Below are 53,725 nucleotides of genomic sequence, written 5' to 3'. Positions count from 1 at the left end.
GCCCGCGCCGGGGGGGGGGGGGCCGGGGGGGGGGGGGCAAACCCCGCGGGCGGGCCCCCCCCGGGGGGCCGCCCCCCGCGGGGGGGGGGGGCCCCCCGCCCGCCCCCGCCGGCCCCCCCCGCCGGCGAAGGACGCGGCCGGCCGGTCATCTGGTGACCCAGCCGAGCACGCGGGTGAGGACGCGCAGCGCGCCGAAGTGCGCGGCTCCGCGCTCCACCACCGTCTCCGCCCCCGGGATGCGTTCGCCGAGCCAGCGGGTGTGCTGCGCCGGTGCGAACACGTCGTCCTCGCCGTGCCACAGGAGCACGGGCGAGGCGATGTCCTCGGGCCGGAACCCCCAGTCGCTGCTGAAGGACATGACGTCGTCGACCCAGCCGTCGGCCGAACTGCGCAGCCCCTCGGCGAAGTTGCGCACCAGCATGGCGCGGATGCCGGTGTCGGAGACGATCCCGCGGTCCGAGGCGGACAGGCCGCGGTGCATGTCCACGACCGAGCCCATCGGATCCGCCCGGATCGAGGCCGATCTGCGCTCCAGCGCGGCGGTCAGTCTGCCGCGCCCCGCTGCGGCGTTGATGTACTCACGGACGTTCGACTCGGTCATCCCCTCGAACCAGTCGAGCCCCTGCGCATCGCGCGGCGCCAGCCCGACCAGCGCCGCCGTGCGGGCGGCGCGACCCCGCAGCAGTGCGGCGCACGCGAGCGCGTGCGGCGCGCCACCCGACCGCCCGACCACCGCGAACTTGCCGATGCCGAGGGCGTTGGCGATGGTCACGACATCGGCGGCGACATGGGCCACCGAACGGCCCGGCAGGCGGTCGGACGCGCCGTAACCGGGACGGTCGTACGCGATGAGACGGATGCCCAGCCGGTAGAGAACGGCCCCGCGCGGGGCGGGCCCGAGCCGGCTGCCCGGGGTGCCGTGGAGCAGGAACACCGGTCTGCCGTGCGGATTTCCGAAGCTTTCCACGGCCAGGTCCCGGCCGTCCTCCGTGCGGATCAGGTGCTCCATCCGGTGCCTTCCCCTCGGGGCCGATACGCGGTAAGTATGAGTGCCGCAGGGGAAGTTGGATATAGATGCACCGGCCAGGAGGTTGCCGCGCAGGCGCGAAACGCCGCTAGGAGTGCGCCCCCCTGTGCGCCGGTAGCCACCGCGTCGCGAACGCCACCGCTGCCGGGAGAAGGAACAGCCGGGCGGTGGCGCTGCCCACCGGGGCCGTGCGGACGGCTCCGCCGCGGTCCGATCGTTCGAAGTCCGCGCCCAGTGCCGCGAAGTCGCTGTCGTCCAGGGCGACGTCCTCGTACTCCCACCACCGGCGCCGGTCGCCGTCCCGCACCACACAGCGGTAGGTGCGGCGGGGCGGGGACGGTACGCGGTACTCGGCGAGGTGGAACGCGGTGCAGGAGCCGAAACCGCTGCCGAGCAGCAGAACCTGGGCCCGCAGTTCGTGCAGGCGGCCCAACGGGGAGTCGTCGCCCAGATGGCAGTCCCGGTGATGGCCCGCCACCACATGGCCGGCCAGCGGCCCGACGGCGGCGAAGGACGTCTGCGGGTGGGAGCTGCGCAGGGCGCCCGGGGCCCGGCGCACCGTCTCGGAGAGCCGGCCCATCGACGGGGCGGCCGTGGTGGCCGGGTCGAACGCGGGCATCGACGACCGGACGGCCTCCCGGGCCCGGTCGTCGAGGCCGCGGACCCGGGCGAGGTACTGCGGGGAGGTGTCCGAGTTCTCCGGGGTGAAGGCCGGGACCACCAGCGTCCCCCCGGGGCCCACCGCGTCCCGCAGGGCGGCCGCGACCGCGCCCGCCCCGCCGTCCACTTCCCCCACCGCGCGTAAGGAGGCGTGCACCATCAGCACGCCGCCGCGCTCGACGCCGAGCGAGGACAGCTGTCCGGCCAGGCGGGCCCGGCTGTGGGGGACGGTCGACACGCTCGCGGCGTGGGCAGCACTCACAGCCCGTCATCCTCCCACTCCGGGGCGGAGTGTGACACCCCGCACATACGGACGGGTCCGTCGCGCAGCTCCGGAACTCAGCCGCGCAGCTTCGGTATCTCGATGGCGGGGCAGTGGTCCATGACCATGTCGAGCCCGGCCGCCCGGGTGCGTGCGTACGCCTTCTCGTCGATCACACCGAGCTGGAACCAGACCGCCGAGGCGCCGATCGCCACCGCCTCGTCCGCCACCGCACCCGCCAGCTCGCTGTTGACGAAGACGTCCACCACGTCGACCGGGAAGGGAATGTCCGCCAGCGAGGCGTAACCCTGCTCGCCGTGCACCCGCTCCGCCTTGGGATGGACGGGCACCACCCGCTTGCCGAAGCGCTGGAGCACCTCGGCCACCCCGTAGGCCGCACGCGAGCGGTTGCCGGACAGTCCCACCACCGCCCAGGTGTCGCCGGTGTCCTCGAGAATCCTGCGGATCGTCTCCGTGTCTGCGTCCATGATCCGCACAACGGACGGCCGCTCCGGACCATTCCCGCGGCTGCGCATAGGCTGGCCGGATGCAGGAGCAGTACCGGACAGTCGCCCGCGCGGGTGTGCACGAGACCGAGGTCAACCGATCACGCTTCATCTGCGCGCTCGCCCCCGCCGCCACCGAACAGGACGCCCAGGACTTCGTCGCAGCGGTCCGCAGGGAGCACCCGACCGCCTCCCACAACTGCTTCGCGTACGTGATCGGCGCCGACGCCTCCGTACAGAAGGCCAGTGACGACGGCGAGCCGGGCGGCACCGCCGGCGTCCCCATGCTGCAGATGCTCACCCGCCGCGAGATGCGGTACGTCGTCGCCGTCGTCACCCGCTACTACGGCGGGGTGAAACTCGGCGCCGGGGGACTGATCCGGGCCTACGGGGGCGCGGTCGGCGAAGCCCTCGACGCGATGGGCACGCTCACCCGGCAGCGGTTCCGGATCGTGACGGTCACGGTCGGGCATCAGCGCGCCGGCCGGCTGGAGAACGAACTGCGGGCCACCGGACGAACCGTGCGCGAGGTCCGCTACGCGGAAGCGGTGAGCATCGAGATCGGGCTGCCGGACGCCGAGGTCGAGGAGTTCCGGCGCTGGCTGGCCGACGCCACGGCGGGCGAGGCGCAACTGGAACTGGGTGCGGAGGCGTACGGGGACGCCTGAGCGGACCGGTCGCGGTGCCGGGAAGCGGAGCCGGTGCGCCGTCTTCCCGGCTGTGGCCCCGGCGGCCCACCGGGGGGTGGGAGACTGTGGTGCGTGAGGGGACAGGGGCAGGGGCGCGCAGGTGGGGCGGGCACCGGGGCCCTGGGCCGGCCCGGTGCGCGGACGGCCGGGACCCGGGGGACGAGGAAGCGAAACATGCAGGTCGGAGCCGGCTCTTGAGGATTTTGCACACATCGGACTGGCACCTGGGCCGGTCGTTCCACCGTGTCTCCCTGCACGAGGCGCAGGCCGCCTACCTCGACCATCTGGTGGCCACCGTGCGTGAGCACGAGGTCGACGTCGTGCTCGTGGCGGGTGACGTGTACGACAGAGCGGTGCCCCCGCTGTTCGCCGTGGAACTCTTCGACGACGCACTGCACCGGCTCGCCGCCGCCGGTGTGCCCACCGTGATGATCTCCGGCAACCACGACTCGGCCCGGCGGCTCGGTGTCGGCGCGGGGCTCATCGGGCGGGCCGGCATCCACCTGCGCACCGACCCCGCCCGCTGCGCCACCCCGGTCGTCATCCCGGACACCCACGGCGACGTGGCGTTCTACGGACTCCCGTATCTCGAACCCGCTCTGGTCAAGGACGTGTTCAAGGCGGACCGGGCCGGCCACGAAGCCGTGCTGACCGCCGCGATGAACCGGGTCCGCGCCGATCTCGCGGAGCGGCCGGACGCCACCCGGTCCGTGGTCCTCGCCCATGCCTTCGTCGCGGGCGGCGAGCCGAGCGACAGCGAACGCGACATCACCGTCGGCGGGGTCGAGGCCGTCCCCGCCGGAGTCTTCGACGGTGTCGACTACGTCGCCCTGGGCCACCTCCACGGCTGCCAGACCGTCGCCGAGCGCGTCCGGTACTCCGGCTCCCCCCTCGCGTACTCCTTCTCGGAGGTCCACCACCGCAAGACGATGTGGCTGATCGACCTCGACGCCGAGGGTGCGATCGCCGCGCAGCGGATCGACTGCCCGGTGCCCCGCCCCCTCGCCCGGCTCCGGGGCAGGCTCGACGCCCTCCTCGACGACCCCGCCCTCGACCGGCACGAACAGTCCTGGGTCGAGGCCACCCTCACCGACCCGGTCCGCCCGGCCGAGCCCATGGCCCGGCTCATCGAGCGCTTCCCGCACACGCTCAGCCTCGTACTCGAACCGGACCGGGCACCCGACGACCCGCACACCTCCTACGCCCAGCGGCTGCGCGGGCGCGACGACCAGAGCATCGCCGAGGACTTCGTGGCCCACGTCCGCGGCGGGTACGGCACCGACGAACACGAGCGCACCGTGCTGCGAGGCGCCTTCGACCACGTGCGGGTCGACGACACCGTGCGCGAGGTGAACCGATGAGGCTCCACCGGCTCGACATCACCGCCTTCGGCCCGTTCGGCGCCACCCAGGAGATCGACTTCGACGCGCTCTCCGCGGCCGGGCTCTTCCTGCTGCACGGCCCGACCGGCGCCGGCAAGACCTCGGTCCTCGACGCCGTCTGCTACGCCCTGTACGGGGCGGTGCCAGGAGCACGGCAGAGCCCCGGCACCTCGCTGCGCAGCGACCACGCCCCCGCGGACCTGCCCACGGAGATCCGGCTGGAGCTCACCGTCGGCGGGCGCCGGCTGGAGATCACCCGGCGCCCCGCCCAGCCCCGCCCCAAGAAGCGGGGCGGCGGCCACACCACGGAGAAGGCGCAGAGCCTGCTGCGCGCGTACGACACCGAGCGGGGCTGGCAGGCGCTGAGCCGCTCGCACCAGGAGATCGGCGAGGAGATCACCCAGCTCATCGGGATGAGCCGGGAGCAGTTCTGCCAGGTGGTGCTCCTGCCGCAGGGCGACTTCGCCCGCTTCCTGCGGGCCGACGCGGAAGCCCGGGGCAAGCTGCTCGGCAGGCTCTTCGACACCCGTCGGTTCGCCGCGGTCGAGGAGCGCCTCGCCGACCTTCGCCGGGCCGCCGAGAACCAGGTCAGGTCCGGGGACGAACAGATCCTCGCCCTCGCCCAGCGGATCGCCCAGGCCGCCGGCCCGGCCGGCCGGGAGGCCGCGATGCCGGAGGTCCAGCCGGGCGGGCCCGGGCTCGCGGACGCCGTACTGGGATGGGCGGCGACGGCCCGCAGCAGCGCTCGGGAGCGGCTCGACATCGCCGGCGCGTCGGTGGCGGCGGCCGAGAGCCGGCGGAGCGCCGCCCGGACCGCCTGGGACGCCGAACGGGAACTGGCCGCACTCCAGCAGCGGTACGCCGAGACCGGCCGCCGGGCCGCCGCGTCCGAAGCGGGCCGGGCCGGACACGACGACGCCCAGGAACAACTGAGGCGTGCCCGCAGAGCGGACCGCGTCGCACCCGCACTCGAACTGCGCGACGAAGCAGAGCGGGCGTACCGCCGCGCGAGCGCGGCCCGGGACCGGTCCCGGAGCGGGCTCCCGGACAGTCTGGCCGACGCCGGCGCCGAACAACTCGCGGCTCTGGAACGCCGACTGCGCGAGGAGCTCGGCGGACTGGACGCCGCCCGCCGGGCAGAGCGGCGCAGCGCCGAGATCGACAGCGAGCGCACCGCCCTGGAGCGGGAGGCCCGGGCCGACGACGAACTGATCCGCGACGCCGACGGCTGGCTGGCCGGCTGGGAAGCCACCCGCGACGGGCTGCTCGCCCGTATCGAGGCGGCGCAGGAGGCAGCGACCCGCGCCGAGCTGCTGGCGGGCCGGCTGGACCCGGCCCGGCGACGGCTGGACGCGGCCCGCCGACGGGACGCACTGGCGGACGAGGCGGTCGGCGCCGAGGACCGGCTCGGCAGGGCCCGCGAGCACGCCCTGGGCACCCGTGAGCACTGGCTCGACCTGCGCGAGCGGCGGCTGCGCGACATCGCGGCCGAACTCGCGCGGGAACTCGTCGACGGCGAGGCATGCATGGTGTGCGGCTCCGCCGGCCACCCGCGGCCGGCCCGCGCCGGGGACGGGCATGTCGACCAGGCGACGGAGGACGCCGCGGAGGCCGCCCACCGGCGCGCCGAGCAGGCCCGCACCGAAGCGGAGCACGTGCTCGGAGCCGTACGCGAACGGTATGCGGCGGCCCGGGCCGAGGCCGCGGAGGCGGCCGGGGCCGACAGCGCGGAGGACCCGGACGCGGGCGGCGTGGACGATCCGACGGCCGCCGAGCTCGCCGCACTCGTGGACACACTGACCCGTGAGCACACGCTGGCTCACCGGACCGCCGCGGGGACGCACGCCGCGCGCGAGGCCCTGGCGGCGGCCGAACGGGAGCGGACACAGCGGACCGAGGACCGCCGTCAGGCCGAGCGACGGGCTGCCGCCCGTACGTCCCGTCGCGAGGGTCTCGACAGTGAACAGGAGTCCCTGGAAGAGGTGCTGGCGCAGGCACGCGGCGAGGCGGGGAGCGTCACGGAACACGCTGCTCTCCTGCAGAACCGGGTCGCCCTGCTCGTCGAGGCGGTCACGACCGTGCGCGAGGAGGAGGATGCGGCGGCGCGGCTCAAGGAGGCCGACGACCGGCTCGCGGACGCCGCGTTCCGGGCCGGCTTCGACACGCCGCAGGCCGCGGCGGACACCCTGCTCGCCGAGTCCGGGCAGCGGTCGCTCCAGCACCGGATCGACGCCTGGCAGGCCGAGGCGGCCGCGGTGGCCGACCGGCTCGCCGAGACAGACGCCCGCGCCGCCGCCGGCCGTGCCCCGGCCGCGCCGGACGCCGCGCGGCAGGTGTACGACGTGGCGGAGCGCCTGCTGCGGGACGCGTCGGCGGCCCTCGCGTCGGCACGGGAACGCTGCGCCGAGCTGGGCAGGCTCTCCCGGCGCGCGGCCGACGAGGTGCGTGGCCTGGGGCCGGTGCGCGAGGAGTACGAACGGATCGCGCGGCTCGCCGGACTCACGGCCGGCACCTCGGCGGACAACGAACGCAAGATGCGCCTGGAGTCGTACGTGCTCGCGGCCCGCCTCGAACAGGTGGCGGCGGCCGCCACCGCCCGCCTCGGCCGGATGTCCTCCGGCCGCTACGAGCTGGTCCACTCCGACGCCCGGACGGGAGGCCGCAGGGCCGGACTCGGCCTGCACGTCATCGACGCGTGGACGGGACGCGAACGCGACACGGCCACGCTCTCCGGCGGCGAGACGTTCTTCGCCTCGCTCGCCCTGGCACTCGGCCTCGCCGACGTGGTCACCGACGAGGCGGGCGGCGTACGGCTGGACACCCTGTTCATCGACGAGGGTTTCGGCAGCCTCGACGAGCAGACCCTCGACGAGGTGCTCGACGTACTGGATTCGTTGCGCGAACGGGACCGCAGCGTCGGCATCGTCAGTCACGTCGGCGATCTGCGCCGCCGCATCCCCGCCCAGCTCGAAGTGGTGAAGGAGCGGCACGGATCGGCCGTGCGGCACCGGGTGGCCGACGGGATCAGCGACTGACCGCCCGCCTCGGCAGCGGCGAGGAGTAGACGACGCTGGTGGTCACGGACCCGAGGGCGCCGATCTTCCCGGTGACCGTCTCCAGGTGCTTCATGGACCTGGCGGTCACCTTCAGTACGAAGCAGTCGTCGCCGGTGACGTGATGGGCCTCCACGATCTCCGGTGTCGTGCCGAGGAGGTCGTGGAACGGCTTGTAGTTGCCGTGCGGATACCGCAGCCGTACGAAGGCGAGAACGGGCAGTCCGAGGCGCTCGGGGTCGACCACTGCCGCGTACCCGCCGATGATTCCGGCCTCCTCCAGCCGGCGCACGCGCTCCGTCACGGCGCTCGACGACATCGAGACGGCCCTGGCCAGCTCGGCGAACGTCGCGCGTCCCTCCCGTTGCAGGACGTCGAGAATGCGCCAGTCGGTGTCATCCGGGGAATAGTCGGTCATGGAAAGAGGAAACAGGGGATTCCCCGGCAGATCAAGGGGTGTGCCGGGGATCGCACCTTCCGTGGAATGATCGGCGCTCGTAGATTTTCACCATGACCACGCAGACCGCTGTCACCCACGCCACGAACGCCGTCCTGCGCGTTCCGCCCGCCGCGTCGGCCGAGGCCGCCGCCTACTTCGGCGCCTCGCTCGCCTTCCACGCCGATGTCTCGGACGTCGCCGCGGCCCTGGCGGCCGACGACGACCCCGGCTTCGTCCTCCTCGACTCCCGTTCCACCGCCTCCTGGGACCAGGGGCACGTACCCGGGGCCGTACACCTGCCGACGGCGCTGATCGCCGAGCAGGCACGCCAACTCCTCGACCCCGCCGTGCCCGTGGTCACCTACTGCTGGGGGCCCGGCTGCAACGGTGCGACCCGCGCCGCCCTCGCCCTCGCCGAACTCGGCTACCAGGTCAAGGAGATGCTCGGCGGTTTCGAGTACTGGGCGCGTGAGGGCTTCGCGTTCGAGACCTGGCAGGGGCGCGAACGGCGCACCGCAGACCCGCTCACCGCACCGGACGCGTCCGGCGACTGCGGGTGCTGACACCGGCCGGCCCCGGACACCGCGTCCGGGGCCGGCCGGCATCCGGTCAGAGCTTGGACAGCTCGTCGACCAGATCGTCCAGACCCAGCGGCCCCTGGGACAGGGCGGCCATGTGCCAGGACTTCAGGTCGAAGGCGTCCCCGTGCGCCGCGCGGGCGTTCTCCCGGCCGAGCAGCCAGGCACGCTCACCCAGCTTGTAGCCGATGGCCTGACCGGGCATCGAGAGGTAGCGGGTCAGCTCGCTCTCCACGAAGTCGGCGGGCCGGCCGCTGTGGTTGCCGAAGAACTCCTGGGCCAGCTCAGGAGTCCACCGCTCACCGGGGTGGAACGGGGAGTCGGCCGGGATGTCCAGGCCCGCGTGCATGCCGATGTCCACGATCACCCGGCAGGCCCGCATCATCTGGGCGTCCAGATATCCCAGCCGGCGCTCGGCGTCGGGCAGGAAGCCCAGCTCGTCCATCAGCCGCTCCGCGTACAGCGCCCAGCCCTCGGCATTGGCGCTGACGATGCCGATGGAGGCCTGGTAGCGCGAGAGGCTCTCGGCGACGTGCGCCCACTGGGCGAGCTGGAGGTGATGGCCGGGAACACCCTCGTGGTACCAGGTGGAGACCAGGTCGTACACCGGGAACCGGGTCTCGCCCATCGTCGGCAGCCACGTGCGGCCGGGCCGGGAGAAGTCCTCGGACGGGCCCGTGTAGTACGGCGCCGCGGCGCCGCCGGGCGGAGCGATGCGGGACTCCACCTTGCGGACCCGCTCGGCGAGTTCGAAGTGCGTCCCGTCCAGGGCCTCGATCGCCTCGTCCATCAGGCCCTGCAGCCACGCCTGCACCTCGTCGACGCCCTCGATGTGCTTGCCGTGCACATCGAGGTGGGCCAGCGCCTCCCAGGGGCCCGCGCCCGGCAGCACCTTCTCGGCCTCGGTCCGCATCTCGGCGAGCAGCCGGTGGTATTCCGACCAGCCGTACGCGTACGCCTCGTCGAGATCCAGGTCGGTGCCGTTGAAGTAGCGCGACCAGCGGGCGTAGCGCTCGCGGCCCACCGTGTCCGGCTCACCCTCGATCGCGGGGGCGTACACCTCCCGCATCCACTGCCGCAGCTCCTCCAGGGACTCGGTGGCCTGCGCCGCGGCGGCGTCCAGATCCGTGCGCAGTGCGTCCGGGCCGGCGGCGGCGAAGCCCTGGAAGAACCCCGTCGTGCCGTTGCCGACCCACTCGTCGAGCTGGCCGATGAAGGTGGAGGTGGCGCGCGGACCGCCGTACAGCTTCCGCTCCAGACCGAGTGCGAGGGACTCGCGGTAGCCGGACAGAGCGCCCGGAACCGCCTTGAGCCGCTCGACGACGGCCGCCCAGTCCTCGTCCGTCTCCGTGGGCGTCACCGTGAACACCTCACGGATCGAGTGGGCCGGGGAGTGCAGGTTGGAGACGGCCCGCAACGCCTCGTCGGCTTCGTGGACGGCGAGTTCGGCCGTCAGGCGCTCACGCAGCAGGCGCCCGCAGCGGCGCTCGGCGTCGTCGGCCGCGCCGGGAAGCTGCTCCGCGCGGTCGAGCCGCGCGAGGGTGGTGCGGGCGAGGTCGGCCAGTGCTTCCTGGCCGGCGGGGGAGAAGTCGGGAAGGCGGCGCGAGCTCTCCGCGACACCCAGATAGGTGCCGGAGATCGGGTCGAGTTCGATAAATGCGTCGACATAGGTGTCGGCGACCTGACGGGGCAGCGCGCTGCTCGGAGAGTCTGACATGTGGACATCCTCGTACGGGGAGGGCCTCCACGTCACTACCGATCGGCACCATGGGCCTGACTCGGACCGCCCTCGGCCGTCCGGGGCGTAGGCGGAAGCAGCGGACCGCATTCCCACTGCTGGAAGATCAGCCGCGTCTCCACGCGGGCCACTTCACGCCGCGAGGTGAACTCGTCCAGGACCAGACGCTGGAGATCGGCGGTGTCGGTCACCGCGACATGGACCAGATAGTCGTCGGGGCCGGTCAGATGGAAGAGCGCACGGGACTCCGGCAGGGTCCTGATCCGTTCCACGAACGGGCCGATGAGCTCCCGGCGGTGCGGCCGGACCTGCACGGACAGGAGCGCCTCCAGACCGCGGCCCATCCTGGCCGGGTCCAGGCGCAGCTGATGACCGAGGATGACGCCCGTGCGGCGCAGCCGGGTGACCCGGTCCAGGCACGTCGAGGGGGCGACCCCGACCTCGGCGGCGAGCTCGCGGTAGGTGGTCCGGGCATCGTTCTGCAGCAGCCGCAGAATGTGCAGATCCACCGTGTCGAGTGCGACGGATTCGGTCATTCGCCGAACGTAGCACGGGCTCCTCCCCGCCTGAGCCGGTCACTGTTCAGAGTGGGCAGCATGGACACCGAACCCTCGATGGCGCCCCCGACGACACCCCCGCACCGGGCGCCCGCCACCGAAGCCGTGCACGCCGGACGCGACGACCTCGCGGCTCTCGGCCTGCACGCCCCGCCGATCGACCTGTCCACCACCTACCCCTCGTACGACTCCAGGGGCGAGGCGCAGCGGATCGACTCCTTCGCCGCCACCGGCGCCCGGCTCGACGGGCCGCCCGTCTACGCGCGCCTCGACAACCCGACCACCGCCCGTTTCGAGACGGCCCTGGCCCGGCTCGAAGGGACCGCGAGCGCTGTGGCGTTCGCCAGCGGAATGGCCGCGCTCACCGCCGTTCTGCTGGCCCGCGCGAGCATGGGGCTGCGCCATTTGGTGGCCGTCCGGCCGCTCTACGGCTGCAGTGACCATCTCCTGGGCGCCGGGCTTCTCGGCACGGAGGTGACGTGGACGGACCCGGCGGGCATCGCCGAGGCGATCCGCCCCGACACGGGTCTGGTGATCGTCGAGACACCCGCCAATCCGACGCTCGCCGAGGTGGACATCCGGGCGGTCGCCCACTCCTGCGGCTCGGTGCCGCTGCTGGTCGACAACACCTTCGCCACTCCGATCCTCCAGCGGCCCATCGAGCACGGGGCCCGGATCGTGCTGCACAGCGCGACGAAGTACCTGGGCGGCCACGGAGACGTGATGGGCGGCATCGTCGCCTGCGACGAGGAGTTCGCGGCCCGGCTGCGGCAGGTGCGCTTCGCCACCGGCGGGGTGCTCCACCCGATGGCGGGGTATCTGCTGCTGCGCGGTCTGGCCACGCTGCCGGTGCGCGTGCGCGCCGCGTCGGCGAACGCCGCGGAACTCGCCCGCCGGCTCTCCACCGACCCGCGGATCGCCCGCGTGCACTACCCGGAACTGGGCGGCGCCATGGTCTCCTTCGAGGTGTACGGGGATCCGCACCGGGTGATCGCCGCGGTACGGCTGATCACGCCCGCGGTCAGTCTCGGCAGTGTGGACACCCTGATCCAGCACCCGGCCTCCATCAGCCACCGCATCGTGGACGAAGGAGACCGGCAGTCCTCGGGGGTCGGCGACCGGCTGCTGCGCATGTCGGTCGGACTGGAGGACGTCGAGGACCTGTGGGCCGACCTGTGCCAGGCGCTGAGTGGCGAAGAGCCCCTAGCGCGCCGGATGGTCAGCGCTCCGCCTGCTCGTACGGCGGCAGGGAGCGTACCGGAGTCGCGCCCAGCCGGGCGGTGATCACCAGCGTGCCTTCCTCGATCTGATAGTCGAGCGGCAGCGAGAGCGCACGCATGGCGGCGACCATCCCGGTGTTCGATGCCTGGGTGACGGCGTAGACGCTCTCGCAGCCCGCCTCGACGGCGAGCGCCACCAGACGGCCCAGAAGTTCGGAGCCGATGCCGCGGCGCTGCCAGTCGTCCTCGACGAGCAGGGCGACCTCGGTCTCGTCGCCGTCCCAGAGGAGATGGCCGAGGGCCACCGTCCGGCCGGAGGCCGTCTGCACGGCGAGGGTACGCCCGAAGCGCGGGCTCAGCAGGTGCTCGAGATACCGGTCCGCGTCACGGACCGGGCCGTGATAGCGCAGCCGAAGGGTCTGCTCCGAGCAGCGGTCGTGCATGGCCCTGGCCGCTTCGAGGTCGCTGCGGTCCGCCCGGCGCACGGTGATCGCGTTGCCCTCGGGCAACGTGAGTACGTGCTCGCTGCGCGGGATGCGGGGGCCGAGCCGCGCATCGAGCTCGACCAGGGCGCGCGCCCTGGCGAATTCCGTGGGAGTGAAGGGGAGATAGGGGCGCTCGACGGTGATGACACCGCCCGAGGGGTCGCGCAGCCGCATCACCGTCTCCTCCAGCACCCCTTCGACGGGCGCGCTCGCACCGGTGGCGCGTCCGGTGATCGACACGGCGGGCAGCGAGTGGATGGTGCACCGCCCGAGCAGTTGGCGCAGGGCGAGGGGGAGTTCGGCCGCGTCCAGAGCGGTGCGGGTGGCGAGGCCGAGCACCCGGGTGGGGGCGTCCACCAGATCGTGGGCGTCGGCGCGCTCGATCCAGGTGGAGCTGCCGCCGGCTTCGGCGATTGCCCGGCTCAGCTGTGCGGCAGGCAGCGTGGCGGGGGCGCGCAGCAGGAACTCGTCGACGGTGCCGTCCGCCAGCGGGTGCGTCTGGAGCGTCAGGATGTCGATCCGGTGGCGCGCCAGCACGATGCAGAGCGCGGCGAGGCTGCCGGGAGCGTCCCGGACGGTGGTCCGCATCCGCCAGAGCACCGTCTCGACGGCTGCGGTGTCGTCCGGTGCCGCGCCGGCGTTCACGCCGGGGGCGTCCGAGGCTCCCGGGCCCTCGGCATCCGGCGGTGGGGCGTGACTGTGGCGACGTGCCCACCAGGTGTGGAACGCGGCGGTGGCGGTGAGTGCCACGGCCGAGGCGATGAGCAGATACGGGCCGTCGGGCTGGTGTCCGATCAGGTTGGCGATCGCGTCGGCGACGGCGACCGCGGTGAACAGGGCGGCGAGTTCAATGAGGTCCCGCCGCCAGTGGTGGGGGCGGCGGGCACTCTTGGCAGAGGTCACATCAGTCATGACGTCACTGTGACCGAGTGGTGTTGCCTGATCACGAACGCCTTGTGACCGATGGGTTAAGTATGGATCTAGCTGCCTATGGTCGGCTTTTGGCCGATTGGCAGGTCGTTCCTGAGGGGGTTCGGACCGGTTCACTGCCCCACGCGTCCCGGCTGCAGCACCTTGCTGAACAGGACGGATCCGCCCTGTTCGCGAAGGCGCACGGTCAGTTCCCCGCTGTCGCCGTCGATGTCCACTTCGCCGAAGAGAGCCGGCGTCTCCATCGGTGAGACGTTGGACCGGTCGGGAGCCTGCACGAACACTTGATCGGGGCCGAACGTGCCGTCGAGCGCGTTCGACGGGAACTGGCCGGCCGCCAGCGGCCCCGTCACGAACTCCCAGAACGGCGCGAAATCCTTGAACGCCGCCCGCTCGGGGGCGTAATGCTGGGCGGAGGTGTAGTGCACGTCCGCCGTCAGCCAAAGCGTGCCGGTGATCCGCTGGTGCTTGATGAACCGCAGCAGTTCGGCGATCTGCAGCTCCCGGCCGAGCGGAGTCCCGGGATCGCCCTGCGAGACGGCCTCGAAGTTCGTGGCGCCGTCGGCGACGACCAGCCCGAGCGGCATGTCGGCGGCGATCACCTTCCACACCGCCCTGGACTTCGACAGTTCCCGCTTGAGCCAGGCGAGTTGCGCGGCACCGAGGATTCCGGTGGTGTCGTCGGGCTGCCGGCCGGGGGAGTTGGGGTTGCGGAAGGTCCGCATGTCCAGGACGAACAGGTCCAGCAGCGGACCGTGCCGCACCACCCGGTGGATCCTGTCCCCGCCCGGGGAGCCGTGCAGGGTCGAGACCGGGAAGTACTCGCCGAAGGCCCGCATCGAGCGAGCCGCCAGCACGTCCACGTTCTTCTCGGTGTACCGGACGTCATCGAGGATCTGCCCGGGGTACCAGTTGTTGCGCACCTCGTGGTCGTCCCACTGGATCACCGAGGGCACCTGTGCGTTGAACCTGCGGAGGTTGTCGTCCAGCAGGTTGTAGCGGAAGTTCCCCCGGTACTCGGCGAGCGTCTCGGCGACCTTCGCCTTCTCCTCGGTGGTGACGTTGTGCCAGACACGCCCGTCGGGCAGCGTCACACTCGGCTCGATGACGCCGTCCGCGTAGATGTTGTCCCCGCTGCACAGGAAGAAGTCGGGGTCGAGGCGGCGCATCTCGTCATAGACCCGGTAGCCCCCGATGTCCGGATTGATGCCCCACCCCTGGCCCGCGATGTCGCCGGACCACAGGAAACGCACGCCGTCCCGCCGGCGTGCGGGCGCGGTCCGGAAGGTGCCGTACACCGGTTCCCCGGTGCGCCGGGGGTCGTCCGGGGCGGCGAGGGTCACCCGGTAGTGCACCTGCTCGCCGGGCGGAAGCCCGTACAGCGGCGTCGTTCCGGTGCAGTCCGTGCCCGTACCCAGGAGCGGGCCGTGCCAGGTGCGGGCACGGCGGAACGACTCGCTCGCCGACGTCTCCACGATCATTCGGGCCGGCCGGTCGGCGCGCACCCACACCAGAGCGGAGGATGACGTGACATCGCCGACCTGAACACCCCAGGCCGCGTTCGGACGGCCGGACCGCGCGAAGGCCGGGACCGCCGCCCCCGCCACCGGGAGCGTGAGGGCGGCCGTGGCCACCAGCGAACCGCGCAGCACGGTACGGCGGTCGGGGGACGAAATTAGCGGACGGTGCGGCATCGAGGGGCCTCCGACGGGTCGGCGTACGGGCTGCTGGGTGACCGGCCCACCCTCCCGTCCGGCGAAGACGCGCACACCAACGCGAGGTGAACACCCGGCCCCCCGCCCGCACCCATCCCCGCCCGCACCGACGTCCGTTCAGCGGCCGCCTTCCCGGCACGCGGCGAGCAGTTGTACGCCCCGTGAGATGTCCGCGGGCGGCAGGTGCGCGTACCCGATCACCAGACCCACGTATCCATCGGTGGAGCGGGCGTCGCCGCAGTCGCTCAGGAGCCGCAGGGCGATGCCCGCCCCAGCCGCGCACTTCACGAACTCAGCCTCCGGGCCATACCGTTCGGGCAGCCGGGCGATGACGTGCAGTCCCGCCGCGATCCCGCTGACCTCGGCGCCCGGGAAGTGCTCGGCGAGCGCCTCCGTCAGGACGTCACGGCGCTCCCGGTAGGCGCGCTGGCAGCGGCGCAACTGCCGGTCGTAGCCTCCCCGGACGATGAAGTCGGCCAGTACCGCCTGGTCGACGGCCGGATTGCCCATGTCCATGGTCCGCTTGCGGTCGACGATCTCGTCCGTCATCGAAGCCGGTGCCAGCAGCCAGCCCAGCCGCAGCCCGGGCGCCAGGGACTTGCTCACGGAGCCCGTGTACGCGACATGCTCGGGGTCCAAGCCCTGGAGGGCGCCGACGGGGGCGCGGTCGTAGCGGAAGTCGCCGTCGTAGTCGTCCTCCACGATGACGCCGTCCGCCTCCCTCGCCCAGTCCAGGAGCCGGCTGCGGCGGGCGGCGGAGTACGCGATGCCGGTCGGGAACTGATGGGCCGGTGTCGTCACCACGGCGCGTACGCCGGAGCGCACGAGGGGCCCGACCGCCAGCCCTTCGTCATCGAGCGGGAGCCGCTCCGTGGCCAGTCCCGCCGACGAGAAGAGTGCGGCGTGCTCGGGGCTCCCGGGGTCCTCGACGCCGACGGTGGTCAGTCCGCGTCCCCGCAGGACGAAACCGAGCAGTGTGGACGCCTGGGCTACGCCCGAGCAGACCAGCAGGCGCTCCGGGTCGGCCACCACCCCGCGACGCCGGGTCAGCAGTGCGGCCAGGGCGTCACGCAGTTCCGGCAGCCCGCGCGGATCCGGATAGCCCAGCGCGCTGTGCGGCAGCCGGCCGAGCACCGAACGGTGCGTCGCGGCCCAGGCGCTGCGCGGGAAGAGCGAGAGGTCCGGCGTGCCCGGCCGGAAGTCGACACGGGTTCCCGGAGCGCGGGGGGCGAGATCGCGGGCCCTTCCCTCGGCGGCCCGCACGGAGCCGCTCACCCAGGTCCCGGCTCCGTGCCCGCTGCGCAGATAGCTTTCCGCGGTCAGCTGTTCGTAGGCTTCCGTGACCAGGCCGCGGGAAACCCCGAGATCGGCGGCGAGGGCGCGGCTGGACGGCAGCCGCGTCCCGGGCGCCAGCCGGCCCGAGCGGACCGCTTCACGCAGCGCGGACTGCAGCGCCCGCCCGCGACCGCGGGCCGGCGCGGAAGCGGCCGGGAGCAGCAGCTCCCAGGCGGCCGAAACGGATTCCTGCGCACCGCCACTCGCGGCCGGCATGGGATTGGTCCCCGAAGACGTCATAAATGTGGACCTTAAACCGGGCCGCCGGGCCGCCTAGCGTCGATGCCATGAATGTGACCTATCTGCGTGGCGCGTCTCTCGCCGCCTTCGCCTCCGTCCTCGTAGGTGCCTCCTTCACCGCCAACAGTGTCCTCGGCGACTATCCGTACGCCGGAGGGCAGGCGCTGCGCTACGGCTTCGCCGCCCTGCTGCTCCTGCCCCTGCTGAACCGGGCCGGTGAGCCACGGCCGGCCGACGTGCTCCGCGCACTCCGCCCCAGGCAGTGGGGGAGGCTCGCCCTGCTCGCCGCCGTGGGAATGGTCGGTTTCAACCTGGCCGTACTGGCGGCGGAACGCTCGGCGGAACCGGCTGTGCCGGGCGTGTTCGTCGGGTGCGCCCCGATCCTGGTGGCCGTTCTCGTGCCACTGGTGTCCGGGCGCAGGCCGACCCGTGCCGTTCTCTGCGCCGCGGGGCTGGTCGCCGTCGGCGCGTTCACCGTGCAGGGCTGGGGGCAGACCGACACGGCCGGCATTCTCTTCTCCGTCGGCGCGCTGGCCGGCGAGGTGGGGTTCGCCGTGATCGCCGTGCCGGTGCTGCGCCCTCTGGGGCCCAAGCTGCTGTCCGCCACGGTGTGCGCGATCGCCGCGGCGGAGTCGACGGTCCTCGGCCTGCTGGTCGACGGTGCCGGATTCGTCCGTGTGCCCACGCCCGGCGAGGCGGCCGCGCTGGCCTGGCAGGCCGCGGTGGTCACCGTCATCGGTTTCGTCTGCTGGTACCGGGGGATGCAGCGCATCGGAGCGGAGCGCGCCACGCTGTTCCTCGGGCTGATCCCCGTCGCCGCCGCTCTCACCGCCCCGCTCGTCGGCTCCGGCTCGTACGGCCTCGCGCAGGCGGCCGGCAGTTGTCTGGTCGGCGCCGGGGTGGCGATCGGCTCGGGCGTGCTGAGCCGGCGGGGCCGCGAGAAGGCGGCGGATTCAGCGGCTGGTGTCGAGAATCACCCGCGCCACCAGAGCCGGGTCGTCGTTCATCGGGACGTGGCCGCAGCCGGGAAGGCGGACCAGCCGGGCACCGGGGACGGTGTGCTTGGCCCGGATGCCCTGGCGTCGCAGGAGCAGCCGGTCGTGGCCGCCCCAGGCAATGGTCACCGGTAGCCCCGGCACGTCGTCGGTGAACCGGGCGTCCCGTCCGGCGGCCAGGGTCCGGTGGAAGCCGGTCGCCCCGCGCAGGGCTAGGGTCTCGGACACGGCGGCCTCCGGTGAGCGCCGTCCGGGCCGGGCATAGATGGTGCTGGTCAGAGCGGTGCGACCGGCGGCGCTGCGGGACAGCCGCTCGATCAGGGGCAGCGGCATCGACTCCGCCGCGAGCCGCATGGCGCGGAGCGTGCCGAACGCGTACCGGCGCTCGGGATCCGTCCAGAAGCCGGCCGGCGAGAGCGCGGTCACCGAGCGCGCGAGCTTCTCGCGGCCCAGTCCGAGCGCCAGCAGCCCGCCGAGCGAGTTCCCCGCCACGTGGGGCCGGTCCACCCCGATCGCCTCGCAGAAGGTACCGAGCAGCGGCACCATGGCTTTCAGGTCGTACCCGAGATCGTCGGGCAGTCCCGGAGAGGCGCCGAAACCGGGCAGGTCGATGGCGATGACGTCCCGTTCGACGGCCAGGATCGATACGACCGGCTCCCACGCCTGGCGGTGGTGGCCGATGCCGTGGAGCAGCAGGAGGGGCTCTCCCGAGCCCGACCGTTCGTACGCCACGGACACGGTCCGCGGTCGTCCTCGGGGTGACTCGACGGTGAACGAGACCGTGGTGGCCATGGAGGTGCTCCCGGGTGATGCGACACGAGGGATCCCGTGCCCGCAAGCGGCTTAGACATTGCGTCAACAACAATTACCGCCAGGTAGCTTGTAGTTCAAGAGGGCGGGGGAGGTGAACTGGACGCCCTGCGGGAGCGAGGGGCGGGCGGCGCGCCGGACCCTCTGCGGGAGGGACGCGCGGGTGGGGCGAACTGGACACCCTGCGGCAGGTCGGCTGGGATGGGGTACGTGGCAACCGAATCCGTGACCGACGTCTTCGAGGAGCACCGGCCCGTACTCATGGGGGTCGCCTACCGCATGCTCGGCCGGATCGCCGACGCCGAGGACGTCGTCCAGGAGGGCTGGCTGCGCTGGTCGGCCGCTTCGCGCGAGGACGTGCGCGAACCACGTGCCTTCCTCGTCAGGACCGTCACCCGCCTCGCCATCGACCGGCTGCGCCGGCTCGGGGCCCGGCGCGAGGCCTACGTCGGGCCGTGGCTGCCGGAGCCGCTGGTCACCGGCTTCGGGCCGACCGTGCCCGACACGGCGGAGCAGGCGGTACTCGCCGACTCCGTTTCCGTCGCCGTGCTCGTCGTCCTGGAGTCCCTCTCCCCGCTGGAGCGCGCCGTATTCGTCCTGCGCGAGGCCTTCGGCTTTCCCTACGCGGAGATCGCCACGACGCTCCACAGGACCGAGGCGGCCGTACGTCAGCTCGCCGGACGCGCCCGCCGGCACGTGGAGGAACGCAAGCCCCGCTACGACGTCGATCCCGTCCAGCGGCGCGACCTCACGGAACGCTTCCTCGCCGCGGCCGCCGGCGGTGACATCGACGCGTTGCTCGCCCTGCTCGCCCCCGACGTGCGCCTCGTCGGCGACAGCGGGGGCAAGTCGAAGGCGCCTCTGCGGGTCCTGGAGAGCGCGGACAAGGTCGGCCGGTTCCTCTTCGCCGTCGCGCACGGGCAGATCCCCGACCTGGAAATCCGCTTCCTGGAGTTGAACGGCGGCCCGGCGGTGCTGATGCTGTCCGGCGGCAAGAGGGACTCCGTGTTCCAGGTGGATGTGCGGGACGGAGTCATCCAATGCGTCTATATCATTCGAAATCCTGACAAGCTCACCACGTTGCCCGGCGCGTAGTCGGTCGGAGCGGACCGGCCGCCGTCCTCGGGAGGCCGTGTCCGGCCGCCTTGGCCGGGCAGCCGCCCACCCCTGTACCGAAGCCCCGCGGACCCGCCCGGAAGTGGGGCTTCGTGCCGCCTGCGGCCCGCTTTCCGCGAACGTCTTGTGAACGCTGAACGGCGGATCGCCCGTTCGCGGCCCCGCGGCCCGAGGATTGGTCTTGACCAAGGGGGTGCGCCGTCCTATGGTCTCAACGTTAAGACAGGAACCTTTAATAAATAACGTCGCGGAAAAGCCGCTGGGCGATTGCGGAGGACAGGGTGGGGACCACGCAGCTGGAATCGGTACAGGAGCCGAAGTACTGGCACCTCAAGACCGTGCTCAGTGAGGCACTCGACTCGGACTTTGCGGTGGGGGAGATCCTTCCCAACGAGCGTGAGCTCGCCGCCCGGTTCGGCGTCGCCCGGGCCACGCTCCGGCAGGCCCTGGAGCAGCTCGAGCTCGAAGGCAGGCTGCAGCGCCGCCGCGGAGTGGGGACCACTGTCGCCCCGCCGCGCGTGGGCGTCGCCGTATCCACCGCCCAGCACGACTGGACCGGTGGCGGCGCGGGCGAGGCCTGGCAGTCGGCCGACTGCCGGACGGCGGCCGCACCCGCCGCCGTGGCCGGAATGCTCGAAGTGGCGGCTGATGAGCCCGTCCACATCGTGCGCAGGATCCGCCTCACCCACGGGCAGGCGGTCGCGGCGGAGCTGCTGTACGTACCGGCAGGCTCCGTTCCCGACCTTTCGGCGATAGAGAGCCCCTCCGGTCCCGCCAGGGCCCGCAGCGTCGTACGTGAGCTGCACCGGCTCGGCCTCGACGGGCAGGACCGTTCCGTGGAGCTGGGTTCGGCGCGCGCGGACGACGCCAAGGAGCTCGACCGGCTCCCCGGCGCCCCCGTCCTCGTGGTGACGACCCGCTACCTCGCGGCCGGCGGCACAGCTGCCGTCTCCGTCGCCACGTACCGGGCCGACACCTGCCGCCTCACCTTCGGCGACTCGGGCGACCTGGAGATCAGCCACGACGAGCGGACCCGCCAGGCATCCTGACCGGATGACCGCGCGCCCGGGGCACGCACCGTACGGCCCGTCGCGTTCAGCGGCGGGCCGTCACCGTTCCCTCCACGGCGAAGAGCTGCTCCTCGACGTGGTCCAGCGCCAGCCGCAGCGCACCCGTGGCCACGGCGGCCTCGCCGAGCAGCGACAGGGTCACCCGAGGGGGCCGCAGACAGTACCGGGCCAGCTCACCGCGGAGTGGGTCCAGCACCCCGTCCAGTCCGGCGGCCCAGCCGCCGATGACCACCAGTTCCGGATCGAGTGCCAGGACGAGCGCCGCCACGTCGTGGACCAGGCGCTGGATGAACCGCTCCACAGCGGCCTGCGCCTGCTCGTCGCCGTGCCGTGCCTTGGCGAACACCGCGGCGACCGCCTGCTCGTCGAGCGGGTCCAGGGGCGTGTCCGTCGTCGACAGCAGCCTCTCCGGCGTGACGTCACGGCCGAGGAGGTGCAGTGCACCGATCTCGCCGGCCGCCCCGCCGAATCCGCGGTGCAGCCGCCCGCCGATGAGGGATCCCGCCCCCGGGCTCAGGCCCGCCAGTACGAACACGATGTCGTCGGACTCCGTGGCCGCACCCTTCCAGTGCTCCGCGACGGCCGCCGCGTTCGCATCGTTCTCCACGAGGACGGAGCAGCGGAACGAGCGCCTCAGCCGCTCGCCGAGCGCCAGCCCCGTCCAGTCCGGGAGAGCGGTCCCGAGCCGGACGGTGCCGTCGGCCTCCACGATGCCGGGGCTGCCCACGCCGACCGCCCGCAGACTGCTGCGCGCGACGCCGGTCCGCCGGAGGACATCGGCGACCACGGTCCGCACCCTGTCGAGGCGGTCGTCCGCACAGGCCGTCTCCGACACCTCGCGTGAGCCGGCGCCGATGATCCGGCCGTCCAGCCCCGACAACAACGCCGACACCCGGTGCGGGCCGATCTCGATGCCCAGGAGGTGCCCCGCCTCGGCGCGGAAGCGGAACCGGCGGGCCGGACGCCCCTGACGCCGCGCCTCGGCACCGTCCGGAGCCGACTCGACAACCAGCCCGGCTTCGAACAGCCCCTCCACGACGCCCTCGACCGTGGGCCGGGACAGACCCGTGATCCGCGTCAGGTCCGTAAGGGTCGGCGACTCCGCACCCCGGAGGGCGTGCAGCACCACCGCGGAATTGATCCGACGCAGCAACGACGGGTCCCCACCGGTCAGCCGGCCCACGGTGTGTCCTCCCAGCTCGTGCGCATGTCAGGCGGATCGTACTCGCTGCTCAGGGACTCGGCGACCGTGGGCGGGAGGGCTGCCCGGGAACACCCGGTATCAGCTCGGAGCGACGAATCCGGACTCGTAGGCGGCGATGACCGCCTGGGTGCGGTCACGGGCCCCCAACTTCGCCAGCACGGCGCTGACATGCGATTTCACCGTCTCGACGCCGACCACGAGCCGGGCCGCGATTTCGGCGTTGGACAGACCCCGGGCCATCAGGCGCAGCACGGCCGCTTCCCGCTCGGTGAGGGAAGCCCGCTCCATGACCTCCCGCGCCTTGCTCGTACCGTACTGGGCAGCGAGCTGGCGGACCGCGGCCGGGAACAGCAGGGACTCGCCCTCCGCGACCAGCCGCACCGCGTGCACGATCTCGGCCGGCCGGGCCCGCTTGAGGAGAAAGCCGTCCGCGCCGGCCCGCAACGCCTCGTAGACGTACTCGTCGTTCTCGAACGTCGTCACCACCAGGATCTTCGGCGGATCCGCCACCGTGCGCAGCACCACCCGAGTCGCCTCTATGCCGTCCATCAGCGGCATCCGGACATCCATCGCCACGACGTCCGGGCGCAGTTGCCGCACCAACGGGATCACCGCGGCGCCGTCACCCGCCTCACCCACCACCTCGATGTCGGGCTGGGCTTCCAGGACGGCGCGCAGTCCCGCGCGGACCAGGGGTTCGTCGTCGACGAGGAGAACGGTAACCGGCATCCGGTCAGCGTATGTGGTCCAGCGGAAGGTTCGCGTGCACGATCCATTCCCCCCTGTACGGTCCCGTTCTGGCGCTGCCGCCCAGGAGTGCGGCTCGCTCCCTGATGCCCCGCAGTCCGCTTCCGCTTCCAGTGGTAACGGTCGAACCCGCGAGCGGATTTGTCACTTGCAACTCAAGCCGGCCGTCGGCGACGGTGATGCGGACCCGGACCGCGACCGATTCGGAGTGACGCAGGACGTTGGTGAGGGCCTCCTGGAGGATGCGGTACCCCTCCCGGGACACCGATGCCGGCACCTGTTCCAGCGGGCCGGACAATTCCGCGTCGACCTCGGCCCCGGAACCGCGCGCGGAGTCCAGCAGACGGTCCGCCTCGCTCAGCGACGGCCGCTGGCCCGACGACGAAGGTGTACCCGACTCGCGCAGCACCCTCAGCACCCGTTCCAGATCGTCCAGCGCGTTACGGCCCGTCTCCTCGATCGCCGCCAACGCCCGTTCGGTGAACTCCGGGTCGTGCGCCGCCCGGGCGGCACCCGCCTGAAGGACGGCGACCGTAAGGGCGTGCCCGATCGAGTCGTGCAGTTCGCGCGCGATCCGGTTTCGCTCGAGCAGCTGCTCCGTACGCTCCTCCAACGCCGTCATCCGCTGTTTCGGCGTCGGTCCGAGGAGCCACCGGGCAGCCGCGGTGATCAGCTCCCCGCACCCCACGACCACGGCTAGGAGCATCGCCACGGGCACCGGAGCGAGGAGAGCGGCCCACCAATGCGTGCCCAGCCCGGCGGCGAACCATTCGGCACTCGGCTGCGAACCTGCCGCGGAGCGTATGAGGTCGACCGTCGTGGCCGACAGCCACACCGTCGCCATGCCGGCCAGCCCGGCGCACACCAGCCGCACCTCCAGCCAGAGAGAGGTCCGCCACCGCTCGGACCACGATGTGGAGGGAGCGGCCGAAACAGTCGCTCCGGGGTCGCCCCGCTCCTCGGGCGTGAGGAGCAACTGCGCCTGGACACCCTCGGCGAGGCGCATACCGGGAATCAGCCCCACCAGGGCAGCGAGGACCACGGGTACCCAGGGCGTGTCCGTCGAGATGAACAGCCAGACGCTCACGACGGCGCCGGGCAGCAGCAGATGCAGCCACCGGGTGTAGGTGACCGGCACGGTCAACGGGCGGAGAAAGCTGAACATGCTGCCATCGTGCCAGCGGGCTCGGCGCGACGGCTCCCCCGAGCGAGGGAGATGGTCCACACCCGCGGGGGAGGACCGCCTGCCGGCCCGGCGGCGAGGCTGAGGACATGACCAGCATCGACGTCAACGAGCTCACCAAGGATTATGGCGCGACCCGCGCCGTGGACCGACTCACCTTCAGCGTGCGGCCCGGCCGGGTCACCGGCTTTCTCGGGCCGAACGGGGCGGGCAAGTCCACCACCATGCGACTGATCCTCGGCCTGGACCGGCCCACCGATGGCACCGTCACGATCGGCGGGCAGGCCTACGCGGCTCTGGAAGATCCGCTCCGCCACGTCGGGGCACTGCTCGACGCGCAGGCCGCCCACGGCTCGCGGACGGCGCGCAACCACTTGCTCGCGCTTGCCACGAGCAATGGTATGAGCGGGGCGAGAGTCGAGGACGTACTGGAGGAGGCAGGACTCGGCCACGTCGGTGGCCGGCGGATCAAGACGTTCTCCCTCGGCATGCGCCAACGCCTCGGCATAGCGGCCGCACTGCTCGGCGACCCGGAGGTCGTCATGCTCGACGAGCCGTCGAACGGGCTGGATCCGGAAGGGATCATCTGGATCCGGGAGCTGATGAAACGGCTGGCACGGGAGGGCCGCACCGTCCTGGTGTCCAGCCATCTGATGAACGAGACGTCGTCGTTCGCCGACCATCTGATCGTCCTCGGGCGGGGCCGCCTTCTCGTCGACCTCCCGATGAGGGAGTTCCTCAACTCCCGCGGCCGGCCACGCGTGCGGGTGCGGGTCCCCACGACTGGGTCGCTCCGGCTCAGTGAGGCCCTGACACGCCAGGGATACCGGGCCGATCAGGGCGAGGACGGGTACTTCACCGTCGAAGGGGCGCGAGCGGACGAGATCGGGGCGATTGCCGCCATGGAAGGCCTTCCGGTTCTTCAGCTCACGGACGAGCAGACCACGCTGGAACAGGCCTATCTGGATCTCACCGCCGGGGCGGCGGAGTTCGAGTCCGCCGCTTCCGCTCCCGTCCGACAGGAGGCCTGACCATGGCGACCACCGCGATCCTGAGTTCCGAGTGGATCAAGATCAGATCGGTGCGCTCGGTCATCGGGTCCCTAGCAGCCGTATTCCTCGCCACCATGGCCGTCACGGTGCTCAGTTTCGCCACCGTCGGGCAGGAGGAGGCGGACCAAGCGGATGCGGATCTCGTCCTCGGGGCCTTCTACGCGCTGAACTTCGGTCAGATCGCGGCCATAAGCTTCGGAGCCACAGCCATCTCGTCCGAGTACGTCAACGGCGCGCTGCGCACGTCGCTGGCTGCCGTGCCGCGCCGCACGCTCTTCTACACGGTCAAGATGGCGCTCATCGGGGGGGCCGCTCTTGTGGCAGGGCTTGTCACCAGCTTCAGCTCGTTCCTGGTAGGGCAGTCGTTCATGGGGGACTACGCCATCGGGCTGGGAGAGCCGGGCGCGCTCAGGGCCGCTGCCGGCAGCGGCATATATCTCGCTCTCATGACCCTCTTCGCCGCCGGGCTGACCGTTCTGTTCCGCAGCGCGGTTGCCGTACTCAGCCTGCTCATCCCCTTCATTCTGATCGTCTCGTTCGTCGTCGGCGACGTCGCGGGCGGCGCGGCCGACTATCTTCCGGACCGGGCCGGACAGTTGGTGTTGCACCAGCATCCGGAGGGCAGTATCGGCCCCTGGACGGGGCTGGCCGTCACCGCGGCATGGGCGGGGGCGTCGTTGCTGGCCGGATGGTGGGCCCTGCGACGCCGGGACGCCTAGGCGTTCCGCCCCGCACAAGTTCGTGGGGTGGAACGGAGGCCGAGCCCGGGGCTATCAGTGCGGCTCGTGGGCCCACCACTCGTCGTCGCGGCCGGGAACGGGGCGTTCCACAGCCTGCGTCGGATGCGCGACGCCTGTGCCCGCGGGGTTGCGGTCGGCTCCGCAGAGGACGGGGCCTTCGTCCAACAGCGCCGCACGGCCATGGCTGAGATGCGCGGCCGCTTGCGTGAGGATCTGGGCATCGGGCCCCTCGGGATGGAATGACCAGCGGCTGACGAGGCTGTCGGGAACTGCGCCGACCGCCAGCAGAGGAGGGGCTGAAACCCTCTCAAAGTGCTCGGTGAGACTCTCGTTGTCAGTGCCGGACGGTTTACTGACGGCATGACCACCGCACATCACCTCCGCCTCATCGACGGGATGCGCACCCGAGAGTTTCCCGCGGATCGCATCCGATCGGGTTCGGGAGTCAGCGGTCCCGGCTACCACACGGCGTCCCTGCGCGCCGAAGACGAGTACGGGGACGACGACGAGGCAGAGCGGCTTGAGCGTCGTGCGCAGTGTCTCGCCGAGCACGACGCCCTCGTCACCGTGCTCGGCGCGCGCTGGGGCGATCCGCAGCTGATCAGCTTGTGGAGTGCCCAGGAGCGCATGATGTCGGGTGAGGAGATACCCGATCCGTGGGCCGAAACCGTTGCGGGGTGCGAATATCTCCGGCTCTGGCGCATAGATGATCAGTGGATCGCCCTGGCGCTGTACCTGGAGGAGGAAGGCCTCGGGTGCGAACTCGGCGTGGTGGTGACCGAGATTGATCCTCCGTGAGCGCGGAGGCCGGCGCGGTCCGCGGGCGTGGAACCGGGATTGAGTCCGGAGCCACGGCGGCCCGATAGCCAGGTGTGGCCGTTGTCGCAGGGCGGCACGGTGCTGTCGTCAGGCCTCGGTGGCGGCGGTGGCGGTGTCCGCGTCGACGGTTGACCGGAGGCGTCCGTACTCGTCGGCCATGGAACTCACGGTCCAGTGGGCGTTCAAGCCGCTGGGGTTGGGCAGTGCCCAGACCCGGGCCCCGCCGATGCGCCGGTCCTGCGGCCCGATATGGGCCTGCCGCTCACCGAAGGCCGTTCGGTAGGCCGTGATCCCGACGACGGCCAGCCACTGCGGCCGCAGTTCCTCGACCTTCGAGGTGAGGAGCCGGCCCCCGGCGCGAAGTTCCTCGGCAGACAGTTCGTCGGCCCGGGCTGTGGCTCTGGCGACCACATTGGTGATGCCCAGTCCGTGGCCGAGCAGTTCGGACTGCTCGCACGGCTTCAGCTGACGCGCGGTGAATCCGGACCGATGGAGCACCGGCCAGAAACGATTACCGGGAAAGGCGAAGTGATGGCCCGTGGCGCCCGTCATCAAGCTCGGGTTGATTCCGCAGAACAGGACGCGCAGGCCGCCCGCGACCACATCGGGAACAATGCGGTCACGGGCGGCCAGGAGTTCTTCGGGTGTCATCGACCGGTGGTCCCGCGCATCAGAGGATCGAGCCCGGCGTGTAACCGGCGGCCTCCGGGTGCTGCTTGGTGATCTCCTCGATCCGGCCGACGAGTGCGGTGACCTGGTCGCCCGCGGCACCCGTGAACGAGAGCTTGTCGGCCATCAGCTCGTCCAACTGCGCGCGGTCAAGCGGGATGCGCTCGTCCGCCGCCAGCTTGTCCAGCAGTTCGTTGCGCTCCGTACCCTGCTCACGCATGGCAAGCGCGGACGCGACCGCGTTCTCCTTGATGGCCTCGTGCGCGACCTCACGGCCGACACCGGCGCGAACCGCGCCCATCAGCACCTTGGTCGTGGCGAGGAAGGGCAGGTAGCGGTCCAGCTCGCGCGCGACGACCGCGGGGAACGCGCCGAATTCGTCGAGCACCGTCAGGAAGGTCTCCACCAGACCGTCGAACGCGAAGAACGCGTCCGGCAGCGCCACCCGGCGGACCACGGAGCAGGACACGTCGCCCTCGTTCCACTGGTCGCCCGCCAGCTCACCGGTCATCGACGCGTAGCCCCGGAGGATGACCATCAGGCCGTTGACGCGCTCGCAGGAGCGGGTGTTCATCTTGTGCGGCATGGCGGACGAACCGACCTGGCCCGGCTTGAAGCCCTCGGTCACCAGCTCGTGGCCGGCCATCAGCCGGATGGTCTTGGCCACGGAGGAAGGTGCTGCGGCCAGCTGTACCAGGGCGGTCACCACGTCGTAATCGAGGGAGCGCGGGTAGACCTGGCCGACCGATGTGAAGGCCTGCGCGAAGCCGAGGTGCCCGGCGATGCGCTGCTCCAGATCGGCGAGCTTCCCGGCGTCCCCGCCCAGCAGGTCGAGCATGTCCTGGGCCGTGCCGACGGGGCCCTTGATTCCGCGGAGCGGGTAGCGGCCCAGCAGGTCCTCAAGGCGCCCGTAAGCCACCAGCAGCTCGTCCGCCGCGGTGGCGAAGCGCTTGCCCAGTGTTGTGGCCTGCGCGGCGACGTTGTGGGACCGGCCGGCGATGACCAGTTCGCGGTACTCGCCGGCGAGCCTGCCGAGTCGCGCCAGGACCGCCACCGTGCGGTCGCGCATGAGCTCCAGCGACAGCCGGATCTGGAGTTGCTCGACGTTCTCGGTCAGGTCGCGGGAGGTCATTCCCTTGTGGACCTGCTCGTGGCCGGCGAGGGCGTTGAACTCCTCGATGCGGGCCTTGACGTCGTGCCGGGTCACCTTCTCGCGCTCGGCGATCGATGCCAGGTCGACCTGGTCGAGGACGCGCTCGTAATCGGCGAGGGCCGCGTCGGGTACCTCGATCCCGAGGTCCTTCTGGGCGCGCAGCACCGCCAGCCACAGCTGACGTTCCAGCTTCACCTTCTGCTCGGGGGACCAGAGGACAGCCAGCTCCGTAGAGGCGTAGCGGCCGGCCAGGACATTGGGGATGCGAGGCTTCGCAGACACAGCAGTCACGTGTCCAGATTCTACTGGCGGTTTATGCAGGTCGGCGCCGCCCCCGGTTTGTGCGTTGCTACGAGGACCTGGCGACGTGGACGTGGCAACGAGGTCGTGGTTGAGAGGACGGTCGGTGTGCCGCCCGGATTCGGCGCGCGAGCGGGAGAGCCGGAGGGAGTCGGAGGCGGTTCGGGTGGGGGCGGGCTCGCGGAACCGTTCCCGGCGGGCCCGCTACTCGCTCGCGTCGACCCGGCGCCACGTGGAGATCGGGCCCGGCGCCCCGGCGTCCACGGGCGTGATCCAGAAGGCCCGCCCCAGCTCGGCGCTGAACTGCGCTCCCGCACGGCCGTCACCCGAGGAGCGCCCGGTCAGACGCCGTCCTATCCACGGGAAGAGGTGCCGGCGGGCAAAGCGCACGTCTTCGACGCGCCGAGTGGCCCAGCGCGGCAGGGCGGCGGTGGGAAGCACCGTCTGCCAGTCGTCCTCCGGAGGCAGCCCCAGTGTCTGCCAGACAGCCTCCGCCACCCTGCGGTGTCCCTCGGCAGTCAGGTGCAGCCGGTCCACGTCCCACATCCTGGGGTCGCCCAGCACCGGCGCTCCGTACAGGTCGGCGACCTGCGCACCGTGCCGGGCGGCCAGATCGTCGACCAGGGTGAACAACTCTTCCATCCGTGGCCGGAAGCGTTCCATCACCGGCCCGTTGCGACCGGGGCTGCGCATGAGGACCAGCTTCTTGCACGAGGGCGCGAGACGCTCCACGGCCTCCTCCAGCCGGCCGCGGACCATGCCCATGTCGCACTTGGGCCGCAGGGCGTCATTGAGGCCGCCCACCAGCGTCACCACGTCCGCCTGCATGGCCGCCGCAACGTCCACCTGCTCGTCCACGATCTGGCCGATGAGCTTCCCGCGCACGGCGAGATTCGCGTATCGGAAACCGGGGGTACGGGTCGCCAGCCGGGTGGCGAGAACGTCGGCCCAGCCCCGGTACGAACCGTCGGGCAGCAGGTCCGACATGCCCTCGGTGAACGAATCGCCCACCGCGACGAGACTGGTGTATTCGGCATTGATTTCCATGGCCCCGCGATCGTATCGCGGCGGGGGCCGACCCTCGCCGGAGGCGGTGGCAGCCCCGCCCGCCCCGGAACGAGCCCCGCCCCACCCCGGAACGAGCGCGGTCCCGCACCCCCTGAGGGGCGCGGGACCGCGGTTCGGGCGGGCGGATCAGCGCGACTGGGGCCGGCCCACCAGTTCGCGGAGCACGTCCTCCATCGTCACCATGCCGGCCAGCCGGTCGTCCTCGTCGAGGACCGCCGCCAGATGCGTACGGCTGCGCCGGAGGGCGGTCAGGACGTCGTCGAGCGGGGTCGCCGCCCGGACCCGGGCGATCGGCCGCATCGCCGTCACGGGGAACGGCATGTCGCGGGGCGTGACGTCGAGGGCGTCCTTCACGTGGAGGTAGCCCAGGATCCGCTGCTCGCTGTCCATCACCGGGAATCGCGAGAACCCGGTCTCGGACGAGAGCCTCTCCAGTTCCTCGGGCGTCGTTCCGACCCTCGTGTACATGACCCGGTCCACCGGCAGCACCACGTCGCGCACCGGCCTGCGCCCCAGCTCCAGCGCGTGGTGCAGTCGCTCGGCCGCGCGGTCGTCGACCAGCCCGGCGTCGCCGGCGTCCTTGACGAGCCGGGCCAGCTCGTCGTCCGAGAAGGTGGCCGACACCTCGTCCTTCGTCTCCACCCTCAACAGCTTCAGCAGGGCGTTGGCGAAGGCGTTGATCGCGAAGATCACCGGACGCAGCGCACGGGCCAGGCCCACCAGCGGCGGCCCGAGCAGCAGTGCGGTCCTCACCGGCTCCGCCAGGGCGATGTTCTTCGGCACCATCTCGCCGAGCAGCATGTGGAGGTAGGTCGCCACCGACAGGGCGATCACGAACGAGATCGGATGGACCAGTCCGTGCGGCACCCCCACGGCGTCGAAGACGGGCTCCAGCAGATGCGCGATGGCGGGCTCGGCGACGATACCCAGGACCAGGGTGCACAGCGTGATGCCCAGCTGTGCCGCCGCGAGCAGCGCCGAGACGTGTTCCAGACCCCAGATGACGCTGCGCGCCCGCCGGTTCCCGTCCTCCGCCTGCGGCTCGATCTGGCTGCGCCGCACGGAGATGAGGGCGAACTCCGCACCGACGAAGAAGGCGTTCACGACGAGAGTCATCAGACCGATGAAGAGCTGTACGGCGGTCATCGCTCATCCTCCGGAAGCTCGTCGGAACCGGGCAGCGGCGCGTGCAGCAGCGCCCGGGCGGCGCGCCGCCCCGAGGCGTCCACCACATCGAGGCGCCAGCCGGCGAGCTCGATGGAGTCACCCACGGCCGGGATGCGGCCCACCTCCGTGGCGATCAGACCGGCGAGGGTCTCGTACGGTCCGTCCGGCACTCTCAGTCCGATCGTCTCCAGCTGGTCCGTGCGGGCCGCGCCGTCGGCCGACCACAGCGTGCGTCCGTCGGCGTCCTCCCCGGCGGGCGCGAGGTCCGGTGTCTCGTGCGGGTCGTGCTCGTCCCGCACTTCACCGACGACCTCTTCGACGATGTCCTCCAGCGTCACGACGCCCGCCGTGCCTCCGTACTCGTCGATGACGACCGCCATCGCGAGCTTGCCGGAGAGCCGGTCCAGCAGCCGGTCGACGGTCAGGGTCTCCGGCACGAGCAGTGGCTCGCGCAGCAGGTCGGAGACCCGCTTGCGAGGCCGCTGCTCGGCGGGGATCGCCAGGACGTCCTTGATGTGCGCGACACCGACGACGGTGTCGAGGCTGCCCCGGTACACGGGGAACCGGGACAGTCCGGTCGCCCGTGTCGCGTTGGCGACGTCCTCGGCGGTCGCCTGCACCTCCAGCGCGGTGACCTGCACCCGGGGCGTCATCACGTTCTCCGCGGTCAGTTCCGCCAGATTGAGCGTACGGACGAACAGCTCGGCCGTGTCGGCCTCCAGGGCGCCGGCCTTGGCGGAGTGCCGGGCCAGTGCCACCAGCTCCTGCGGGCTGCGGGCGGATGCCAGTTCCTCGGCCGGTTCGAGCCCGAAGCGGCGCACGATGCGGTTGGCCGTGTTGTTGAGGTGGCTGATGAAGGGCCGGAAGATCGCGGTGAAGGCCCGCTGCGGAGTGGCCACCGTCTTCGCCACGGCGAGGGGCGAGGAGATGGCCCAGTTCTTCGGTACGAGCTCGCCGACCACCATGAGGAACACGGTGGACAGGGCGGTCCCGATCACCAGGGCCACGGACGAGGACACGCTGGGCGACAGTCCCACTGCCTCGACCGGGCCGCGGATCAGCTTCGCGATGGACGACTCCGAGAGCATGCCGACGACCAGGTTGGTGACGGTGATGCCCAGCTGGGCCCCGGAGAGCTGGAAGGTCAGGCTGCGTACCGCCTTCATGGCGCTCGCGGCGCCGCGCTCCTCCCGCTCCACAGCCCGCTCGAGCTGGCCGCGTTCGACCGTGGTCAGTGAGAATTCCGCCGCGACGAAGGCGCCACAGGCGAGGGAGAGCAGTACCGCCACGAGCAGCAGAAGCACTTCGGTCATCGGTTCACCTCCGTCCCATGATCGGGCAGGGACAGGAAGATCGCGCGATCTCGGCGATATCGGCTACTGGGAGGCTCGCCCATGGGCGGACGCTCACACCTTTCATAAGGATCGACAGGGGAGCCCTCATAGTAAAGGATCGGCAAAGTGGAGAGGTGGGGCAGTCCTCCACCACTTCGGACTGCGGCTCCGTGGCCGGAGCACGCCGGCCCCGCACCGTTTTCAAAGAGGCTTCACCCAACGCCGCCAGTGGTCCTCCCGGTGATAGCCGGCGGCCGCCCACGCGTGGTGTGCGCGTTCGTTGGCCTCCAGGACCATGGCGTCGGCCCGGCGGCCGCCGAGCGCGGCGAAACGGGCGTCCGCCGCTTCCAGCAGGGCGGTGGCGATGCCCTGCCGGCGTGCCCCGGGATGCACGGCCAGCCGGTAGACGTGACAGCGCCATCCGTCGAAGCCGGCGATGACGGTGCCCACGAGCAGGCCGTCCCGCTCCGCGAGGAGCAGGGATTCGGGGTCCCGGGCAACCAGCCGGGACACCCCGTCGTGGTCGTCGCTGATGCTCGTTCCTTCTGCGGCCTCGCGCCAGAACGTCAGTACGTCGTCGACGTCGGCCGGGCCCGCGCAGCGGATGTGAAGATCGCTCATGGGACGAGCCAAGCAGAATGTCATCCCGATGGGCGAACGAATTCGCATCTGCCCGGAAGCGCGCGGGCACTGGCCTCCTCAGCGCAGGTGCACCGGGAGCGACTCGATGCCGTAGACGATCGACAGCTTCCGGAAGCCGAGCTCCTGGGGCGGGACGGCGAGCCGCATGCCGGGGAACCGCCGGGCCAGCGCCGGGTAGGCCACGCGCAGCTCCATGCGAGCCAGTTCGGCGCCGATGCAGCGGTGGATGCCGTGGCCGAAGGCCAGGTGGCCCGCCGGGGTGGAGCGGTGCGGGTCGAAGCCCCCGTCGTCCGTGACGTACGACGGATCACGGTTGGCGCCGCTCAGGGAGCAGAGGACCATGTCGCCGCGCGGAATGACGACCCCGGCTATCTCGATGTCCTCACGGGCGAACCTGGGGAAGGCCATCTGGACCGCGGAGAGGTACCGCAGCACCTCCTCGACGAACGGTGCGGTCATGGTGTCGTCCGTGCGCAGCCGGTCGAGGACGTCCTCGTTCTGCAGCATGACCAGCGAGCCCAGCGCGATCGTGCTGGCCGTCGTCTCGAAGCCGCCGGTGAGCACGCCGTCGGCGAGGCCCGCCAGTTCCTCGTCGTCGACGGTGTCGCCGTGCTCCCGCACGATCATGCCGAGCAGCCCGTCCCCCGGGTTCTGGCGCTGTGCCTTGACCACGCCCCTGAAGTAGTCCAGCGACGCGGACATGGCACCGAAGGGCGCGGTCGTCCCGCCGAAGAGGTCGAAACGGTCCATGGCCAGTTGCTGGAAGTCGTGCCGGTCCCGGTAGGGCACGCCCAGCAGCTCGCAGATGGTGAGCGAGGGGACGGGCAGCGCGAACTCGTGCACCAGGTCGACCGGGCCGCGGGCAGCCTCCATCGCGTCCAGGCGTTCGTCGACGATGGCTTCGATGCGGGGTGCCAGGCGCCGCAGCCGGCGCATGGTGAACTCCGGGGTCAGGATGCGGCGCAGCCGCGTGTGCACCGGCGGATCACTGAACCCGAGCCCGCCGGGGCTCTGCTCGGCGGCGATCCCGGCATTGCCCGCGAGGTGGGCGAAATCCGTGCTGAACCCCTCGGCGGAGCCGAGCACGGCCTTCGACTCCTCGTACCCGGTGACCACCCAGGCGTCCATGCCGAACGGCAGTGACACCCTGGAGACCGGGGCGCTCGCCCGGGTCGTGGCCACCCGGCGCACGGGATCGAGCCCGTCGCGGCGCAGGAGCATGAGCAGTTCCTCCGGCAGCAGCTTGATGGTGGAGGAACCGATTCCGTGCCGTTGGATCCTGGCCAGGTAGGTGCGCCCGAGCCGGGCGGTGATACGGGAACGGAACGTCGTACTCAATGTGTGCACTCCATGAGTCGTCGCGAGATCTGGTCGGTTGGCAGGTGTTCGCCGCCAGGACGTGGCCGACTGCGCTGACTTCGGTCGCCTGACCAGGAATTATGACCACTTGTTCGGAGAAGGGGGTGGCCGGGTGCGGTATCCGACGCTCATCCTTCGACGGTACGGGCCCCGGCGCCCGTACGCCCGGGCCGGAAGGCTGCGGTGATATGCCAGGTGACAGGGGGCGCCGGGCCCTCGGACGGCACGGCGCCCCGGCTCGCGGAAGCGGGCCGGGCCCGTACGTCTTGCCGGTGCTAGCGATCCCGCGCTAGCGTGAGGAGGTGCCCAAGACGCAGCTGAACGTTCGAGTGGACGAGGCCACCGCCGAGGCCGCGCGGCAGCGCGCGCTCCAGAGGGGGATGAGCGTGAACCGCTACATAGAGGAGCTCGTCAAACAGGACGCGGGCGAGGTCGGCCACACCTTCGTCGAGGCCGCCGCCGACTTCATGAAGAGTTACGCATCGGTGTTCGCCGAGGAGTTCGGCCCGGAGCGCAAAGGCACCCGTTGAACCTCCGGATCCAGCTTTCCTGGCTTCTCATGGTCGCCGAGCACAAGACGCCGGGCGACCCGCAGGTCACGGACTGGGGCGCTCTGGTCGCCGCGGTCGCACGGCACGAGGCGGAGATCTTCGGCAGCCCGGTCTACAGCGACCCGCACTCCAGAGCTGCCGCGCTGCTGCAACTGCTGCTGCACGTGCCCGCGTTGGAGCGGTCCAACGCGATGTTCGCTTCCGCCGTCGCCTACGGCTACCTCGTGGCGGCGGGACTGAAGGTCATCACCTCGCCGGAACAGGTGCGCGATCTGGCCCTGCTGGTCAAGGAGGGCAAGGCGGACGTCCGGGCCATCGCCGACGAGCTGCGTCAGTGGAGCCTGTGACCGGGGCCGCGTGACCGGTGACGTCGGCTCGACGCGGCACGGGCCCCACCGGAGGGTGTACGCCGGTCAGCGCAGGCCCAGCCGCCCCCGGTCCACCACGGCCGACCGTCGTGCCACGCCCAGCACGCACGAGGACGTGGGAAGCCTGATGCCGTGCTCCGGCATGTTGACCTTCCGGTACGCCTCCACCGTGAACCCGGCCGCCTCGATGGCGGCGAGCGCGTCACGCGAGGTGTGGCATCCCCCGGCCACCAGCGGCCAGAAGGTCCGGTCCAGCGCGCGCTGGGTGGCTGCCATGCCCCGGCCGTCGGCCCGCACGTGTTCGAAGAAGCGCAACTCGCCACCCGGCCGCAGGACCCGCCGGATCTCCGCGAGCGACTGCCGCACATCGCGTACGGTGCACAGCACGAGCGAGGCGACGGCTCCGTCGAACGCCTCGCTCTTCACCGGGAGGGCCTCCGCCGTCCCCGGGACCACGTCCACCGGGATACCGGCGCGCAGCGCGGAACGTACCGCCAACTGCCGTAGCGTGCGCTCCGGTTCGATCGCCACCACCTCGGACACCGCCGGCGGGTAGTGGGCGAAGTTCAGGCCGTTGCCCGCTCCGATCTCGATGATCCGGCCGGACAGTCCCGACAGCAGTTCGGCCCGCACCGCGGCCAGTCCCGCGGCGGACTCCGCGGCCACGCTCAGCCGGGCGTAGCAACGGGCGAAGACGGGGTGGTGCACCGCGTCCTTCTGGATCTTCGTGCTCCGCAACCGCATGACGGACCTCCTCGACGGGGGCCGGTCCGAGCGGGCCCGGAGCGAGGGATGCGCCCCTCGGGCCACGCTCGGCCGGAATCGTTCGGCTACCTCGATTCTGCCCCCTTCGGCGCACCCCGTCCTGCGCCGCACAGCGCTCAGTCCGGAGGCCGGGTGCCGCCCAGCCGCCCCGCCAGCCAACTCCCGGCGCGGGCACGGAATTCCACGGGGTCGAGTGCTCCCGCGCCCGCCGGAACCACGCCCAGCAGCGGGGCGCCCGCCGCCACCGGGAGGTCCGCCAGATTGCAGCGCTCCGCCAGGTCAGGCTCGGCCGGCATGCTGCCGATCACCACCCCGAGGCAGTCGAGCCCGCGGGCGCGCAGCGCCTCCGCCGTCAGCGCCGTCGAGTTGAGCGTGCCGAGCCCGGCAGGCGTGACCACCAGGACGGGAGCCGCCAGCAGCCGTGCCGCGTCCGCCAGGGTCGCGCCGTCGTCGTCGAACCGCACGAGCAGGCCGCCAGCGCCCTCGACGAGCACCAGATCGTGCTCGGCCGCCAGTTTCTCGGCGGCCTCGGCGACCTCGTACGGACGCACCGGTGCCAATCCGGACCGCCGAGCAGCGGTCGCAGGTGCCAACGGCTCCGGAAAACGGGCCAGTTCGACAGCAGTCACATGAGTGCCCGCCAGCCGCGCCACCTCGGCGGCGTCACCCGGCTCACCCGGCTCAAGGCCCGTCTGGGCCGGCTTGAGCACCGCCACCCGACGGCCTGCCGATGCCGCCGCGACGGCCGCCGTCACGATCGTCTTGCCGATCTCGGTGCCCGTACCCGTCACCACCAGAACGCTCATCTCAGCCCTCCCGCGCCGCAGCGCACACGGCGCGGCAGATCCGCGCCACATCGTCGTCACCGGTGACGTACGGCGGCATGGTGTAGACGAGGTCGCGGAACGGCCGGAGCCACACGCCCTCGCGCACCGCCGCCCGCGTCGCGGACTCCATGTCCACCTCGTGATCGAGCTGGACGACGCCGATCGCACCCAGAACCCGCACATCGCGGACCCCGGGCAGCTCCCCGGCCGGGGCCAGGCCGTCCCGGAGACCGGCCCCGATCCGCTTGACCTCCTGCTCCCAGTCCTGGCCGAGCAACAGCTCGATCGAGGCGCAGGCCACCGCGGAGGCGAGCGGATTGCCCATGAACGTCGGCCCGTGGGCGAGCACCGGCACCTCGCCGCGCGAAATGCCCTCGGCCACCTCGGTCGTGCACAGCGTCGCCGCCATCGTCAGGTAGCCGCCGGTCAGGGCCTTGCCCACACACATCACATCGGGCGAGACCCCGGCGTGCTCCGCTGCGAAAAGCTTGCCCGTACGCCCGAAGCCCGTGGCGATCTCGTCGAACACCAGGAGCACGCCGTGGGCGTCGCAGGCCTCGCGCAGGACACGCAGGTACGCGGGGGAGTGGAAGCGCATGCCGCCCGCCCCCTGCACCACGGGCTCCACGATCACCGCGGCCAGCTCATCGGCGTGGTGGGCGATCAGCTCACGCAGATGCGTGGCGTACGCGACGTCCGGCTCCGCGTCGAAGCCGGCCGGCGGCTCGTCCGCGAAGACCTGCCGGGGCAGCGCCCCCGACCACAGCTCGTGCATGCCGCCCTCGGGGTCGCACACCGACATCGGCTGCCAGGTGTCCCCGTGGTACCCGCCGCGCCAGGTCAGCAGCCGCTGCTTGGCCGGCCGGCCGGCGGAACGCCAGTACTGGAGGCACATCTTCACGGCCACCTCGACCGACACCGAGCCGGAGTCGGCGAGGAAGACGTGCCGCAACGGCTCCGGGGTGATCTCGACCAGCCTGGCCGCCAGCCGCACGGCGGGCTCGTGCGTGAGCCCGCCGAACATCACATGGCTCATCCGGTCCAGCTGGTCGCGTGCCGCCTCGTTCAGCACCGGATGGTTGTACCCGTGCACCGCCGACCACCACGACGACATGCCGTCGACCAACTCGTGCTGTCCATGGGCCGGTTCGGCAAGCCGGAGCCGTACGCCGGACGCGGACTCCACGACCAGCGGCTCCTGCCGGCCCGGCATGGGGCCGTACGGGTGCCAGACGTGGGCCCGGTCCAGCGCCCGGAGCCTGGCGGGGGAGAGCGGCTCAGGCATTGGGTGCGAGATCCGTACCCGCCCCGCGACGGCGGACCGCCACCAGGTCCGTGCGTGCCGGCCGGTCCTCGGCGGTCTCCGCGGGAGCGGCCTCGGCCTCCGGGTTGTCGCCGCAGGGCGCGCATCCGCCGGAGTGCGAGCCACAGCCGCCGCCCGCCTCGGCTCGGTGGCCGGGGAGCGTCGTCGTACCCGCGCCCTCCACCTCGAAGCCGGCGTCCGCGATCATGTCGAGGTCGGTCTGGCCCGCCTGGCCCTCACTGGTCAGGTAGTCACCCAGGAAGATCGAGTTGACCAGGTGCAGGGCCAGCGGCTGCATCGAACGCAGATGCACCTCGCGCCCGCCCGCCAGCCGTACCTCCACGTCGGGGCAGACGAACCGCACCATCGCCAGGATGCGCAGACAGCGCTGGGGCGTCAGGTTCCACTCCTTGGCGAGCGGAGTGCCCTCGAAGGGGATCAGGAAGTTGACGGGTACCGAGTCAGGGTCGAGATCACGCAGCGCGAAGACCACGTCGACCAGGTCGGTGTCGCTCTCCCCCATGCCGGCGATCAGCCCGGAGCAGGCGGAGAGCCCGGCCGCCTGCGCCTGGTGCACCGTCTCCACCCGGTCGGCGTAGGTGTGGGTGGTCGTGATCGCCCCGTACGTCTCCTCCGACGTGTTGAGGTTGTGGTTGTAGGCATCGGCGCCCGCCGACCGCAGCCGGTCGGCCTGGCCGTCGGAGAGCAGACCCAGACAGGCGCACACCTCCACGCCCTCGTTCTGTTCCTTGATCGCCTCGATGGTCTGCGACACCCGGTCGACGTCCCGGTCCGTCGGGCCCCGGCCGCTCGCGACCAGGCAGACGCGCTTGGCGCCACCGGCCACTCCCGCGGCCGCCGCCTTCGACGCCTCGTCGGGCTTCAGCCAGGTGTACTTCAGGATCTCGGCCTTGGATCCCAGCCGCTGGGAGCAGTACGAGCAGTCCTCGGGGCAGAGCCCGGACTTCAGATTGACCAGATAGTTCAGCTTCACCCGCCGCCCGAACCACTGACGGCGCACCTTTCCGGCCGCGGCCACCACATCGAGCAGTTCGTCGTCCGGGGTCGCCAGAACGGCGAGCGCTTCTTCACGGGTCGGCAGCTCGCGCCGCAGCCCCTTGTCCACCAGCGTGTTCAGGAGGTCCATGGCGATGATCCTGACGCACGGCACCGCTCCGAGCCAAGGAGGAACCGGACAACAGAGCTCGCGGAGGGTGTGTGCATTGCCACACCATGCCCGGCTGCGCCCACGGTTAGGGTCTGTGAGCTGCCTACAAAAGGGACCCGCCCATGTCCTTCGCCCCGTTCGACTGGATCGATGAGGAGGCGCGCCGCCGCGCGGACGCCGGACTCGTCCGGACGCTCCGGCCGCGGCCCGCCGACCCGGAACTGCTGGACCTCGCGAGCAACGACTACCTCGGCCTGACCCGGCATCCCGAGGTGACCGGTGCGGCGGCGGACGCGGCGCGCCGCTGGGGCGGCGGCGCCACCGGTTCCCGGCTCGTCACGGGTTCCACCGCGCTGCACGCCGAGCTCGAAGGTGAACTGGCCGATTTCTGCGGTTTCGAGGCGGCCCTGGTTCTGTCCTCGGGCTACGCCGCCAACCTCGCGGCGCTCACCGCGCTGACCGGCCGGGGATCCCTGATCGTGTCGGACGCGGGCAACCACGCCTCGATCGTCGACGGCTGCCGGCTCTCGAGGGCCGAGACCGCCGTCGTACCGCACGCCGACCCGGAGGCCGTACGCAAGACGCTGCACGCACACCGGGGCAGGTCGCTGGCGGTCACCGACTCGGTCTTCTCGGTCGACGGCGACGCCGCACCCCTGGCCGAACTGGCCGCCGCCTGCCGCGCGGAGAACGCCGCGCTGCTCGTCGACGACGCGCACGGCTTGGGAGTGCTCGGGGACGGCGGACGCGGCGCACTCGCCGCGGCCGGCCTGGCAGGCGGCGACGGCGTCGTCACCACGCTCACCCTCTCCAAGTCCCTGGGCAGTCAGGGCGGGGCGGTGCTCGGTCCGGCACGGGTGATCGACCACCTGGTCAACACCGCCCGTACGTTCATCTTCGACACCGGTCTCGCCCCTGCCGCCGTCGGTGCTGCCCTGGGCAGCCTGCGGTTGCTGCGCCGCGAACCGGAACGCGCGGCCAGAGCCCGTGCGGTCGCCACCGCGCTGTTCGGGCAGCTGACCGCGGCCGGTCTGACCGCGGTCAGACCCGACGCGGCGGTGGTGTCGGTACGCGCGCCCTCGGCCGAGGCCGCCGTCCGCTGGGCGGCCGACTGCCGTGCCGCCGGCATGGCGGTCGGGTGCTTCCGGCCACCGTCCGTACCGGACGGCATCTCCCGGCTGCGGCTGACGGCACGGGCCGACCTGACGGACGAGCAGATCGCACACGCGGTGGGGATCGTACGGCGGACGGCCCCGGCCGGCTGACACTCCGGAGGTCCGTGCCCGAGGGCCCGGCCCCCGGCTCAGTGGACGGAGCCGCCGTTCAGGGCGCTGACGAAGGACGTCCAGGCCGTGGCCGAGAACTGCAGGGGCGGCCTGGACACATCCTTGGAATCGCGCACGGCCAGTCGCCGGCCGCCGAACGGCGCGGCCTCCACGCAGTTGTTCATTCCCGTGCTGCGGCTGCTGCGCCGCCAACGTAACGCGTGCTGTGCGAGGCAATCCGACATGACGCCCCCCTCGGGCAGTCCGGGGTCACTGACCGCCGCGGTCGATTGCGGCGATCAGGTCCAACGAGTGCTCCGGCGACAGCGCGTGTGCCTGCAGAGTGCGGAAGGCCGAGCTGTACGCCTCGAGGTCTTCTTTCCGCTCCAGGTAGAGGCTACTCATCAAATGGTCAAGAACGACCACATCCAGATCAGAAGTGTGCGGAAAAGAGAAGATAACGAAAGGTCCGGTGAGGCCCACATAGCCACCGACCGAGAACGGCAGCAACTGAATGCGCACATGGGGTAGTTGAGCTACCCGGCTGAGGTGGCGCAGTTGCTCCCGCATCACCCGCCGGCCGCCGACCTCCCGCCGCAGCACCGCCTCGTCCAGCACCGCGCTCAGCCTCAGCGGGGGATCACTCCGCAGGACCCCCTGCCGTGCCAGCCGCACCTTCACCAGCGAGTCCAGCTGTCCGACGGGCAGCCCGTCGAGCGAGGCCCGGGTCACCGCGCGGGCGTAATCGGCGGTCTGCAGCAGACCCGGCACCACCGATGTCTCCAGGGTGCGGGCCGTGCGCGCCTGTGACTCCAGACTGATGAAGTCGCGGTACTGCGGCGGGATCAGGCCGCGGTACGCGTGCCACCATCCCGCGCCCCCGCCGCCCGCCGAACCCGCGAGCGCCTCAAGGACCTCGCGCAGCTTCGGGTCGTCCGTGCCGTACGCGTCGAGCAGCCGGGTCACATCACCGGGCTGTACTCCGCTCACGCCGGTCTCGATCCGGCTCACCTTCGACTGGTGCCATCCCAGCAGGCGGGCCGCGTCCCGGCTCGTGAGTCCCGACGCATGGCGCAGACTCCGCAGCTCCTCCCCGAGCTTGCGGCGTCGCACCGCAGGGCCGTGCTGCATGTGGTGCCTCCCTCCCACTCTCCGTCGAGCGGACAGTGTGGCCCCCCTGCGGGGCAACCGGGGCAGAGTTCACCGCTTCGAGCGACAGATATATGCATATCTTGGTGGATCGTCGTTACAGAGGGCAGCATCAGTGGCAATCTGGCGCGAAGCACAACCCGGACCATCGATCGCGGGGTCGCTTCCGGGTGGGAAAGGGACGGCTCGCCATGGCGGACCATCAAGAAGCACGCGTCACTCTGCCGAGCGAGCCGGTCTCGGTCTCCGCAGCCCGGCGGTACGTCGCCCGGGTGCTGGCCGAATGGGGGCTGCCCGACGGCACGGACACGGGCGACACGGTCCGGCTCATCGTGTCGGAGCTCGCGACCAACGCGGTCCAGCACACCTTCGGGCAGTCACCCACCTTCACCGTGGACCTACGGCTGGAGCGGGAGGAACAGCTGCGCCTCGGGGTGACGGACAGTCACCCACGCTGGCCCCAGAGGCTCCCGGCGGCCGTGCAGCAGGACAACGGCCGCGGCATGGTGATCATCCGCTCGCTGGCCAAGGAGTACGGGGGCCGGCTGACCGTCACCCCGACCGCGGACGGCGGGAAGACCGTCTGGATCGCGCTGCCCTGGCACGTACCCGCTCAGCACTGACGCGCGCCACCGCGCCGGCCGTTCACCGAGGTGACGTGGCCGGCCCCGGATCCGCGCGCCGGAGAGCCGCCCCGGCCTGTGGCCGGCCCGGGTCCGCGCGCCGGAGCCCTGGACCGGTCGCCCGCTCCCGTGTGCGGGCGGCTGGGGGGTGACGGGCCCGCTGCGGCGCCGGTGCGGCAGTGTGGGCCGGACAGCGGGCTCAACGGACCCGCCCGTAGTAGACGCTCTTCGTCCAGATCTTCTCCAGGCGGACCACGGCCCCGGTCTTGGGTGAGTGCCAGATCTTGCCGCTGCCCGCGTAGATGCCCACGTGGTAGATGCTGCGGCCGGAGTGGAAGAAGACCAGATCGCCGCGTTGCCGCTTGGACGACGAGATGTGGCGGGTCTTGTTGTACTGCTGCTGGGCCGTGCGCGGGAGCTTCTTGCCGGCCTTCTTGAACGAGTACAGCGTCAGCCCGGAACAGTCGAAGCGGCTGGGTCCGGTGGCGCCCCACCGGTAGGGTGCCCCCTTCTTCGACGCGGCGATGTTGAGCGCCTTCATCGAATGGGTCGCGGCCTGGGCGTCGCTCACGGCGCCGGGAACGAACAACGTGCCGCCGACGGCGGCGAGCGTCATCACCGAGGCCGTCGTGGCCCGGGCAAGCAGAGACGGGACATGAACCTGCGCAGTCATGCGCAACCCTTCGTCAGCCGCCTGTGAAGGATGACCTGTCGGGTTCGGGCCGGCGAAGTCGCCCGGCCGCAGATGCGGCTTCACCCCGAGGGCCAACCGGAAATCCGGTCAGCCCGTTGTGCTTGGGTCCTCCACTCCTGCCGATCCACTCCTGTCGACCAGGCATCCGGACAGCGGCAGGACTCGGCGTCCGCCCGGACCGCCCCGCCGCGGTGGCGGGGGCTTGTCGTCCCAGGGATCTTGACTCACCCAGTGCCCGATTTCCGAGGCGAAACGGCTATATGTGACACTCGTCACGTTTCGCCCGTTCAGGTGTGAATAGGGCTTTTCGGGCCGCAGTCAGCCCCTCGCGTGCGGTGCCGCACCAGCGACGGAACGGAAGATCTCACCCAGGAGTCCCCTTGAGAGCGCAAATCGAGTTGTCCCTCGTGAGAAGTAACGTCTACGCCGAACGAGCGAGGAAAATCGGTCGACGCGTCGGGCGTGTCGACCCGGTGGGCTGATCAACTCGGCGGGTCGGGCGGGACGGTGACCCGCCCGGAGCGCCGTTCGCCGTCCAGTACGCGCAGCGCCCGGGTCAACGTGACGGCGTGGATCCGGGATTCACCCCGCTCGTGCATCAGCGCGAGCGCGTCCCGCAGCGCGGCCGAGTACGAGGCCAGTGCCTGAGCGGCGCGCAGGGCGCCGTAGGTGTCGCCGCCGTGGACCGGATTGATCCGGCCCACCTGGTCGAGGACTTGCAGGTAGCGGTCGATGAACTCGCCCTCCGCGCGGGTCAGGGCGGGCAGCGGCGCGAACTCGGGCGACGGCATGGTGATTTCACCGCGCCGAGTGTGACGGCGGCAGAGGTCCCCGGTTCTGGACGATGTGGTCGACCAGTCCGTAGTCCTTGGCGCCCTCGGCGTCGAGGATGAGGTCGCGCTCGGTGTCGGCGGTGATCTGTGCGGCGGAGCGGCCGGTGTGACGGGCCAGCATGCCGGTCAGGGTCTCGCGCATGCGGGCCAGTTCCCGCGCCTCGATCTCCAGGTCCGACGGCTGCCCCCGCACCGGCTCCGCGAGTTCCGGCTGGCGCACCATCACGCGGGCACCCGGCAGGGCGTGCCGTCTGCCCGGGGCTCCCGCCGCGAGCAGCACGGCCGCACCGGCCACGGCCTGGCCGAGGCAGAAGGTCTCCACCTCGCAGGTGAGGAACGCCATCGTGTCGTAGACGGCGGTCATGGCGCCGAACGAGCCGCCGGGGGAGTTGATGTAAAGGGAGATGGGCCGGTCGGGAGCGTCGTGCTCCAGGTACATGAACTGGGCGACCAGATCGGTGGCCGCCGTGTCGTCGACGGGCGTCCCGAGGAACACGACCCGTTCGGCCAGCAGCTTGGAGTAGGGATCGAGCGTGCGGGTCCCCTGGGACGTGCGCTCCGTGAACTCAGGCAGTACGTGGCGGGCGGCGGGGCGGTACATGGCGGGCCTCTCCTCCGGGCGTGCGGGGGCCGGACGGGCTCCGCACACGCTTCTGTAAAAAATGTACAGGACGTACAGAAGGTTATGATGGGAGCATGGCCTACGAGATTCCGGTGACGCAAGCCCGCGCTGAACTCGCCGAACTGATCAACCGAGTCGTCTACGGCGGCGAGCGCGTGGTCGTGACGCGGCACGGCAAGCCGCTCGTCGCGCTCGTATCGGCCGCTGACCTGGAGCGACTCGAGAGCGAGGAGGCGGCCGAGCGGGAGCAGGTGATCAGTTCGGTCTCCTCGATCGGCTCCTCGGCGTCCGCTGCGGGCGAACGGCACCGCTTCGGCATCGCCGCGGAGCACCGGGAGCATCAGGGCCCGGGCAACTGACGGAACGCGAAAAGGCCGCGTATCCCGCCCCGGAGGGGGATGCGCGGCCCGTTCGGCCGGCGGTCGGCCCGTCAGGGTGTCAGCGCGGGCTGTCGCGAGGGTGCGGCCTCGGGGGCTTCGGGTGCCGGGGGCCGGCGGCGGCCTCCGACGATCACCGCGGTCAGGCCGAGTGCCGCCCAGAGGGTCAGGGTCAGGGTCGCGGCCCCCGCCGCGTGCCCGTCGAAGAAGGCGACCGAGCGCAGCAGCGAACCGCCCGCGCCCGGCGGCAGCCACTGGCCGATCATCCCGACGGGCCGGGGGAGCAGTTCGGGTGCGCTGGTGACGCCTGAGAAGGGGTTGCCCACCAGCACCATGAGCAGCGCCCCCAGGCCGATGCCCGCCGGTCCGATCAGCGCCGCGAGCCCCGCCACCGTCGCACCGATGGCGAGCACGGTGAGGCCGAGTGTGCCGGCCTCGGCCCACCAGTCACCGGTGAGGATCCCGAGCCAGCTGTCGGTGAGCGCGGCGGTGATGATGCCCACCAGGGCGGCCACGCCCAGGACCGCCGTGGCCGCGCGCCCGCCGCGCAGCCGCAGCAGTGTCACGGCCGAACCTGCGGCCACGCCCGCGATCGCCAGGGGCAGGATGGTCGCACCGAGCACGCCGCCGCGCGGGTCGGTGGCCGGAGCCGCCACCACGTCCGTGACCGGGACGGGGGTACCCGGGGGAGCCGATGCCGTCACCGCTTCCCGCAGCAGTTGGGCGACCACCGGGCCGGCCGCGGACGCGGTCAGCAGTTCGGGTCCCTTCGCGGTGACGACGACCGCGCCGTATACGGACCGGTCCTCGATCGCGGTGCGGGCGGCGGCCTCGGAGTCGTAGCGGTGGATCTCGAAGGCGTCGTGACGCTGTTCGAGCTGTTGCTGGAGCCGATCGGCCACCGGGGCGGAGCCGGCGACGCCGACGGGGAGGTCCCGGGGGGCCGTACGGGCGGCGGGCCAGGCGAAGGCCCAGAGGGCAAGGGTCACCACGATGGGGACCAGCAGGACGACCGCCACCAGGCGGCGGTTGGGGGCAGCGGGCATGACGGGTACCTCGGATTCAAAGAGAATGATCGTTCGTTTTACGTCCCACACTGTCCTGTTGGGACGGCTCGCTTGTCAAGAAGGAACGTTCGTTTTACATTGGCTCCATGGCCCGCGTATCCCAGGAACATCTCGACGCCCGCCGACGGCAGATCCTCGACGGCGCCGCACGGTGCTTCGCCCGCGACGGTTTCCACGCGACGTCGATGCAGGACGTGCTGAAGGAGGTCGGGCTCTCGGCCGGGGCGGTCTACCGCTACTTCGGCGGCAAGGAGGATCTGATCGCCGCCATCGCGGACGAGGCGGTCGGTGGGGTCCGGCAGGCGTTCGAGCGGGCCGCCCGGACCAGTCCGCCGCCGACCCCCGATGTGCTGATCGGCCGCGTGGTGCGCACCCTGTTCGGCGACGGGGCGCACCGCAGGGGAGGGCTGGACCCGCGGGTGTATGCCGGACTGATCGTCCAGGTGTGGTCCGAGGCCCTGCGCAGCGAGCGGCTGGCGGCCACGCTCGACGAGGCGTACGCGGGTCTGCGGATGTCGTGGGCGCGTCTGGTCGGCGTCTACCGCGCGAGCGGTGTGCTCGCCGCGGGGGTGCCGGACGAGGACATCGTCCGCACGCTGATCGCCACCGCCCAGGGATTCATCACCCAACTCGCCATGTTCGGCGACGCGGGACCCGAGGTCCTCGAGAACGGTCTGCGCGGGCTGATGTCCATGAATCTGCAAAAGGCCAGTTAACGCGCCGGAAAAACTTCGGCTCTAACGTGCAATACCTCGCCGCGCGACACTGGTTCGACCTTCAACAGAGTGTTGAAGGCGGCTAGTGTCTCGCTGCGCCCAGGGCCGGTACTGGGCGGACAACTGTGAGGTGGACGCGTGCAACTGACCCCGCACGAGCAGGAACGCCTGCTCATACACGTAGCCGCAGACGTGGCCGGCAAGCGCCGCGCGCGCGGGCTGCGGCTCAACCACCCCGAGGCCGTCGCCCTCATCACCTCCCATCTCCTGGAGGGGGCGCGGGACGGCCGTACGGTCTCCGAACTCATGGCGTCCGGACGCAAGGTGCTCACCCGTGACGACGTCATGGACGGCATAGCCGAGATGATCCACGACGTGCAGGTCGAGGCGACCTTCCCCGACGGCACCAAGCTCGTCACCGTCCACGAACCGATCGTCTGACGGGGGTCCGCCGATGATTCCGGGAGAGATCCTGTACGCGGACGGGCCCGTGCCGCTCAACGCCGGCCGGTCCGTCATCCGCCTCACCGTCCTCAACGCGGCCGACCGGCCGGTCCAGGTCGGGTCGCACTACCACTTCGCCGAGGCCAACCCCGGCCTCGCGTTCGACCGGGCCGCCGCCCGCGGACTGCGGTTGAACATCGCCGCCGGAACGGCCGTCCGCTTCGAGCCCGGCGTCCCCGTCGACATCGAACTCGTCCCCCTGGCCGGACGGCGGATCGTCCCGGGACTGCGCGGCGAGACCGGAGGCCCTCTCGATGGCTGAACTGCACCGCGCCGTGTACGCCGACCTGTTCGGACCCACCGCCGGAGACCGGATCCGCCTCGCCGACACCGATCTGCTCATCGAGATCGAGGAGGACCGCTGCGGCGGCCCCGGGCGCGCCGGCGACGAGGCGGTGTTCGGTGGCGGCAAGGTGATCCGCGAGTCCATGGGGCAGGCGCGCACCACCCGCGCCGAAGGCGCCCCGGACACCGTGATCACCGGCGCCGTCGTCATCGACCACTGGGGCATCGTCAAAGCGGACATCGGCGTCCGCGACGGCCGTATCACCGGGATCGGCAAGGCCGGTAACCCGGACACGATGGACGGCGTCCACCCGGACCTGGTGATCGGCCCGGAGACCGAAATCATCGCGGGTAACGGGAAGTTCCTCACCGCGGGCGCCATCGACGCCCATGTGCACTTCATCTCGCCGACCCTCGTCGACCAGGCGCTCTCCAGCGGCATCACCACCCTGGTCGGTGGCGGCACCGGCCCGGCCGAGGGCACCAAGGCCACCACCATCACTCCGGGCCCCTGGCATCTGGCCCGGATGTTCGAGGCGCTGGAGGCGTACCCCGTCAACATCGGTCTGCTCGGCAAGGGCAACACGATGTCCCGCGACGCCATGTACTCCCAACTGCGGGCCGGCGCACTCGGTTTCAAGATCCACGAGGACTGGGGAGCGACGCCTGCCGTGATCGACGCCTGTCTGGGCGTCTGCGAGGAGACCGGGGCCCAGCTCGCGATCCACACCGACACGCTCAACGAGGCCGGCTTCGTGGCCGACACCCTGGCCGCCATCGCCGGGCGCACGATCCACGCGTACCACACCGAGGGGGCGGGCGGCGGGCACGCCCCCGACATCATCGGCGTCGTCTCGGAGCCCTACGTCCTGCCGAGCTCCACCAACCCGACCCGCCCGCACACCGTCAACACCATCGAAGAACACCTCGACATGCTGATGGTGTGTCACCACCTGAACCCGGCCGTGCCGGAGGACCTGGCGTTCGCCGAGTCGCGTATCCGGCCCTCGACCATCGCGGCCGAGGACATCCTGCATGATCTCGGTGCCATCTCGATCATCTCCTCCGACTCGCAGGCGATGGGGCGGATCGGTGAGGTCGTCCTGCGCACCTGGCAGACCGCGCACGTCATGAAGAAGCGACGGGGCCCGCTGCCGGGCGACGGGCGGGCGGACAACCACCGGGTCCGTCGCTATGTCGCCAAATACACCATCAACCCGGCGGTGGCCCAGGGCCTCGACCGGGAGATCGGCTCCGTGGAGACCGGCAAACTCGCCGACCTGGTCCTGTGGGAACCCGCCTTCTTCGGGGTCAAACCGCAGACGGTCATCAAGGGCGGCCAGATCGCGTACGCGCAGATGGGCGACGCCAACGCCTCCATCCCCACCCCGCAACCCGTGCTGCCGCGCCCGATGTTCGGCGCGGTCGGCAGGGCCCCCGCGGCCAACTCGTTCAACTTCGTATCGGGTGCGGCGATCGAGGACGGGCTGCCGGAGCGGCTCGGACTGGGTAAGCGGTTCGTGCCGATCACCAGTACCCGGGGCGTCACCAAGGCGGACATGAGGGAGAACGACGCACTGCCGCGGGTCGACGTGAACCCCGACAGCTTCGCCGTGACGATCGACGGCGATCCGGTCGAACCAGCCCCCGCCGCCGAACTCCCCATGGCCCAGCGTTATTTCCTCTTCTGAGAACGGACGACGGATGAGCCGCGCCGCCCTGCTCGTCCTGGCCGACGGACGCTTCCCCGCCGGTGGGCACGCCCACTCCGGCGGCGCCGAAGCCGCCGTCGTGGCAGGACGCGTCCGCAACGCCGACGACCTCGCGGCCTTCTGCCGGGGCCGTCTGCACACGACCGGGCTCACCGCCGCGGCACTCGCCGCGGCGGCCGCGCACGGGCACGACCCGCTGGCCCTGGACGAGGCCGCCGACGCCCGTACGGCCTCACCCGCCCTGCGCGCGGTCGCCCGCAAGCTCGGCCGGCAGCTGATGAGGGCCGCCCGCGCGACCTGGCCGACGGACGAACTCGACGCCTTCGCCCTTGCCCGGCCGCGCGGTGGCCATCAGCCGGTCGTGCTCGGGCTGACCGCGCGCGCGGCGGGGCTCGGACCCGAGGACGCCGCACACTGCGCCGCGTACGAGACGGTCGGCGGCCCCGCCGCCGCCGTAGTCCGGCTGCTCTCCCTCAACCCCTTCGAAGCCACCGCGGTCCTGGCCCGGCTCGCCCCCGAACTCGACCGCGTCGCCGAACGGGCCGCCGCTGCCGCGCTCGGGCCCATCGACGAACTGCCCGCCGCCTCGGCCCCGTTGCTCGACATCGCCGCCGAGGCACACGCCGGACGACCGGTCCGGCTCTTCGCCTCATGACCCCGGCGCACCGAACCGCACGCCGTCCCGAACCGCACAGGAGCCGCAGCATGCACCTCGACCACTCCCACCCCGGCCCGGCGGCCGTCGGCGCCGACGCCGCTCGCCCCGACGGCACCCGCCGCGCCCTGCGCATCGGCCTCGGCGGACCGGTCGGCTCCGGGAAGACGGCCACCGTTGCCGCACTCTGCCGCGCCCTGCGCGACCACCTGTCCCTGGCCGTCGTCACCAATGACATCTACACCCGCGAGGACGCGGCCTTCCTGCTGCGCCACGCGGTGCTGCCGCCCGAACGGATCCAGGCCGTGGAGACCGGCGCCTGCCCGCACACCGCCATCCGCGACGACATATCCGCCAACCTCGAAGCCGTCGAGGACCTGGAGGACACCGTGGGACCGCTCGACCTCATCCTCGTGGAATCCGGCGGTGACAACCTCACGGCCACCTTCTCCAAGGGACTCGTGGACGCCCAGATCTTCATCATCGACGTCGCGGGCGGCGACGACATCCCGCGTAAGGGCGGTCCCGGCGTCACCACGTCCGACCTGCTGGTGATCAACAAGACCGATCTGGCGCCCTACGTCGGATCCGACCTCGGCCGGATGGCCCGCGACGCCGCACAGCAGCGCGGGGACCTGCCCGTCGCCTTCACCTCGCTCACCTCGGGCGAAGGCGTCGGCCCGGTCGCCGACTGGGTGCGGGGGCGGCTCGCCTCCTGGACCGCGTGAGCATCCGTGCCACCGCCCGTATCGCCGCCGTCCGCGACGGGCGCGGTGTCACCGCACTCCCCGTCCTGGAGAGCGACGGACCGATCGCCCTGCGCCGGACCAGGGCCGCTCTTCCCGGGGCCGCACGCGTCACCGTCGTCGGCGCGATGAGTGCCCCGCTCGGCGGCGACCGGCTCGCCATCGAGGCGCGGGCGGGGCAGGGCACCCTGCTCACCGTCGACTCGGCGGCGGCCACGATCGCCCTGCCCGGCGCGGGGCCCGGAGCGGCGCCGGCCGGCTACGACATCACGCTGCGGGTGGACGAGGGCGCCGAACTCGACTGGCTCCCCGAGCAGATCGTCTCGGCCCACGGCAGCGCGCTCCACATGACCACCGTGGCCGAACTCGCGCCCACCGCGCGGCTGATGCTGCGCGAGGAACAGGTCCTCGGCCGGCACGGCGAGACCACGGGCACCCTGCTGAGCAGGCTCACCGTCCGCCGCGCCGGACGCCCGCTCCTCGATCAGCAGACCGCGTACGGGCCGGGCGCGCCCGGCGGCTGGGACGGCCCGGCCGTGCTCGGCGGCCACCGGGCCGTCGGGCAACTGCTCGTCGTGGATCCGGCCTTCGACGACAAGGGCCCGGAGCCCCGGCTGCTGGGGACCACCGCCGTGCTCACTCGGCTTGCGGGCCCCGCCGCCCTGGTGACCGTGCTCGCCCCCGACGCGAGGGAACTGCGCACCGTGCTGGACCGGGCGGCGGACGAACTCACGGGCCGCGCGAACGGCTGAACACCGCTGGCAGGACGCCGGTGTCCGGTTATCGATTCGGTAAAGAAGTGCGTGTGCGACCTGTTCTCAGGCGGCTCACAGACGACAGGATCCGCGGGAGGTTCCTACTGAACAGCGCCGCACCCGAAGGCGCTTCACCCTGAGGGAGGTTCCACTTGAGACGCACAGCAGCGTTCGGCTCGGCCGGTGCTCTGATCGCGGGCACGCTCATAGCGGGCGCGATAGCCGCACCGGCTGCCACTGCCGACGGCCGCCACCACAACGGCTCCGAGGCACGCGGCGTCCAACTGGCCGCGGCACGCGCGGCCAGGTCCGGTATCGACTGGGCGGACTGCCCGGCCGACTGGGCCATCTCCGCGCCGATCCAGTGCGGATGGGTCACCGTCCCGCTCGACTACGCGAGGCCCGACGGCAAGCAGATCAAGATAGCCGTCGACCGGCACGTCAGCACCGGCACCAGCAGCGAACGCCAGGGCGCCCTGATCTACAACCCGGGCGGCCCCGGCGGCTCGGGCATGGCGTTCCCCAAGCGGATCGCCACCAAGAGCCCGCTCTGGCTCAACACGGCGAAGGCCTACGACTTCGTCGGCTTCGACCCCCGTGGCGTCGGCCACTCGGCGCCGATCTCCTGCATCGACCCGCAGGAGTTCGTCAAGGCCCCCAAGGCCGACCCGGTCCCCGACTCCGAGGCCGACAAGCGCGCCCAGCGCAAACTGGCCGCCGAGTACGCGGACGGCTGCGCCGCACGCAGCGGCGAGATGCTGCCGCACATGACCACCCCGAACACCGCACGCGACCTGGACGTCATCCGCGCCGCGCTCGGCGAGAAGAAGCTCAACTACCTGGGCGTCTCCTACGGCACCTACCTGGGCGCGGTCTACGGCACCCTCTTCCCCTCCCACGTCCGCCGCATGGTCGTCGACAGCGTCGTCAACCCGGACAAGGACAACATCTGGTACCGGGCCAACCTCAACCAGGACATCGCCTTCCAGAAGCGCTGGGACGACTGGAAGGCATGGGTCGCCGCCAACGACGCCACCTTCCACATCGGCACCACGCCTCAGAAGGTCGAGCAGGAATGGCTGAAGCTGCGCGCGGCCGCGAAGAAGAGCCCGATCGGCGGCGTCCTCGGCCCCGCCGAACTCATCGGTTTCTTCCAGAGCGCCCCGTACTACGACTCCGCCTGGGCACCCACCGCCCGGACCTGGAGTGCCTACCGGGCCGGTGACACCCAGGCACTGATCGACGCCGCGGCCCCCGACCTCTCGGACACGGCGGGCAACATCCGCTCCGAGAACAGCAACGCCGTGTACACCGCGGTCGAGTGTGCCGACGCCAAGTGGCCGACCAATTGGCGGACATGGGACCGGGACAACACCCGGCTGCACAGGGACTACCCGTTCATGACCTGGGCCAACGCCTGGATGAACCTGCCCTGTGCGACCTGGTCGGCCAAGCAGCAGACCCCGCTGAACGTCCGCACCGGCAAGGGCCTTCCCCCGGTGCTGATCGTGCAGTCCACGCGTGACGCCGCCACTCCGTACGAGGGCGCCGTCGAGCTGCACAAGCGCTTCAGGGGCTCGCGCCTCATCACCGAGGAGGGCGCCGGATCGCACGGCGTCACCGGCCTGGTGAACCCCTGCGTCAACGAGCGGGTCGACAGCTACCTGCTCACCGGGAGGACCGACCGGCGCGATGTGACGTGCGCCCCGCACGCCACGCCGAAGCCGTAGTTACCCGGGTGACGGGACGGGCCGCCGGCAGGAGACCGGTGGCCCGTCCCGTCACCACGACCGGCTCACCCCTTCCGGTCGTACCGCTCCAGCCAGGCGTCCTCCGCCGCATAGTCGAAGAGCCGGGTGCCGTAGGACCGCAGCATCGCCGGGTAGGCGTCCGTCCACTCGCGGTCCGCCAGCTGCCCGGCGATCCACTCGACCGTCTCGGGCAGCGACTCCGCGTAACCCGTCACCGCCCGGTATCCGAGCTCCCGCTCCGCCGCGCTCATGTCGTAGACGATGGGATGCGCGCTGCTCCAGGGCGTCTCGCCCACCCCCTCCGGTGTGGGCTCGCCCGGCATCAGAACGGTCTGTGTGCTCCGGCCCAGCACCGCGTCCACCGCCTCACCGATCTCCGCGACGGTCGGTGCCTGCGGATCGGCGGCGTTGAGCACGCGTGAGGCGGGCTTCCGGGCGGCGAGGCGGATCAGCTCCGCCACGTTGGCCGCGTGGACCGGGTGGAAGCGCGAGGCACCTCCGTACGCCAGCACCCGCCGCGCGCGGCCGTCCAGGGCCCGCTTCACGAAATACAGCTCCCGCGGCGAGCGGCAGTACGGACCGTGGACCGCGCCCGCCCGCAACAGCGTGACCGGCAGTGAATCACCCGCCGCCAGCAGGTCCCGCTCCAGCCGGATCTTCCGCGTCGCATACGTGGCCCCGCCCGGCGCGACCGTCGCCTGCGACTCCGCGAGCGGCACCGGATACTGAGGCGCTCCGTCCGGCT

At 71.7% G+C, this 53,725-nt stretch carries 54 protein-coding genes, 1 pseudogene and 1 riboswitch (1 of these 56 running past the window's edge); of the genes and pseudogenes, 24 read left to right on the top strand and 31 right to left on the bottom strand.

The genetic code is table 11. The features are described 5' to 3' along the window. Positions 1-145: 145 nt before the first annotated feature. The 3 genes from ACFYPA_RS22205 to ACFYPA_RS22195 all read right to left on the bottom strand — a co-directional run bounded on the left by ACFYPA_RS22205 (position 146) and on the right by ACFYPA_RS22195 (position 2,437). Complete coding sequence (locus tag ACFYPA_RS22205) at positions 146-1,009, bottom strand: alpha/beta hydrolase (RefSeq protein WP_359083585.1); 864 nt, start codon at positions 1,007-1,009, stop codon at positions 146-148. 106 nt (positions 1,010-1,115) lie between these two features. After that, entirely contained in the window at positions 1,116-1,949 is an 834-nt protein-coding gene (locus ACFYPA_RS22200) for an aminoglycoside N(3)-acetyltransferase (RefSeq protein ID WP_389133725.1), read from the bottom strand. Between the two features lie 77 nt (positions 1,950-2,026). After that, complete coding sequence (locus ACFYPA_RS22195) at positions 2,027-2,437, bottom strand: CoA-binding protein (protein WP_359083583.1); 411 nt, start codon at positions 2,435-2,437, stop codon at positions 2,027-2,029. Between the two features lie 59 nt (positions 2,438-2,496). Between ACFYPA_RS22195 and ACFYPA_RS22190 the strand changes: the two genes are divergently transcribed. The 3 genes from ACFYPA_RS22190 to ACFYPA_RS22180 all read left to right on the top strand — a co-directional run bounded on the left by ACFYPA_RS22190 (position 2,497) and on the right by ACFYPA_RS22180 (position 7,561). Next, positions 2,497-3,123 carry a YigZ family protein gene (locus ACFYPA_RS22190; protein ID WP_359083582.1) on the top strand — a complete coding sequence of 209 codons (627 nt, stop codon included), beginning with the start codon at positions 2,497-2,499 and terminating at the stop codon, positions 3,121-3,123. 215 nt (positions 3,124-3,338) lie between these two features. Next, entirely contained in the window at positions 3,339-4,505 is a 1,167-nt protein-coding gene (locus ACFYPA_RS22185) for an exonuclease SbcCD subunit D (protein ID WP_389133722.1), read from the top strand. Then, positions 4,502-7,561 carry an AAA family ATPase gene (locus ACFYPA_RS22180; RefSeq protein WP_389133720.1) on the top strand — a complete coding sequence of 1,020 codons (3,060 nt, stop codon included), beginning with the start codon at positions 4,502-4,504 and terminating at the stop codon, positions 7,559-7,561. The genes ACFYPA_RS22185 and ACFYPA_RS22180 overlap by 4 nt, the downstream gene beginning before the upstream one ends. Here ACFYPA_RS22180 and ACFYPA_RS22175 read toward each other — a convergent pair. Beyond that, positions 7,551-7,997 carry an Lrp/AsnC family transcriptional regulator gene (locus tag ACFYPA_RS22175; RefSeq protein ID WP_359083579.1) on the bottom strand — a complete coding sequence of 149 codons (447 nt, stop codon included), beginning with the start codon at positions 7,995-7,997 and terminating at the stop codon, positions 7,551-7,553. The two genes, ACFYPA_RS22180 and ACFYPA_RS22175, sit on opposite strands and share 11 nt — an antisense overlap. Before the next feature lie 92 nt (positions 7,998-8,089). Here ACFYPA_RS22175 and ACFYPA_RS22170 point away from each other — a divergent pair, with 92 nt between their 5' ends. Next, positions 8,090-8,581: a rhodanese-like domain-containing protein gene (locus tag ACFYPA_RS22170; RefSeq protein ID WP_389133716.1), complete on the top strand. Its 492-nt coding sequence runs from the start codon at positions 8,090-8,092 to the stop codon at positions 8,579-8,581. A gap of 46 nt (positions 8,582-8,627) precedes the next feature. On the opposite strand, the gene ACFYPA_RS22165 is transcribed toward ACFYPA_RS22170, so the two are convergent. Continuing rightward, positions 8,628-10,313: a DUF885 domain-containing protein gene (locus tag ACFYPA_RS22165; RefSeq protein ID WP_359083576.1), complete on the bottom strand. Its 1,686-nt coding sequence runs from the start codon at positions 10,311-10,313 to the stop codon at positions 8,628-8,630. A 35-nt stretch (positions 10,314-10,348) separates the two neighbouring features. Beyond that, on the bottom strand, positions 10,349-10,870 hold the full coding sequence (locus ACFYPA_RS22160; RefSeq protein WP_359083575.1) for an Lrp/AsnC family transcriptional regulator: 522 nt from the start codon (positions 10,868-10,870) through the stop codon (positions 10,349-10,351). Positions 10,871-10,930: 60 nt separating this feature from the next. Between ACFYPA_RS22160 and ACFYPA_RS22155 the strand changes: the two genes are divergently transcribed. Then, complete coding sequence (locus ACFYPA_RS22155) at positions 10,931-12,175, top strand: trans-sulfuration enzyme family protein (RefSeq protein WP_389133713.1); 1,245 nt, start codon at positions 10,931-10,933, stop codon at positions 12,173-12,175. Here the strand turns inward: ACFYPA_RS22155 and ACFYPA_RS22150 are convergent. From ACFYPA_RS22150 to ACFYPA_RS22140, 3 genes are all read right to left on the bottom strand, one after another. Beyond that, positions 12,111-13,508 (bottom strand): GNAT family N-acetyltransferase, encoded by a 1,398-nt coding sequence (locus tag ACFYPA_RS22150; RefSeq protein ID WP_389133711.1) that lies wholly within the window; start codon positions 13,506-13,508, stop codon positions 12,111-12,113. The genes ACFYPA_RS22155 and ACFYPA_RS22150 overlap by 65 nt on opposite strands. A 131-nt stretch (positions 13,509-13,639) precedes the next feature. After that, positions 13,640-15,220: an alkaline phosphatase D family protein gene (locus tag ACFYPA_RS22145; protein ID WP_389133709.1), complete on the bottom strand. Its 1,581-nt coding sequence runs from the start codon at positions 15,218-15,220 to the stop codon at positions 13,640-13,642. A 138-nt stretch (positions 15,221-15,358) separates the two neighbouring features. Then, positions 15,359-16,792, bottom strand: a complete 1,434-nt coding sequence (locus tag ACFYPA_RS22140; RefSeq protein WP_359083572.1) for a PLP-dependent aminotransferase family protein — start codon at positions 16,790-16,792, stop codon at positions 15,359-15,361. Between the two features lie 26 nt (positions 16,793-16,818). On the opposite strand from ACFYPA_RS22140, the pseudogene ACFYPA_RS22135 reads away from it, so the two are divergent. Then, a pseudogene (locus ACFYPA_RS22135) lies at positions 16,819-17,664 on the top strand (DMT family transporter); the annotation flags it as partial. A 105-nt stretch (positions 17,665-17,769) separates the two neighbouring features. Here the strand turns inward: ACFYPA_RS22135 and ACFYPA_RS22130 are convergent. Beyond that, a complete protein-coding gene (locus ACFYPA_RS22130) occupies positions 17,770-18,603 on the bottom strand; it encodes an alpha/beta fold hydrolase (protein ID WP_359083570.1) in 834 nt (277 codons plus the stop codon). 219 nt (positions 18,604-18,822) lie between these two features. On the opposite strand from ACFYPA_RS22130, the gene sigJ reads away from it, so the two are divergent. Together sigJ and ACFYPA_RS22120 are read left to right on the top strand one after the other, a co-directional pair. Then, positions 18,823-19,716: an RNA polymerase sigma factor SigJ gene (gene sigJ / locus ACFYPA_RS22125; protein WP_389133706.1), complete on the top strand. Its 894-nt coding sequence runs from the start codon at positions 18,823-18,825 to the stop codon at positions 19,714-19,716. Positions 19,717-20,018: 302 nt separating this feature from the next. Then, entirely contained in the window at positions 20,019-20,786 is a 768-nt protein-coding gene (locus ACFYPA_RS22120) for a GntR family transcriptional regulator (RefSeq protein ID WP_359083568.1), read from the top strand. Between the two features lie 46 nt (positions 20,787-20,832). Here ACFYPA_RS22120 and ACFYPA_RS22115 read toward each other — a convergent pair whose 3' ends face one another. From ACFYPA_RS22115 to ACFYPA_RS22105, 3 genes are all read right to left on the bottom strand, one after another. Beyond that, complete coding sequence (locus ACFYPA_RS22115; protein ID WP_389133703.1) at positions 20,833-21,990, bottom strand: ROK family transcriptional regulator; 1,158 nt, start codon at positions 21,988-21,990, stop codon at positions 20,833-20,835. A 99-nt stretch (positions 21,991-22,089) separates the two neighbouring features. Next, a complete protein-coding gene (locus ACFYPA_RS22110) occupies positions 22,090-22,740 on the bottom strand; it encodes a response regulator transcription factor (protein WP_359083566.1) in 651 nt (216 codons plus the stop codon). 4 nt (positions 22,741-22,744) lie between these two features. Continuing rightward, on the bottom strand, positions 22,745-23,923 hold the full coding sequence (locus ACFYPA_RS22105) for a histidine kinase (protein ID WP_359083565.1): 1,179 nt from the start codon (positions 23,921-23,923) through the stop codon (positions 22,745-22,747). A 107-nt stretch (positions 23,924-24,030) separates the two neighbouring features. Between ACFYPA_RS22105 and ACFYPA_RS22100 the strand changes: the two genes are divergently transcribed. From ACFYPA_RS22100 to ACFYPA_RS22090, 3 genes are all read left to right on the top strand, one after another. After that, a complete protein-coding gene (locus ACFYPA_RS22100) occupies positions 24,031-24,972 on the top strand; it encodes an ABC transporter ATP-binding protein (protein WP_389133699.1) in 942 nt (313 codons plus the stop codon). A 2-nt stretch (positions 24,973-24,974) separates the two neighbouring features. Next, complete coding sequence (locus ACFYPA_RS22095; protein ID WP_389133696.1) at positions 24,975-25,712, top strand: ABC transporter permease; 738 nt, start codon at positions 24,975-24,977, stop codon at positions 25,710-25,712. 381 nt (positions 25,713-26,093) lie between these two features. Further along, complete coding sequence (locus ACFYPA_RS22090) at positions 26,094-26,531, top strand: hypothetical protein (RefSeq protein ID WP_359315716.1); 438 nt, start codon at positions 26,094-26,096, stop codon at positions 26,529-26,531. A 108-nt stretch (positions 26,532-26,639) separates the two neighbouring features. Here ACFYPA_RS22090 and mug read toward each other — a convergent pair whose 3' ends face one another. From mug to ACFYPA_RS22055, 7 genes are all read right to left on the bottom strand, one after another. Continuing rightward, positions 26,640-27,203 carry a G/U mismatch-specific DNA glycosylase gene (gene mug / locus ACFYPA_RS22085; RefSeq protein ID WP_359083561.1) on the bottom strand — a complete coding sequence of 188 codons (564 nt, stop codon included), beginning with the start codon at positions 27,201-27,203 and terminating at the stop codon, positions 26,640-26,642. A 19-nt stretch (positions 27,204-27,222) separates the two neighbouring features. Beyond that, the gene (purB, locus tag ACFYPA_RS22080; protein ID WP_359315719.1) at positions 27,223-28,665 is read right to left on the bottom strand and encodes an adenylosuccinate lyase; all 1,443 of its coding nucleotides are present in this window, start codon (positions 28,663-28,665) and stop codon (positions 27,223-27,225) included. A 213-nt stretch (positions 28,666-28,878) separates the two neighbouring features. Further along, a complete protein-coding gene (locus ACFYPA_RS22075) occupies positions 28,879-29,721 on the bottom strand; it encodes an SGNH/GDSL hydrolase family protein (protein ID WP_389133692.1) in 843 nt (280 codons plus the stop codon). Between the two features lie 147 nt (positions 29,722-29,868). Further along, complete coding sequence (locus ACFYPA_RS22070; protein ID WP_359083558.1) at positions 29,869-30,888, bottom strand: hemolysin family protein; 1,020 nt, start codon at positions 30,886-30,888, stop codon at positions 29,869-29,871. Beyond that, positions 30,885-32,222, bottom strand: a complete 1,338-nt coding sequence (locus ACFYPA_RS22065; RefSeq protein WP_359083557.1) for a hemolysin family protein — start codon at positions 32,220-32,222, stop codon at positions 30,885-30,887. Before ACFYPA_RS22065 ends, ACFYPA_RS22070 begins: the two co-directional genes overlap by 4 nt. Positions 32,223-32,444: 222 nt before the next feature. Continuing rightward, positions 32,445-32,864 carry a GNAT family N-acetyltransferase gene (locus ACFYPA_RS22060; RefSeq protein WP_359083556.1) on the bottom strand — a complete coding sequence of 140 codons (420 nt, stop codon included), beginning with the start codon at positions 32,862-32,864 and terminating at the stop codon, positions 32,445-32,447. A gap of 78 nt (positions 32,865-32,942) precedes the next feature. Next, on the bottom strand, positions 32,943-34,223 hold the full coding sequence (locus ACFYPA_RS22055; RefSeq protein WP_359083555.1) for a cytochrome P450: 1,281 nt from the start codon (positions 34,221-34,223) through the stop codon (positions 32,943-32,945). A 323-nt stretch (positions 34,224-34,546) separates the two neighbouring features. Between ACFYPA_RS22055 and ACFYPA_RS22050 the strand changes: the two genes are divergently transcribed. Both ACFYPA_RS22050 and ACFYPA_RS22045 read left to right on the top strand, forming a co-directional pair. Then, positions 34,547-34,774, top strand: coding sequence for an antitoxin (locus ACFYPA_RS22050; RefSeq protein ID WP_359083553.1), 228 nt, complete (start codon positions 34,547-34,549; stop codon positions 34,772-34,774). Next, positions 34,771-35,142, top strand: a complete 372-nt coding sequence (locus ACFYPA_RS22045; protein ID WP_359315725.1) for a fic family toxin-antitoxin system, toxin component — start codon at positions 34,771-34,773, stop codon at positions 35,140-35,142. The genes ACFYPA_RS22050 and ACFYPA_RS22045 overlap by 4 nt, the downstream gene beginning before the upstream one ends. Before the next feature lie 66 nt (positions 35,143-35,208). On the opposite strand, the gene ACFYPA_RS22040 is transcribed toward ACFYPA_RS22045, so the two are convergent. The 4 genes from ACFYPA_RS22040 to bioB form a co-directional block, all read right to left on the bottom strand. Then, a complete protein-coding gene (locus tag ACFYPA_RS22040; RefSeq protein WP_359083551.1) occupies positions 35,209-35,907 on the bottom strand; it encodes a class I SAM-dependent methyltransferase in 699 nt (232 codons plus the stop codon). A gap of 137 nt (positions 35,908-36,044) precedes the next feature. Next, a complete protein-coding gene (gene bioD / locus ACFYPA_RS22035; RefSeq protein WP_359083550.1) occupies positions 36,045-36,734 on the bottom strand; it encodes a dethiobiotin synthase in 690 nt (229 codons plus the stop codon). Between the two features lies 1 nt (position 36,735). Beyond that, complete coding sequence (locus ACFYPA_RS22030; protein ID WP_389133685.1) at positions 36,736-38,040, bottom strand: adenosylmethionine--8-amino-7-oxononanoate transaminase; 1,305 nt, start codon at positions 38,038-38,040, stop codon at positions 36,736-36,738. Continuing rightward, positions 38,033-39,205 carry a biotin synthase BioB gene (gene bioB / locus ACFYPA_RS22025; protein WP_359083548.1) on the bottom strand — a complete coding sequence of 391 codons (1,173 nt, stop codon included), beginning with the start codon at positions 39,203-39,205 and terminating at the stop codon, positions 38,033-38,035. Before bioB ends, ACFYPA_RS22030 begins: the two co-directional genes overlap by 8 nt. A 143-nt stretch (positions 39,206-39,348) precedes the next feature. Between bioB and ACFYPA_RS22020 the strand changes: the two genes are divergently transcribed. Continuing rightward, a complete protein-coding gene (locus tag ACFYPA_RS22020) occupies positions 39,349-40,491 on the top strand; it encodes an 8-amino-7-oxononanoate synthase (RefSeq protein ID WP_359083547.1) in 1,143 nt (380 codons plus the stop codon). Between the two features lie 38 nt (positions 40,492-40,529). Here the strand turns inward: ACFYPA_RS22020 and ACFYPA_RS22015 are convergent, their stop codons facing one another. Continuing rightward, complete coding sequence (locus tag ACFYPA_RS22015; protein ID WP_359083546.1) at positions 40,530-40,736, bottom strand: DUF397 domain-containing protein; 207 nt, start codon at positions 40,734-40,736, stop codon at positions 40,530-40,532. Positions 40,737-40,761: 25 nt separating this feature from the next. After that, positions 40,762-41,622, bottom strand: a complete 861-nt coding sequence (locus ACFYPA_RS22010) for a helix-turn-helix domain-containing protein (protein WP_389133681.1) — start codon at positions 41,620-41,622, stop codon at positions 40,762-40,764. A 209-nt stretch (positions 41,623-41,831) separates the two neighbouring features. Between ACFYPA_RS22010 and ACFYPA_RS22005 the strand changes: the two genes are divergently transcribed. Next, entirely contained in the window at positions 41,832-42,263 is a 432-nt protein-coding gene (locus tag ACFYPA_RS22005; protein WP_389133678.1) for an ATP-binding protein, read from the top strand. Between the two features lie 199 nt (positions 42,264-42,462). Here ACFYPA_RS22005 and ACFYPA_RS22000 read toward each other — a convergent pair whose 3' ends face one another. From ACFYPA_RS22000 to ACFYPA_RS21990, 3 genes are all read right to left on the bottom strand, one after another. After that, positions 42,463-42,936: a C40 family peptidase gene (locus ACFYPA_RS22000; RefSeq protein ID WP_359083543.1), complete on the bottom strand. Its 474-nt coding sequence runs from the start codon at positions 42,934-42,936 to the stop codon at positions 42,463-42,465. 3 nt (positions 42,937-42,939) lie between these two features. Beyond that, positions 42,940-43,135, bottom strand: a riboswitch (cyclic di-AMP (ydaO/yuaA leader). A 304-nt stretch (positions 43,136-43,439) separates the two neighbouring features. Next, entirely contained in the window at positions 43,440-43,748 is a 309-nt protein-coding gene (locus ACFYPA_RS21995) for a hypothetical protein (protein WP_359315734.1), read from the bottom strand. A gap of 7 nt (positions 43,749-43,755) precedes the next feature. After that, the gene (locus ACFYPA_RS21990; RefSeq protein WP_359315736.1) at positions 43,756-44,391 is read right to left on the bottom strand and encodes an ATP-dependent Clp protease proteolytic subunit; all 636 of its coding nucleotides are present in this window, start codon (positions 44,389-44,391) and stop codon (positions 43,756-43,758) included. A 95-nt stretch (positions 44,392-44,486) separates the two neighbouring features. Here ACFYPA_RS21990 and ACFYPA_RS21985 point away from each other — a divergent pair, with 95 nt between their 5' ends. Next, positions 44,487-44,771 carry a type II toxin-antitoxin system Phd/YefM family antitoxin gene (locus ACFYPA_RS21985; RefSeq protein WP_359083539.1) on the top strand — a complete coding sequence of 95 codons (285 nt, stop codon included), beginning with the start codon at positions 44,487-44,489 and terminating at the stop codon, positions 44,769-44,771. 71 nt (positions 44,772-44,842) lie between these two features. On the opposite strand, the gene ACFYPA_RS21980 is transcribed toward ACFYPA_RS21985, so the two are convergent. Further along, positions 44,843-45,835, bottom strand: a complete 993-nt coding sequence (locus ACFYPA_RS21980; protein WP_389133674.1) for an ABC transporter permease — start codon at positions 45,833-45,835, stop codon at positions 44,843-44,845. Positions 45,836-45,942: 107 nt separating this feature from the next. On the opposite strand from ACFYPA_RS21980, the gene ACFYPA_RS21975 reads away from it, so the two are divergent. The 8 genes from ACFYPA_RS21975 (at position 45,943) to ACFYPA_RS21940 (ending at position 52,959) form a co-directional block, all read left to right on the top strand. Further along, a complete protein-coding gene (locus ACFYPA_RS21975) occupies positions 45,943-46,572 on the top strand; it encodes a TetR/AcrR family transcriptional regulator (protein WP_389133671.1) in 630 nt (209 codons plus the stop codon). Positions 46,573-46,710: 138 nt separating this feature from the next. Continuing rightward, the gene (locus ACFYPA_RS21970) at positions 46,711-47,013 is read left to right on the top strand and encodes an urease subunit gamma (RefSeq protein WP_359083536.1); all 303 of its coding nucleotides are present in this window, start codon (positions 46,711-46,713) and stop codon (positions 47,011-47,013) included. Positions 47,014-47,026: 13 nt separating this feature from the next. Continuing rightward, entirely contained in the window at positions 47,027-47,338 is a 312-nt protein-coding gene (locus tag ACFYPA_RS21965) for an urease subunit beta (protein WP_359083534.1), read from the top strand. Next, positions 47,331-49,052, top strand: coding sequence for an urease subunit alpha (locus ACFYPA_RS21960; protein ID WP_389133669.1), 1,722 nt, complete (start codon positions 47,331-47,333; stop codon positions 49,050-49,052). The genes ACFYPA_RS21965 and ACFYPA_RS21960 overlap by 8 nt, the downstream gene beginning before the upstream one ends. 13 nt (positions 49,053-49,065) lie before the next feature. Beyond that, positions 49,066-49,728 carry an urease accessory protein UreF gene (locus ACFYPA_RS21955; RefSeq protein WP_389133666.1) on the top strand — a complete coding sequence of 221 codons (663 nt, stop codon included), beginning with the start codon at positions 49,066-49,068 and terminating at the stop codon, positions 49,726-49,728. 50 nt (positions 49,729-49,778) lie between these two features. Further along, positions 49,779-50,456, top strand: a complete 678-nt coding sequence (ureG, locus tag ACFYPA_RS21950) for an urease accessory protein UreG (RefSeq protein WP_359083531.1) — start codon at positions 49,779-49,781, stop codon at positions 50,454-50,456. After that, positions 50,453-51,226, top strand: a complete 774-nt coding sequence (locus ACFYPA_RS21945) for an urease accessory protein UreD (RefSeq protein ID WP_359083529.1) — start codon at positions 50,453-50,455, stop codon at positions 51,224-51,226. The genes ureG and ACFYPA_RS21945 overlap by 4 nt, the downstream gene beginning before the upstream one ends. 155 nt (positions 51,227-51,381) lie before the next feature. Next, positions 51,382-52,959: an alpha/beta hydrolase gene (locus ACFYPA_RS21940; RefSeq protein ID WP_359352854.1), complete on the top strand. Its 1,578-nt coding sequence runs from the start codon at positions 51,382-51,384 to the stop codon at positions 52,957-52,959. A gap of 65 nt (positions 52,960-53,024) precedes the next feature. Here the strand turns inward: ACFYPA_RS21940 and ACFYPA_RS21935 are convergent, their stop codons facing one another. After that, positions 53,025-53,725 carry the 3' portion of an NAD-dependent epimerase/dehydratase family protein gene (locus ACFYPA_RS21935; protein ID WP_359083527.1) on the bottom strand. Its footprint extends 349 nt past the window's final position, so only the last 701 of its 1,050 coding nucleotides appear in the window; its start codon lies off the right edge, out of view — the gene reads right to left on this strand; it ends in the stop codon at positions 53,025-53,027.

Origin of the sequence: Streptomyces sp. NPDC005775 (genome assembly GCF_042871565.1) — a bacterium.
GTDB lineage: Bacteria > Actinomycetota > Actinomycetes > Streptomycetales > Streptomycetaceae > Streptomyces.
Note: the sequence above shows the minus strand (reverse complement) of the source record. Positions and strands in the feature narration are given on the sequence as shown.

Bases quoted from the DNA above. Each gene is read 5' to 3' on its own strand.
- ACFYPA_RS22205 (WP_359083585.1), bottom strand. From the start codon at position 1,009: ATGGAGCACCTGATCCGCACGGAGGACGGCCGGGACCTGGCCGTGGAA.
- ACFYPA_RS22195 (WP_359083583.1), bottom strand. From the start codon at position 2,437: ATGGACGCAGACACGGAGACGATCCGCAGGATTCTCGAGGACACCGGC.
- ACFYPA_RS22190 (WP_359083582.1), top strand. From the start codon at position 2,497: ATGCAGGAGCAGTACCGGACAGTCGCCCGCGCGGGTGTGCACGAGACC.
- ACFYPA_RS22180 (WP_389133720.1), top strand. From the start codon at position 4,502: ATGAGGCTCCACCGGCTCGACATCACCGCCTTCGGCCCGTTCGGCGCC.
- ACFYPA_RS22175 (WP_359083579.1), bottom strand. From the start codon at position 7,997: ATGACCGACTATTCCCCGGATGACACCGACTGGCGCATTCTCGACGTC.
- ACFYPA_RS22170 (WP_389133716.1), top strand. From the start codon at position 8,090: ATGACCACGCAGACCGCTGTCACCCACGCCACGAACGCCGTCCTGCGC.
- ACFYPA_RS22165 (WP_359083576.1), bottom strand. From the start codon at position 10,313: ATGTCAGACTCTCCGAGCAGCGCGCTGCCCCGTCAGGTCGCCGACACC.
- ACFYPA_RS22160 (WP_359083575.1), bottom strand. From the start codon at position 10,870: ATGACCGAATCCGTCGCACTCGACACGGTGGATCTGCACATTCTGCGG.
- ACFYPA_RS22155 (WP_389133713.1), top strand. From the start codon at position 10,931: ATGGACACCGAACCCTCGATGGCGCCCCCGACGACACCCCCGCACCGG.
- ACFYPA_RS22150 (WP_389133711.1), bottom strand. From the start codon at position 13,508: ATGACTGATGTGACCTCTGCCAAGAGTGCCCGCCGCCCCCACCACTGG.
- ACFYPA_RS22145 (WP_389133709.1), bottom strand. From the start codon at position 15,220: ATGCCGCACCGTCCGCTAATTTCGTCCCCCGACCGCCGTACCGTGCTG.
- ACFYPA_RS22140 (WP_359083572.1), bottom strand. From the start codon at position 16,792: ATGCCGGCCGCGAGTGGCGGTGCGCAGGAATCCGTTTCGGCCGCCTGG.
- ACFYPA_RS22130 (WP_359083570.1), bottom strand. From the start codon at position 18,603: ATGGCCACCACGGTCTCGTTCACCGTCGAGTCACCCCGAGGACGACCG.
- sigJ (WP_389133706.1), top strand. From the start codon at position 18,823: ATGGGGTACGTGGCAACCGAATCCGTGACCGACGTCTTCGAGGAGCAC.
- ACFYPA_RS22110 (WP_359083566.1), bottom strand. From the start codon at position 22,740: ATGCCGGTTACCGTTCTCCTCGTCGACGACGAACCCCTGGTCCGCGCG.
- ACFYPA_RS22105 (WP_359083565.1), bottom strand. From the start codon at position 23,923: ATGTTCAGCTTTCTCCGCCCGTTGACCGTGCCGGTCACCTACACCCGG.
- ACFYPA_RS22100 (WP_389133699.1), top strand. From the start codon at position 24,031: ATGACCAGCATCGACGTCAACGAGCTCACCAAGGATTATGGCGCGACC.
- ACFYPA_RS22095 (WP_389133696.1), top strand. From the start codon at position 24,975: ATGGCGACCACCGCGATCCTGAGTTCCGAGTGGATCAAGATCAGATCG.
- ACFYPA_RS22090 (WP_359315716.1), top strand. From the start codon at position 26,094: ATGACCACCGCACATCACCTCCGCCTCATCGACGGGATGCGCACCCGA.
- mug (WP_359083561.1), bottom strand. From the start codon at position 27,203: ATGACACCCGAAGAACTCCTGGCCGCCCGTGACCGCATTGTTCCCGAT.
- ACFYPA_RS22075 (WP_389133692.1), bottom strand. From the start codon at position 29,721: ATGGAAATCAATGCCGAATACACCAGTCTCGTCGCGGTGGGCGATTCG.
- ACFYPA_RS22070 (WP_359083558.1), bottom strand. From the start codon at position 30,888: ATGACCGCCGTACAGCTCTTCATCGGTCTGATGACTCTCGTCGTGAAC.
- ACFYPA_RS22065 (WP_359083557.1), bottom strand. From the start codon at position 32,222: ATGACCGAAGTGCTTCTGCTGCTCGTGGCGGTACTGCTCTCCCTCGCC.
- ACFYPA_RS22060 (WP_359083556.1), bottom strand. From the start codon at position 32,864: ATGAGCGATCTTCACATCCGCTGCGCGGGCCCGGCCGACGTCGACGAC.
- ACFYPA_RS22040 (WP_359083551.1), bottom strand. From the start codon at position 35,907: ATGCGGTTGCGGAGCACGAAGATCCAGAAGGACGCGGTGCACCACCCC.
- bioD (WP_359083550.1), bottom strand. From the start codon at position 36,734: ATGAGCGTTCTGGTGGTGACGGGTACGGGCACCGAGATCGGCAAGACG.
- ACFYPA_RS22030 (WP_389133685.1), bottom strand. From the start codon at position 38,040: ATGCCTGAGCCGCTCTCCCCCGCCAGGCTCCGGGCGCTGGACCGGGCC.
- bioB (WP_359083548.1), bottom strand. From the start codon at position 39,205: ATGGACCTCCTGAACACGCTGGTGGACAAGGGGCTGCGGCGCGAGCTG.
- ACFYPA_RS22020 (WP_359083547.1), top strand. From the start codon at position 39,349: ATGTCCTTCGCCCCGTTCGACTGGATCGATGAGGAGGCGCGCCGCCGC.
- ACFYPA_RS22015 (WP_359083546.1), bottom strand. From the start codon at position 40,736: ATGTCGGATTGCCTCGCACAGCACGCGTTACGTTGGCGGCGCAGCAGC.
- ACFYPA_RS22010 (WP_389133681.1), bottom strand. From the start codon at position 41,622: ATGCAGCACGGCCCTGCGGTGCGACGCCGCAAGCTCGGGGAGGAGCTG.
- ACFYPA_RS22005 (WP_389133678.1), top strand. From the start codon at position 41,832: ATGGCGGACCATCAAGAAGCACGCGTCACTCTGCCGAGCGAGCCGGTC.
- ACFYPA_RS22000 (WP_359083543.1), bottom strand. From the start codon at position 42,936: ATGACTGCGCAGGTTCATGTCCCGTCTCTGCTTGCCCGGGCCACGACG.
- ACFYPA_RS21995 (WP_359315734.1), bottom strand. From the start codon at position 43,748: ATGCCGTCGCCCGAGTTCGCGCCGCTGCCCGCCCTGACCCGCGCGGAG.
- ACFYPA_RS21990 (WP_359315736.1), bottom strand. From the start codon at position 44,391: ATGTACCGCCCCGCCGCCCGCCACGTACTGCCTGAGTTCACGGAGCGC.
- ACFYPA_RS21985 (WP_359083539.1), top strand. From the start codon at position 44,487: ATGGCCTACGAGATTCCGGTGACGCAAGCCCGCGCTGAACTCGCCGAA.
- ACFYPA_RS21980 (WP_389133674.1), bottom strand. From the start codon at position 45,835: ATGCCCGCTGCCCCCAACCGCCGCCTGGTGGCGGTCGTCCTGCTGGTC.
- ACFYPA_RS21975 (WP_389133671.1), top strand. From the start codon at position 45,943: ATGGCCCGCGTATCCCAGGAACATCTCGACGCCCGCCGACGGCAGATC.
- ACFYPA_RS21965 (WP_359083534.1), top strand. From the start codon at position 47,027: ATGATTCCGGGAGAGATCCTGTACGCGGACGGGCCCGTGCCGCTCAAC.
- ACFYPA_RS21960 (WP_389133669.1), top strand. From the start codon at position 47,331: ATGGCTGAACTGCACCGCGCCGTGTACGCCGACCTGTTCGGACCCACC.
- ACFYPA_RS21955 (WP_389133666.1), top strand. From the start codon at position 49,066: ATGAGCCGCGCCGCCCTGCTCGTCCTGGCCGACGGACGCTTCCCCGCC.
- ureG (WP_359083531.1), top strand. From the start codon at position 49,779: ATGCACCTCGACCACTCCCACCCCGGCCCGGCGGCCGTCGGCGCCGAC.